This window comes from Citrobacter sp. MGH106, assembly GCF_001037495.1.
GTDB lineage: Bacteria > Pseudomonadota > Gammaproteobacteria > Enterobacterales > Enterobacteriaceae > Citrobacter > Citrobacter murliniae.
The window spans coordinates 1,958,752-2,016,422 of the sequence record NZ_KQ089822.1 but is presented as its reverse complement, the minus strand read 5'-3'; the positions used below and the strand labels follow the sequence as shown (position 1 = coordinate 2,016,422).

Below are 57,671 nucleotides of genomic sequence, written 5' to 3'. Positions count from 1 at the left end.
TTATTAATGCCACCCGGGTTATCTACCCTTCAGATGCCAAAGAGGCATTAATCAAAATGGTTAATCAGGGGCAACAGCCGCTATTAATCCAGTCCTGGTTAGATGACGGACATGAAGACGTCGATCCACAGGCATTAAATGTGCCGTTTATTGCCTCCCCTCCTGTTAGCCGGGTCGATCCGAAACAGGGTCTTACCGTACGTTTAAACTGGGATGGGCAACCTTTACCGACCGATCGCGAAAGCGTTTACTGGTTTAACGCGCTTGAGATCCCGAAAAAAAATAAAGATGCAGATAAATCAAATCAACTGCAGATAGCGCTTAAAACACGCATCAAGGTATTTTATCGCCCGATTTCCCTTCCCGGCTCACCTGCCGAAGCCATTCAACACCTGCAATGGAGCCTGGCCAATCAAGAAAAACAAGTTTGGGCGACGGCAAAAAACGACTCCCCTTATTTTGTCTCTCTGGTGGGCGCTACGATCACCTCCGGGGGTAAAAAGTACAACATTGAACCTGATATGGTCGCACCGTTTTCCAGCGCTCGCTATGCGGTGAAATCACTGACATCAACTCAGATGGATACCATTTCATGGACTGCCGTCAATGACTACGGCGGCAATGTGGAAGCCACCAAAAAGTAAACGCAGGGATAGCATTAATGCAGACTTCGACACGCCTAATTACTGCTTCTACCTTCATCCTGTTCGGGTTTTGTAAGTCAGTTTTTGCTGATGAAAACTATATTGAATTCAACGACGATTTTATTTTCGGTAATGCCGGGAACAAATCGACGATTAACGTTGCTCAATACGCGCATGGCAACCCGGTAAAAGCCGGGACATATACCGTCTCCGTATCGATTAATGGCAAGGCACAACAGACCACCGCCGTTCAATTTATCGAAAATAACACGCCAAATGCGACGCCCTGTTTAACGCGAACGCTTCTGGAAGAGGCCAGTATTGATATTTCCCGGCTACCGGCAGCAACAGAGGGCGACGCACAGTGCTATGTACTGGCTGACTACTACCCGTCTTCCAGCATCAGTTACGATCCTAATTCACAAGTCTTGATGCTCACAGTTCCTCAGCTTTTTTTAGTGAGCCATCCGGTTGGTTATGTGAACCCTGCGCGTTGGGATTCCGGCATACCAGCAGCGTTACTGACCTGGAACTTTAGTGGCTATCATAGCGAAAATGAAAGTGATACGTCCGACACTGGCTACCTCGGATTAGGATACGGCATTAACCTGGGGGCCTGGCGTTTACGTTCCAGCGGCGCACTGAACTGGGCTAACGACGATACTGCCTCATGGGATAATTACGATCTCTATTTACAGCGTGACCTACCGCCCATTCGGGCGCAGCTGGAAATGGGTCAGGTTACCTCGATCAGCGAAGCGCTGGATAGCGTGAGCATAAAAGGGGTTCATCTCTATAACGATGAACGTATGGATCCCCGTGATGGTCGTTATGTTCCGGTGATCAATGGCGTGGCAAACAGTAATGCCAAAATCACGGTGCGCCAGCAATCACGCATTATCTATGAAACGACCGTACCGCCGGGGCCGTTTGCGCTGAAAGATTACTATGTGGCAATCAACGGTGCTGACCTAGATGTAACGGTTGAAGAAGCCGATGGTTCGAAGCGCTTTTTTTCCGTACCTTACGCGTCTGTCGCACAGTTGATGACCAAAGGGGAAGTCGACTGGGATTTCGCCACCGGTACCATTGACAATGATTACAGTAATGACACTCCGTGGGTCATCACCGGCAACGGGAATTATGGTCTGAGTGACATCTTCACCCTGTATGGTGGCCTTCAGGTCATGGAAAGTGATTATCAGGCCGGTATGCTGGGGATGGCGCTCAATACCCGGCTAGGGGCGATAGCCTTTGACGCTATCCATTCCCGAGCCTCCCTGGACGATGTTGGCGATTTACAAGGCGAGAGCTATCGGCTGACTTACAGCAATGTTCTGGACACTACCAATACGAACTTCAGCTTAACCGCGTATCGCTACAGCACCAAAGATTACCTCTCGCTAAACGATACACTCTCATTACAGAATAGCATTGCCAATTACGCTGACGAAAACGATCTCAGCTCTGACAATGCGTATCGCAACAATTATCTCCACTCAAAAAATGAGTTTCAGGTTAACGTCAACCAACCTCTGACCGTCAACAACGAAGACTACGGGTCGTTCTATCTCAGCGGTAGCTGGATCAGCTACTGGGGGGGAACCGGCAACACATCACAGTACTCCATCGGCTACAGCAACACCTTCGGTTCAATATCCTGGAACGTATCGTTACAGCGCAGTTACGACGAATGGGGAGAAGAAAACGATAGCCTGTATGTTGGTTTCAATATTCCTTTCGGCAACGGTAACGACAGGCAGCAACCGCTCTTTTCCAATTTGAGCATGGGCGTGAACAGCGATTTCAGCGACAGTAATGGTTTTACCAGCACCGCCAGCGGAAACAGTAAAGACAATAAATGGAACTACAGCCTCAGTACTATGGGTAACCAGAGTAACGGGAGCGACGATACCTATTCTGTGAGTGGCTACTCCACCTACAACGGAACCCGAGGAACCACCAGCCTCTCTGCCAGTGTCGATAAAAACCACAACCAGCAATATTCCCTAAATAATAATGGCGGGTTGTTGCTACACAGCGGCGGCTTAACGCTGTTACCGGGTAATGTCGATACCCAATCCGCCATTGCCTTGATTGAAGCTAAAGGAGCTGACGGGGCTACAACTACCAATGGCTATAGCGAAATCAACCATGCTGGCTATGCCGTCGCTACCAGCCTGACGCCGTATGCAGAAAATACCGTGGGGCTCGATCTGAGTACGGTGACCAGCGATGTGGAAGTGAAAAACACCTCCGCTGCCGTGGTTCCTCGCGAAGGCGCTGTCGTGAAAGTAACTTTTGCTACCGAAGCAGGCCAGTCGGTCTTTGTCACTCTTCGCCGCAGCGATAACAGCTTCATCCCGCTGGGTGCGGATGTACTGAATGAACAAGGTAAGTCGGTCGGGGCGATAGGGCAAGCCGGGCGAGCCTTTTTGCGAGGGATTGAAAACAATGGGCGGTTGAACGTGGTCTGGGGAAATGACAACCAGAGCCGTTGTCATGTTGATTATCACATTCCGCCATCTCCGGTGATGATCGGTAAATCAATTCATCTGGATAGCTTAATTTGTCAGATGCCAGAGTCAGGGAGATAACAATGCGTAATATTCTGTTGGCCTGTTTAATCCTTAATTGCCCTTTTGTTTCAGCGGTTTCTTATGTGACCGTCAATTTTCGAGCTACTTTGCAGACCACAACCTGCAATATCAGTATTGCGGTGGGTTCAAACACCACCGTTAATCAGACTCTTGATTTTGGCGCATTAACGATGTCGCAGATAGAGGCTCAGGGCAGTAATACGCGGAAAGATTTTTCTTTGCAGTATAACGACTGTTATATCACTAGCTCAGGTTCTACGGTCAAACAAACGCTGAACTGGATACAAACGTTACCCAAGGCCAGTGCTTCATGGAGTGGATACTCTACCGAATTAAAAGGTGGGGAGGTGGGCGTTGCTGCCGTGTTGTATCGTACCAGCGATTTAAACACTGCAATTCCACTTGATCCTAATAATAATGAAAAAATAACCTGGAGCAGTACTGAACGCACTAACGCAAAACTCCCTTTAACATTAGTTTTACGGCCAGCATCCTCGTCAACGACGGTTAAAACAGGAATTTTTAACGGTACGTTGACCTTTACCACGATTTATCAGTAGGCGCGAACATGACAGTAAAAAAATATACGCTGGTATTTTTGCTGCTGATGTCCTCTCCATCATGGTCGGATGTCAATAGAAGAACCAATACATTAACCCTAAAGGCCGAGATTGTATCCGGAACCTGTGATATTACCGCTTCTGATGTTGATTTAGGCGATCTGAATATCAATGCCTTTTCTGCCGGTGGTAACTGGGCGGGGCTGAGTGCAACATCTCCGGGCAATGTTGCTACCAAACCGCTGCAGGTGAAAGCGCGCTGCGATTCCGGCTCAGCTGAAAAAACGTTGATACTCAGTTTTCAACCACAGAAAGCTCAGCTTAGCGGTAATCAAATATTCCCCAATGAATATACCGGGCCAACAGGCAGGGTAAAGGCAACGTCTGCGGCGGAAAATATCGGTGTAGTCGTTTTTTATGAAAGTACCAATGTACTGAATAAAGACAACACGTCAGCGGTTAACTTCACCCGGTATATCGGTTCCGAATCGTCATATTCCGAATATACGTTTCAGGCGCGTTATCAAATCATTAATCCGGCAAAACCGGTCACACCTGGCGGGGTGTTAAGCCAGGTAAAAATCAGCGTGAGTTATAAATAATGAATAATCACAATTCAATGCATAAACGTTCAACGGCCAGACGTCTATTTTTTTCTGCGGGGCTATGGGGATTAAGTGTTCTGATAAATTACGTTCAGGCTTTTGAATGTAGTTTCCACCCGGATAATCAAGCTCAAATTCTCAGTGCAGGCACATTGAAAGTGCGTAGTTTCAACCCTACAAATACCAGGCTCACTAGTTTAGGGGAACTCCAGGATGTTAAGATTGGTAAGCTTGAGTGTGGCACCGGTAATGATGGGGCGGACTGGTATGGATGGTCGGAGGCTTCAAATGCGGCAGGCGTTAAATCCGGTCTTTATGGAGAACACAACAGGGCATTTTGGCCGACAAATATCCCAGGGATATATTATTCCGTACGAATTAGTACCGCAGGTGCCTATAGAATCGCTTATTTGCCCCCAGAAACAACAGAAACGCGCCTGTTCGATTATCAAAAAGATGCTACCGATCGTGATATCATCGCAACGATTGAGATCTGGCAATACGGTAGAGTTACCGCTGTGGGCGATGCCCACCCCATTCAAAATGGCTTAATTGGAACATTTCGTGCCGGTTCGCTTGATGAAGGTGACAAAGAAAAGCTGAGAATTAACGTCAACAGCACATCGTTTACCGTTAAATTCGAAACCCCAACCTGCAATTTTACAGCCTCACCAACCACCATTGATTTCGGTGATGTTGGCAATGACAGCCCGCGCAAAACCTTTACCCTGAAAAATAGCGGCTGCGTAAATACCTCTGGGCTTACCCTGAAGCTGACATCAACAAAATCCGCCTATGACAATAAAGGATTAGGGATCCTCGCTAACACTATCGACGCCGCCTCCGGGTGGTGGGCGGCTGGCGGGCGTGGCATAGCTATCTCATACGAACACGGTTCGTCACGAACCTATCTTTCCGCCAATGACAGTAACTCTGAAGTCTCTATTAATTTCGGCGATTTTATTACATCGAAAGATATTCCCATGGCAGCCCTACTCACCTGCACTTCAGATAACAAAAAAACCTGTGATAATTATAAGCCCGGAGCCTTCAGCGCAAGCGGCATCATTGGCGCAACGTACAGGTAACGGTAAATCCGGTAATGCGCAGTTCCGCATTACCGGATTTTATACTGATTAGAACGTTTCCCAGTTATCCATACCTGCCTTCACTGTGCTGGGTGGTGAGTAAACCGGCGTCGCTGCTGAAAAAGTCGGTTTAATCACGCTCCCCTGTAACCGAAATGTACCAACCGCTTCTGTTAAACGCGCCGCCTGTTCTTCCAGTGATGCCGCTGCGGCCGACGCTTCTTCGACCAACGAGGCATTTTGCTGAGTCACCTTATCCATCTCTGAAATTGCCTGACTCACCTGCACAATACCGCGGCTTTGTTCGTCGGAAGCCGCCGCGATTTCCAGCATAATATCCGTCACACGTTTAACCGCATCGACAATATCCGTCATGGTGTTACCAGCAGCCACTACCTCGCCAGAGCCCTGGTCTATCAAGCGAACAGATTCGCTGATCAATCCCTCAATCTCTTTTGCCGCCTGGGCGCTACGACTCGCCAGCGTGCGCACTTCGCTGGCCACCACCGCAAAGCCACGTCCCTGCTCGCCCGCCCGCGCGGCTTCGACCGCCGCATTCAACGCCAGAATATTGGTCTGGAAGGCAATGCTGTTAATCACAGCGGTAATCTCAGAGATTTTCTTCGAGCTGGTCGAAATATTACCCATGGTTTTCACTACGCCAGAGACCATTTGCCCGCCACGGCTGGCTTTACCTGAGGCATCTTCCGCCAGTTTGCTGGCATGGTGTGCGTTATCGGCATTCTGTTTCACCGTAGCCGTCAGTTCTTCCATGCTGGCCGCCGTCTCTTCTATGGCTGCAGCCTGCTCTTCAGTTCGTGATGACAGGTCAGTATTTCCCGCCGATATTTCACTGGTGCCGCGGTAGATTTCCTCAGCCCCCTGACGCACCGTGCCTACCGTTTGTACCAGCGAACGTTGCATTTTTTGCAGATGATGGCTTAAACGCCCAATTTCACTACGTCCGGTGGGTTCATCCTGCATCGTGAGATCGCCCGTTGATATCTGCTCGATTCGCTGAGCAGCACGCAACAGAGGATGAATGACGGTACGGCGCAGGACAATAAACGTCATTACTGTCAGTGCCAGCGCCAGTACAAATGCACCGAGCATAAATGCCATGCCAAGTTGAGTACGCTGATGGGCCTGCTCACTGAGCAAGTTGGCCCTGGCGGTACGAAGCTCAATGGCTTTCAACAGTACTTTGTTGTAAGCGGAATCCAGCGGTCTGGCCTGCTCATTTTCATGGTTGATAATGGCTTCAAACATCCCGTTTTTAGCGTATTTCAACATAGGTTGCAGGCCGTCGATATAGGCCTTGAAGCTGGTGCCCAACTCTACATCCAGTGCCTCATCGGCTGGTGTTTTCACCGCGCGAGACATATAAGCCTTAAAACCATCCTGCGACTGCTTAATCCGTTTTTCCGCGTCTGCAATATTGGTTTTCATGTCATCCATTTCAGCAATGCGGCTTGCCGCGCCCGCATGGATCATGTTGATACGCGCAGTACGTAAATGGTTCGAACTGTTAGATAACCCCATCCTGACCTGAATTTCATTCGTTACATCACGCTGATCGCGATCGGCCTGCATAAGGAAATAAGCTGCTAAGCCGGAACTTAAAGCGAACAGCAGAAGGATGCCACCGAGAATGGAGGAAAACAGCGGAACCAGTCGGATTTGATGCAGAAAGCCCAGTTTATACTGGGCTTGCATCGATTTAGTGTTGTCCATGACCGTCGACTCTCTTGTAGGGTTAATGCGTGAAAACACGCCCATTAGATAGTCATCGGCAATTCAAGAAGTTTGATTACCGTAAAAAGCGCAACATTCATCACACTTTCACAACATAATTCAAAGAAATTCAGGAAAGTGCCAGCGAAGGGATCCGCTGGCTAATGAATCAGTTATCACCAAAGTGGATCACGGTGCGGATAGACTTGCCCTGATGCATTAAATCGAACGCTTCGTTAATCTGCTCCAGCGGCAAACGATGCGTAATAAAGGGATCGAGCTGAATTTTCCCGCTCATCGCGTCTTCGACCATTCCTGGAAGCTGTGTACGGCCCTTCACGCCACCAAACGCCGAACCGCGCCAGACGCGACCGGTAACCAGCTGAAACGGACGCGTTTTGATCTCTTGACCGGCACCGGCCACACCAATGATGATGCTTTCGCCCCACCCTTTATGACAGCATTCCAGCGCAGCGCGCATTACGTTAACGTTGCCGATACATTCAAAGCTGAAGTCCACGCCACCGTCAGTCAGTTCGACAATCACGTCCTGAACGGGTTTCTCGTAATCATTTGGGTTGACGAAATCGGTCGCGCCCATTTCACCTGCCAGTTTGAATTTCCCAGGGTTGGTATCAACCGCTAAAATGCGCCCGGCTTTTGCCTGAACTGCACCCTGAATAACCGCGAGGCCAATACCGCCCAGACCAAATACCGCAACGGTGTCACCTTCTTTGACTTTCGCCGTATTATGTACTGCCCCGATCCCGGTTGTTACGCCACATCCCAACAGGCACACTTTGTCCAGTGGTGCTTCTGGGTTTACCTTCGCCAGGGATATCTCTGCGCACACGGTGTATTCACTGAATGTACTGGTTCCCATGTAGTGATAAATCGGCTGGCCGTTATAAGAGAAACGAGTCGTGCCGTCCGGCATCAACCCCTTACCCTGAGTGGCGCGGACGGCCTGACACAGATTGGTTTTACCGGACTTACAGAACTTACACTCACCGCATTCTGCAGTGTACAGAGGGATCACATGATCGCCCGGTTTCAGGCTGCTGACGCCTTCTCCCACCTCAACCACAATACCGCCACCTTCATGGCCAAGTACCGCCGGGAACACACCTTCCGGATCGTCGCCAGAGAGCGTAAAAGCGTCAGTATGGCAGACGCCGGTATGGGTAATTTTAACCAGCACTTCCCCTTTCTTTGGCGGGGCGACGTCTATCTCAACAATTTTCAACGGTTGGCCGGGGCCAAATGCTACTGCTGCACGTGATTTCATCTGTCTCTTCCCATTATTGCGAGGTGATGGTGTTTATTTTAGATAAGCGCGAAGAAGATGGCCGATTTCAGCCATGCGAATGGCTCTCTGGTCCGGGGTTGTCTCACCACTGACCAGCTCATCTTTCAGGTGAATTTCGACCATTTCGCCCATCAGGCCATTGGATGCGCCGCGTACAGCGGCAATTTGTTGCAGGATAGCCAGACACGGTCCGCCGGACTCCAGCGCGCGTTCAAGTGCATCAACCTGACCACGAATACGACGTACACGAGTAAGAATACGTTTTTTATCTTCCGGGGAATGCGGCATACGCCCTCCTGTATACTATAGGGGGGTATGGTAACTTTTTTAATACATCCCTGTAAACATTATGTTTTTGGGGTTTTCAATTACTTAGATAGTTCAAGGAAAAGCCACCATCGGACATAATCGGCCTTTTTAATCCCCCTATTTTGCCCCCAAGTCATATTTTTGCCCCCCAAAATTTTGTTTTGCCCTCCGTATCTATTCCTGGTTTTCTAGCTCTGCTGACGCGTTCCTTAGATGATTGGTGCAGGCGTGTCAGGGAATTACGCTGGAGATGTGTGTAGTTGCTCTGGTGTTATATCTCGTAAATTACAGAGGTACGTCTGCCATTCAGCCAGCGCGTCAGCATCACCCTCCCGGCCACAATTTTGATCAATCTACGGTTTTCCGAAACTCTTCCAGGTTGTGCGGCGGCAGGGATACCCGTGGAACCACAAAAGGCTCCACCGTATTTACTGTATGCTGAAGCTGAATTTTCGCCGTATGGGCAAACAACGGCTGCCGGTGGGTAATCCCTCGCCACTGGTCACGCCGGAAGCGCTGAACCAGAGCTGGTCTGTCGATTTTATGCATGATCCCTTGGTCTGTGGCCGTCGTTTTCGCACGTTCAATGTCGTTGATGACTTTAACCGTGAGGCGTTGTCAATTGAAACCGATCTGAATCTGCCAGCTCTGCGAGTGATCCGTGTACTCGACAGGATCGGGGAAAATCGTGGCTATCCGGTCATGCTACGCATGGATTATGCGTCCGGAATTTATCTCACAGGCACTAGCAGAATGGGCAGAGAAACATGCAGTAAAACTGGATTTTATCCAACGGGGTAAGCCGACGCACAACGCTTTCATTGAACGCTTTAACCGGACATACCGTACAGAAACACTTGATTTTTATCTGTTCAGAACGCTGAATGAAGTGCGGGGAATCAAGAAAAATGGTTGTCAGAATATAACTGTGAACGCCCGCATGAATCACTGAACAATATGATGCCGGAGGAATATCGACAACACCATTATTTGACTGGGTTCTCAAAAAATACATGGAACTAAAACGGGCCTATTTACAACATATCAAGCGCTCTATAAACAAACCCGCCGAAGCGGGTTGATGGTGCGGGTGCGTTGAGGAAAGAGAACACATTAAGAGTGATCGGAATTATTCCCCGTTGATGATTTACCGTGGTTAGCCTATGCAGGCTAAATACGCTGATGGCTCTGTGCTAACTGCTTAATATGCAGATCACATAATGAACCACGAACTATTAAAACAACCGAGACTGACGCATGGCTAAAAATCGTTTATATTGAGATTGGTGATCGCTCACACCATCATTTTAATAAAATAATGAAACTAAGTAGAATCATTTAAAGTCTTAACATATACTGATATTTTTGGATCTATGATAGCATCCAAATCTTCGGGGGTTGAATTATCAGGCATAGAATAAGCAACAGTACCTATATCCTTAAGTACACCAATGAGTTGAGCATTTTTCACTTCCACTGATGACAACCCCGGCTTGAAAAAATCGTCATCAAAGGTTGAATCTGTTGAATAAACACCTATATTATCAACATAAGCTCCAATTCTAACAGCAACATAAAATACTCTTGCTTGAGATGGGGGGCATTTATCTGCAAGACAAGCATAGTAAAACATTTTATCGGCTTTTTTCCTCTCTGATCTGGTTTTTACAAGACAGCAAGCTATGTCGTGAATAACTGATGCGCGTCTGTAGTTTCCTATATAAGGGGAGCCCACTACTGACCAAAAAACCCGAGGGATACTTGCACCATTAATAGTACTGCCATTTTGCGTTACCCAATTTTTCCCATCGGGATCGTTGTACGAGAAATTCTCCAAGATTTCCATATTTCTATTGGGTGTTATATCTGTTAACCAGCATGTTTTGACCTCTCCCTCGAAAAAACCGTATTGAGACATGTTATCCACCTTAAGGTTGTGTTGGGCAGAAGCCTGTGTTTAAGATTGCTAAAAGATTCTTTATGTCGTTTAAGGTTGTAATTGTTTTTTTTATAACTGAAATAGGAACTTTTTTATAAAATACCTCTAGCAATTTTATAGAATTATCCAATAGCTTTAGGACAACATCAAACTTTTTGCAAAACTCTTCTGGTAAATTTATTTTTTGTATCTCCACGCTCAATTCATCCAAGGCATCAGAAGCTTGTTTAGTCTCAATGGAGTTGGCATCATAATTGATTTGTGTGATATTGTTAGACATAGCGATACCTCTATCAGATTAGATGGCTTGATAAAAATCAGGGAAGGTTGCTGATTCCCCAGACTCAGGCATTAGTAACTGTCATTTTCTATATTAATAAACGGTACAAAGTTTAATGTAGTAAAATCGTATGATTTAATTAGGGATGGGCGGCACCATCTTACTGCCGTCATTCCAATCCTACTAAATAGCTACTTTCCGTTTGCCAAAATGCGCATTCCCTGATTTTTCCTCACAGAATCGCCGGACACTATGACATTGTTCGGTGCCGAACCATCCCAAATGACACTCTGCAGCTGGAATACTAATATGACGAGCCAGTCACTGATATGCCTTTCTGCGCGTCATATGCCCATCGCCAGAATCTTTCGAACGGCCTTTTACTGCTCCTATGAGCATCCCTGGTCATCTTATCGGCCAGAGTGACCATGGGTATTGCGGTGAACGGGTGCAGACCAACATATGCGTCACACTCTTCGCAGTAGTACATATACGGCCAGTCGCTGTAATCGCGTCAATACTCTTCCTGATGGGTTGCTGCACGCACCGGATGCTTGCAGAACCTGCATTTGATTGGAATCGGCAACGGGTTGGTTACACAAGCAATTGCTGACTGGCTCGGATTAAATAGGGTTTTAATTTTCATGTACTGAGTTCTTTGACATTCACTTAACACCCCGGAGGTGCATCGCGTTCTTGCGATAGCTCCCCCAGTCACAGTTCCCCCATATGCCGCTATACATCGCCAAACGATCCATAATTCACAGACTCAGCACGTGCTCCCGTTGCCCGAGTTTAAGATTCGTTCCCCCCATCGGTTTTATGCTAATCAGGCAGCGAGCGAGTAGCTGATTCAGAATGACCAATTCGCTGCGACACTCTCGCTGTAGCCTGATTTCATCTGGGATTAGCAGATCCACCGCGCACTAGTTTTTTTATCACCATCACGTGAAGAGACTAAAAGAAACCGACTTTGTATTTTTATGAATCTGCGCAGGATAAAGGAAACCTGTATGTACTTAACATATTGTTCATGCTGTACTAATTGAACGGTATTAGGACTTATGTTACTGGGGCGATACATGGCAGGGCTGGCAGACGATAGGCAAAACGAGGAACTTGAGGCGCAGCACACCTTTGTGAAGAGCGTGTTGGCAGAAACAAATGCCATTTTTGGCAGCTCGGCAAACAGAAAATTCGCCAGAGATATGGTGATTGAAGCAATAAAGACGGTACCTCTTGTGGGCGGCGCGGTGTCGGCCACTGAAAAGTTTATTGAAGGCATCGCCGAAATAGAAAGAGAAACAAGGCTTGCCCGTCTTGAAATGTATCTCATGGGGCTAAATTGCAACTATGATGAGGACGCGGAGTTCCGTCAGGAAGATATGCGATCGATAATCAAGAAGCTGGCTGTCGATGATGAGGATGCAAAAACTGAGTACTATACTCGGCTCACACTAAAATTGGGCCGCAAGCCTCTCAGTGATATGCCTTCGGATATCCGCTTACATTTCATCCGCACAGTAAGCACGCTGACTCGTTACCAGATAGAGTTTGCCCGCGAAATGAAGATCCGTAAAACTGTGCCAATTTACGGTACCGTCTCACTTGAGGAAGCCGAGGTACTACATACAGGGCAGTCCAGCGGAATGGCAATGAAGGCGGTGCGCGCCCTGCAGAATGAGGGGTTGCTGAAAGAGGCGCCCCGCCCTCCCAGGGCTGGGCCGCCAGCAGAGCCTTTGTTCGACTTCACTCATGACTTCAACGAGTTGATGGAACTACTATTTCACCCAACTGATTTTGAGCCTGAAGCGATAGGCTTTAAGCGTAAAGACGTGAGTGACATAATCCTCGTTGGTTCACGTCATTTCATCGACAACCTGTATGTCACTTACCTTCCCACAGCTCTTCACAAAGCAGGCATTAACGCCAAAATGGTGAATAGTGATGATAATCATCTGAGTACAGAGTGGGCTCCTTTATATCTCCATACCAATATCCATGATGACAATGGAACAAAATTCATAAAACTATACCTCACACGTGAAGGTAAGCGTCCCATAGTGAATCAGACAGTGAACTACATAAACTGCAGATTTGAAGAAAGGATTTACGGGAGGAACAAAAGCAATAGCCAGCGTGAGGTAGATTTTTTTCTCAAGGAAATGGATCGAGTAGTCAGGTGTGTTGTGGGGCAAATGAAGGAGCTGAACTACTCCGCAAGATAAGGTTTTGCGGCTGTGTCACCTTAACATCCTTCATTATAAAATGGTAAATCTGGTCTTAGGATTTACCATTTTCGTATTTCGTGTGCACGGCTTAGTCCAATTAGTCACCTCCAGAACTGAAGTTGTAAGTATCTCGCATAATCGAGCCATTAACCTCTCGAGATCATCCGGCATAATCAATCTGCCAACGAATGAGATCGCTATGTGTAAAGCCCGTTTTACTGAGCATCAGATCATCGCTGTGATTAAGTCGGTTGAAGCAGAATGAACTGTTAAAGATGTCTGCCGGGGGGCCAGGCTACCTACTACAACTGGAAGTCCAAATACGGCTGCATGGAGGCTTCTGATATTAAAAAGATCAAGGTTCTTGAGGCAGCCCAAAAATCGTATTTGTGAGCTGCCGCAAATTAACAGGAAAAATGTTATCTATATGTTATTTCAAATAGCGTCATTCGGATGTCGGGCTAATTCCCGGAATAACGTTTGGATAATTTTACCGCCACGCGGCTCAATAAAGGTTCCAGAATCAACGCCAGCGCCATTTTCAGCGGACGTCGGGCAACGGACTTCACTGCCCAACCGGCAACGCCTGCAGGACCATAGCGGAGCGCGGTAAGAAGTACCAGCTTGCCTGCTAATTTAAAACCAGGCTTCACCCTTTGCCCGGCACGCTGCCAGCGATTGTTCATCTCAATCCTCACAATTGGCGAAAGCGGCTGCGCAATGTGAACGTATCTGAAGTCACATAACGCTCCATTTCGCGTAAACGATTTTCACTTGCGGTCAGTTCACGATCGACGGCATCAAGCAGTTCGCCGCTCGAGGGCTGTTGTTCGCCGAAAGCGACATTGTCTGGCATTGGATCCAGAACGAAAGTCAGCACGATATAAGCCACTATGGTAAAAAAGGCCAGACCAAAGAAGATCGACAAAACAACCAGGATTCGCACCAGCTTCACCGGAACATCAAGATACTGTGCGATACCGGCACAGACCCCACGAACCATACCCTGCAGTGGAATACGCCACAGTTTTTTGTTCAGGTTAACGCCCCCCATTAGCGGTCCCTCCAGTTAGGATGTTCTGCATCAAGGATGTCTTCCAGCGTCTGAATACGTTCACGCATGCGCTGTGCATCATTACTCAATTCCACCAGGCGCTGCTGTTCGCTTTGCGATAACTCGCCACGACTGGAACGGTTGCTGTAATGCAGCCACAACCAAATCGGTAAAACAAACAGCACAAAGATGGTTAGCGGTATGGCCAGAAATAGCGCGCTCATGTGTACTCCTTACAGGTGATGAGCGGCGGCGCGCTCTGGCGCCGCCAGATGTTATTATTGCTTGTCTTGCTGCATTTTGGCTTTCAACTGCGCCAGTTGCTCGCTGATTTCATCATCTGCTTTCAGATCAGCAAATTGCTGATCGAGAGATTTTTGCTTACCAAAGTTATGGCTTTCAGCTTCAGCTTCCATCTGATCGATGCGGCGTTCAAAAGATTCAAAGCGCGCCATCGCTTCATCCAGCTTACCGCTGTCCAGCTGACGACGAACGTCGCGGGAGGAGCTTGCAGCCTGATGACGCAGCGTCAGCGCCTGCTGACGAGCACGGGTTTCGCTGAGTTTATTTTCCAGCTCGCCAATCTCTTTTTTCATACGTGCCAGCGTGTCATCAACCAGCGTCACTTCATGTTCCAGAGTGGTAATCAAATCAGTTAACTTCTGCTTTTCAATTAAAGCAGAACGCGCCAGGTCTTCTTTCTCTTTGCGCAGCGCCAGCTCCGCTTTTTCCTGCCACTCCGCCTGTTGCGCGGTGGCCAGTTCAATACGGCGAGATAACTGTTTCTTTTCTGCCAGTGCGCGCGCTGAATTCGAGCGAACTTCCACCAGCGTATCTTCCATTTCCTGGATCATTAACCGCACCAGCTTCTGCGGATCTTCAGCCTTTTCCAGCAACGCATTAATGTTGGCGTTCACGATGTCGGCAAAACGAGAAAAAATACCCATAATGTAATCCTCACTTACTGTTCTGATATCGGGCAATGCCCTGCTGATGCTCTAATGCAGCTTGCATGCCAACTTTTTAATTATTTGATTATAAAGAAAATAGTAAATTTTACCTGTTCATGAAATTAGGTTACATTGGTGAATAACACTAACAAATGGTGAATTTCATCATGGCAGGATACAAAGATAACCTTCTTGGCGAAGCTAACAGCTTCATTGAAGTACTGGAGCAGGTTTCTCAACTGGCCCCACTGGATAAACCGGTTTTGGTTATCGGTGAGCGTGGCACAGGGAAAGAGCTGATCGCCAACCGCCTGCACTATCTCTCCTCGCGCTGGCAGGGACCGTTTATCTCCCTGAACTGCGCGGCGCTTAATGAAAACCTACTCGACTCAGAACTGTTTGGCCACGAAGCGGGAGCCTTTACCGGAGCACAAAAACGCCATCCTGGCCGATTCGAGCGCGCTGATGGCGGGACGCTGTTTCTCGATGAACTGGCAACCGCCCCGATGCTGGTACAGGAAAAACTCCTGCGTGTGATTGAGTATGGGGAACTCGAACGCGTTGGCGGCAGCCAGCCGTTGCAGGTTAACGTACGACTGGTATGCGCAACAAATGCCGATCTGCCACGGATGGTCAGCGAAGGCACTTTTCGCGCGGACCTGCTGGACAGGCTGGCTTTCGATGTAGTGCAGCTCCCTCCCTTACGTGAACGTCAAAGCGACATCATGTTAATGGCCGAGCACTTCGCTATTCAGATGTGTCGCGAAATCGGGTTACCACTGTTTCCAGGATTTAGCGCTCAGGCCAGAGAGACCCTGCTGCACTACCGTTGGCCTGGTAATATACGGGAACTGAAGAATGTCGTTGAGCGATCGGTTTACCGACACGGTACCAGTGATTATCCTCTGGATGAGATTGTGATTGACCCTTTCAAACGCCTCGCCCCCGAAATCCAGCAGTCGGAAACCTCACCAGTTCTGGCACCATTACCTCTCGATCTGCGCGAATTCCAACAGCAACAGGAGAAACAATTTCTGCAAACCAGTCTTGAGCAGGCCAGATTTAATCAGAAAAAAGCGGCTGAATTGCTCGGACTGACCTACCACCAACTGCGCGCACTGCTTAAAAAACATCAGCTTTAGCAAAAGCCGTCGCCCGAACTGCTCATCAAGTGTAGCGACTTTGGGGTGGCGCTTCGTAATAAGCAGCATTCATCTGTTGGGCGCTGCTCGTGCAAACCAGCAGCGTGCCAGAAATCAACCAACAACAGAGATTATTTTTATTAAAAAATAGCTCTCTGTTACATACTGATTTTAAAGATATTTACTTAAATTCTTCGTTACCTGTCACTTACAAAGCTATGTCTTTGATGATTATTATTTGTCCAAATAGTTTATTTACATTACTGTAAAGTAAATAAACAGTTTGTGGAGCGACATATGCTGGCCAGATTTTTTGTTGATAGACCGGTCTTCGCTGCGGTAATGGCCATTTGCATTATGTCGGCTGGCTTGCTCTCACTGTTCACACAATCGGTAGAGCAATATCCTGATATCGCGCCCCCTGGGGTCACTATCACCGCAAACTATCCGGGCGCTTCAGCTGAAACAGTTGAAGACAGTGTGACTCAGGTGATTGAGCAGCAAATTAAAGGGATCGATGGTCTTCTCTACTTCTCTTCCACCAGCAGTTCAGCCGGGCAGGCCCGAATAAGCCTGAGTTTTGCACAGGAGACCGATCCCGATATTGCCCAGGTCCAGGTCCAGAATGCTGTCAATCAGGCAATTACGCGTCTTCCCCAGGAAGTTCAGCAACAAGGGATCACCGTTACAAAGTCTCAAGGGGACAGTCTGATGGTTGTGGCGCTCTATGACCCTTCCCGACAGCTTAGTAATATCGATATCAATGACTTTCTGATCAGTAATCTGCAGGATCCTCTAAGCCGGGTCGATGGCGTCGGGGAAACCACGGTGTTTGGCGCGCAATACGCGATGAGAATATGGCTGGATCCTTATAAGTTAAATAGCTTCGGATTCATGCCTTCTGATGTACAGAGTGCAATTGAAGCGCAAAATGCCCAGGTGACGAGTGGCGAAATTGGTTCCCAGCCAGCCCCTGCGGATCAGTATCTGAACGCAACCGTCACCGTACAGTCTCGCCTTGAAACACCAAAACAATTTGAGAATATCCTCCTTCGTACCAATAGCGATGGTTCCGCAGTTTATTTACGGGATGTGGCAAGAGTTGAGATCGGCGCAGAAAACTATCAGAACCTAACCACGCTCAACGGTTATCCGGCGGCCGGGATATCTATTCAGCTGGCGTCAGGAGCGAATGCATTAACAACGGCTGAAAATGTACGCGCTGAAATAGAGCGCCTGACTCCGCAGTTCCCTCAGGGGGTGATTGCAGCTTATCCCAAGGACAGCACACCATTTGTACTCGTATCGATTGAAGGTGTTATTCATACCCTTCTGGAAGCCATTCTGTTAGTTGTGGTTGTCATGTTCCTGTTTTTACAAAACTGGCGGGCAACACTGATCCCGGCAATCACCGTTCCCGTTGTTATGCTGGGGACTTTCGGAATATTGAGTCTGTTGGGGTACAACATCAACACACTCACGCTTTTTGCCATGGTGTTGGCTATCGGGCTTCTGGTAGACGATACCATTGTGGTGGTCGAAAACGTGGAGCGCATTATGGCATCACAAAAATGCCCCCCCGTAGAAGCGACATTACGTTCGATGAGCGAAATCACCAGTGCTCTGGTAGGTATTGCGTTGGTGCTTTCTGCGGTGTTCATACCGATGGCTTTTTTAGGCGGCTCTGTTGGCATTATTTACCGACAATTTACCGTGACGATTGTGTCTTCAATGATTTTATCCGCTCTGGTTGCGCTAACACTGACTCCGTCACTTTGCGCACATTTGCTTAAACCCGTCCCTCACCAGCAAGGTCGATTTTTTACTTCGCTAAACCGTGGAATTGACAAAGGCCAGAGCGCCTACCTCAGCCTCTTGCAGCGAAGCATATCCCGCCCGGTACGCCTGTATATCCTCGCAGTAATCCTGGTTTTATTAACTATTGGGACTTACCTGAAACTCCCGACCAGTTTTCTGCCGGAAGAAGATCAGGGTTCGGTAATGATTCAATTTGCTCTCCCTGTCGGCTCTCCAATCACACAGACTCAGGCTGTCGGTGATGAAATAAGCCAATATTTTCTCAGGGAGGAAAAGGAAAACCTGAATGTCATCTTTATGGTCACAGGACGCAATAACGCCGGAAGTGGACAAAATGTTGGTATGGCTTTCGCTGAGCTAAAACACTGGGACAAACGCAGTGGTAAACAAAACAGCGCACAATCCATCATCTCACGTGCTAACCAGTATTTTAAAAGCCACCTGCTGGCATCCATTAACGTAACGGCACCGCCAACGGTACGCGGACTTGGTCAGTCGAGCGGTTTTGAAGTCTGGTTACAGGATCAGGAAGCTAACGGTTATGACGCGCTGCTAAGCACTCAACGGCAGGTCCTGAATCTTGCAGCAGATGACGCAAATCTTTCGGCTGTCAGGATCAACAGCCTTGACGAAAAAGCCCAGCTCAGGGTCGATATCGACAGACATAAAGCGCAGGTTCAGGGGCTAGAGCAAGCAGACATCAATAGTACATTATCCGCCGCATGGGGAGGTGTTTATGTTAATGATTTCATTGACCGGGGACGGGTCAAGCGGGTGTACATGCAAAGTGATGCTGACTGGCGTACTTCGCCAGAGGATATTTCCGCCTGGCACGTACGGGGGAATAACGATTTAATGGCATCTTTTAGCAGCTTTAGTACCCTGCAATGGACCACGGGTCCCCAGATGCTGCAACGCTTTAATGGACTTTCTTCCGTCCAGTTTCAGGGTAATGCAACTGAGGGGGTAAGTTCAGGCTCCGCAATGGACGCGATTGAGGATGTTATACAGAAGTTTGATGGTTTTGGACTCCAATGGAGCGGCCTGTCATATCAAGAACAATTGTCCTCAGGACAAGCCCAGTGGATCTACCTCGCGACCTGTGCCTTTATCTTCCTGTGCCTTGCTGCGCTGTATGAAAGCTGGGCCATCCCACTGGCTGTATTATTAATCATCCCACTCGCCATTTCTGGTGCCGTCTTCGCTACCTGGATCACCGGCTTAACCAATGACATCTATTTTCAGGTTGGCATGCTCACAACCATGGGATTATCCGCCAAGAATGCAATTCTGATCGTTGAATTCGCACAGTCACAGTATCAGAGCGGCAAAGAGGTTGTCACAGCAACACTGGAAGGAGCGAGTTTACGCTTACGACCTATTTTGATGACATCATTGGCATTTGTTGCCGGGGTAATTCCTCTGGTACTCTCCACAGGAGCTGGGGCATCAAGCCGCCTGGAGATTGGCGTCGCCGTTATTGGCGGTATGCTTTCCGGAACATTATTAACCTTACTCTTTGTTCCACTCTTTTTTATTGCTATCCGCAGGGGCATTGAAAGAATGGCTAATCCCCCGGTACTGGTCGAGAGTGAAAAGGAAACGTAACAGTAAATGACTAAACCACAAGGTCGCCCGATGAAAGCCCGTCCTCGCATTCTTGAGGCTGCGCGTGATATTTTCCTCGAGCACGGCATGGATGTTTCGCTTCAAATTATTGCGGAAAAGGCCAATACAACCAGAACAACGCTTTACAGTCACTTTCCGGGAGGAAAGGATCAGCTACTGGTTGAAACCTTTGCTTTTCTGAACGATAAGCTTCAGCCGTCTCTGCAGCAGTTGCTTGACGATAAACAGCATAATTTACCGGAGCTGCTTCTTGGGATCGCCAGGATGATACAAGCCTATTTTTTCTCACCGGCCAATATTCATTTTCAACGACTGCTCATTCAGGTGCTGGTTCAGCGCCCTGAAATCTTTTCCAGCCTTGCGCAGCGCCCTACTGGCCGGATTCGCGATACGCTAGCCCAGGTTCTGGCTCAGTTTCAGACCGAAGGTAAAATTCAACTGGATGATCCCAATCTGCAAGCAACAGCTTTTCTTGGGGCCATTATGGGCTACGCCCTCCCCGCTGCACTTATTGACCAGGCTCCGGTAGATCCGGTGTGGTTGGATAAGCTGGCATTATCCGCTGTGGAGACTTTTCTCAGAGCGTGGCGATTCAATCGTGCGTAAAGAATAAGAACAAAGCAGTTCTGGCGTCACAATTCGGTTGCCGCCTGTTCACTCCCTATTCCCCTCTTGTCATAACCGTTGGCAAAACGCAGACCAGTTCTGTTAAGGCGTATCCTCGTTTATTGCGAGTCAGATAGGGCATGAAAATGCTAAGATAGTTCATGAGGTATATTCAAAGTGGAAATCTGGTATGAATGTTGACCAAGTCGCGATGTTGAATTCGTGATTACCACCACTACTACCCCCAAACACAAACGGTAATGGCAAATGTCATTAAATATTAGTAAGATAGCTTCTTTATATATAATCCCTTAAAAAATTATGCGCCTGGTTTTATCATCTCTGATCGTGATGGCTGGACTTCTGAGTGGTCAGGCAGTTGCTGCGCCTGAGCAGACCACGCACGCTGATATTCGTGACAGCGGCTTTGTCTATTGCGTCAGCGGGCAGGTCAACACATTCAACCCACAAAAAGCCAGCAGTGGGCTGATTGTCGACACGCTGGCCGCCCAGCTCTATGACCGGCTGCTTGATGTGGATCCTTACACTTATCGACTGGTTCCTGAACTGGCAGAGAGCTGGGAAGTGCTGGACAACGGTGCAACCTACCGTTTCCATCTGCGCCGAGACGTACCGTTTCAAAAGACGGCCTGGTTTACCCCAACACGTAAGCTAAATGCGGACGATGTGGTATTTACCTTCGAGCGAATCTTTGATCGCCAGAACCCATGGCATAACGTAAATGGCAGTAGCTTCCCCTACTTCGACAGCCTCCAGTTTGCCGATAACGTACAAAGTGTGCGTAAGCTGGACAACAACACCGTCGAATTTCGTCTGACCCAACCCGACGCTTCTTTCCTGTGGCACCTGGCAACGCACTACGCCTCCGTCATGTCGGCTGAATACGCCTCAACGCTGGCAAAACAGGATCGCCAGGAATTACTGGACAGGCAGCCTGTCGGCACCGGGCCGTTCCAGCTTTCAGAAAATCGCGCCGGGCAATATATTCGTCTGCAACGTCACGACAATTTCTGGCGCGGTAAGCCTTTAATGCCGCAGGTGGTCGTTGATCTCGGCTCGGGTGGCACGGGGCGTTTATCAAAACTGCTCACCGGAGAGTGCGATGTTCTGGCCTGGCCTGCCGCCAGCCAGCTCAGTATTTTACGTGATGACCCGCGTCTGCGTCTGACGCTGCGACCGGGAATGAACATTGCCTATCTGGCGTTTAATACGGACAAACCTCCACTGAATAATCCTGCCGTTCGTCATGCGCTGGCACTGGCGATCAACAACCAACGTCTGATGCAGTCGATCTACTACGGTACGGCGGAAACAGCGGCATCTATTTTACCTCGCGCCTCGTGGGCTTATGACAACGAAGCTAAAATTACAGAATACAACCCGGCAAAATCTCGCGAACAGCTTAAAGCGCTGGGGCTGGAGAACTTAACGTTACAACTTTGGGTACCCACCAGCTCTCAGGCCTGGAACCCGAGTCCATTGAAAACCGCAGAATTGATCCAGGCAGACATGGCGCAGGTTGGCGTAAAAGTGGTAATCGTCCCGGTAGAAGGTCGTTTTCAGGAGGCGCGATTAATGGATATGAACCATGATCTGACGTTGTCCGGCTGGGCGACAGACAGTAACGATCCTGACAGTTTTTTCCGGCCGCTACTGAGCTGCGCTGCCATTAACTCGCAGACCAACTTTGCCCATTGGTGTGATCCGGAGTTTGATAACGTTCTGCGCAAGGCGCTGTCTTCACAGCAGCTCGCCTCACGCATTGACGCCTATGACGAAGCACAAAATATTCTGGCAAAAGAGCTCCCGATTCTGCCACTGGCATCTTCACTACGCCTGCAGGCCTATCGCTACGACATCAAAGGACTGGTGCTGAGTCCGTTTGGTAATGCCTCCTTTGCCGGGGTTTCCAGGGAAAAGAAAGATGAGGTGAAAAAACCATGATTATCTTCACCCTGCGGCGTTTTTTATTGCTCCTGGTAACCCTTTTCTTCCTGACATTTATCGGGTTTAGCCTGAGCTATTTTACTCCCCATGCACCTCTGCAAGGCGCATCGCTGTGGAACGCCTGGGTATTCTGGTTTAATGGCTTAATTCACTGGGATTTTGGTGTTTCCAGTATCAACGGACAGTTGATTTCAGAACAACTGAAAGAGGTGTTTCCTGCCACGATGGAGTTGTGCATTCTGGCCTTTGGCTTTGCGCTGATGGTTGGGATCCCTATCGGCATGCTGGCAGGCATAACGCGTAATAAATGGCAGGATCGTTGCATCAGTGCTATTGCTCTGATGGGCTTTTCTATTCCGGTTTTTTGGCTGGCGCTACTGCTGACATTGCTCTTTTCACTTACGCTCGGTTGGTTGCCGGTATCAGGCCGCTTTGATCTGCTCTATGAAGTCAAACCCGTCACAGGTTTTGCCATTATCGACGCGTGGATCTCCGATTCGCCCTGGCGTGATGAAATGGTGGTCAGTGCAATCCGACATATGGTGCTCCCCGTATTGACGCTCTCCGTCGCGCCAACAACCGAAGTCATTCGTCTAATGCGCATCAGCACTATTGAAGTATTCGATCAGAACTACGTGAAAGCAGCAGCCACCCGCGGCCTGTCGCGGTTAACGATCCTGAGACGTCATGTGCTGCATAATGCCCTGCCGCCGGTGATCCCGCGTCTTGGTTTACAGTTTTCTACCATGCTGACTCTGGCAATGATTACTGAGATGGTCTTTAGCTGGCCAGGGCTTGGCCGCTGGCTGATTAACGCGATTCGTCAACAGGATTACGCCGCAATTTCTGCGGGCGTTATGGTGATTGGTTCTCTGGTTATTATTGTTAACGTTATCTCTGATATTTTGGGTGCCATGGCTAACCCTCTGAAACATAAGGAATGGTATGCCTTACGATAGCGTATACACCGAAAAGCGCCCGCCCGGTACGCTACGCACCGCCTGGCGCAATTTTTATGGTGATGCTCCTGCAATGGTCGGCCTGTATGGCTGCGCGGGACTGATGATACTGTGTGTTTTTGGTGGCTGGTTCGCACCTTATGGTATCGATCAGCAATTTCTGGGATATCAACTGCTGCCTCCTTCCTGGTCACGCTATGGCGAAGTGTCATTCTTCCTTGGGACTGACGATCTGGGGCGTGACGTGTTAAGCCGCCTGCTTAGCGGCGCGGCTCCTACCGTGGGTGGTGCGTTTGTCGTGACGCTCGCCGCCACGCTGTGTGGTCTGGTATTAGGAGTATTAGCCGGAGCAACGCATGGTTTACGCTCCGCCGTGCTGAACCATATTCTGGATACCCTCCTCTCTATTCCTTCGCTGCTGTTGGCGATTATTGTGGTGGCGTTTGCCGGACCGCACCTGACTCACGCGATGTTTGCTGTCTGGCTGGCGTTGTTGCCACGCATGGTACGCTCCGTCTACAGCATGGTTCACGACGAGCTGGAAAAAGAGTATGTTATCGCTGCGCGCCTGGACGGTGCCACAACGCTCAATATTTTGTGGTTTGCGATTCTGCCCAATATTACCGCCGGACTTATCACCGAAATCACTCGCGCACTGTCGATGGCGATTCTGGATATTGCCGCACTGGGCTTTCTGGATCTCGGTGCACAGCTCCCGTCGCCGGAATGGGGAGCTATGCTCGGCGACGCACTGGAGTTGATTTACGTCGCGCCGTGGACGGTAATGCTGCCGGGGGCGGCAATTATGATCAGTGTGCTGCTGGTTAACCTGTTAGGTGACGGCGTACGTCGCGCGATTATTGCGGGGGTGGAATAATGCCATTACTGGATATCCGCAACCTGACTATTGAGTTCAGGACCGGCGACGAATGGGTGAAGGCAGTTGACCGTGTTAGCATGACGCTGAATGAAGGCGAGATCCGTGGATTGGTAGGTGAATCCGGATCGGGTAAAAGTCTCATCGCCAAAGCCATCTGCGGAGTAGCCAAAGACAACTGGCGCGTTACCGCCGACCGTATGCGCTTTGACGATATCGATCTGCTGCGTCTTTCCGCTCGTGAGCGACGTAAACTGGTCGGTCATAACGTTTCCATGATCTTTCAGGAGCCGCAATCCTGTCTCGATCCGTCTGAACGTATTGGGCGGCAACTAATGCAAAATATCCCGGCCTGGACCTATAAAGGGCGCTGGTGGCAACGTATTGGCTGGCGTAAACGCCGTGCAATTGAGCTGCTGCACCGTGTCGGGATCAAAGATCATAAAGACGCAATGCGCAGCTTCCCCTATGAGCTGACGGACGGCGAGTGCCAGAAAGTGATGATTGCAATCGCACTGGCTAACCAGCCGCGCCTGCTGATTGCCGATGAACCCACTAACGCGATGGAACCCACGACGCAGGCACAAATTTTCCGTCTGCTGACCCGGCTGAATCAAAACAGCAATACCACCATTTTACTGATCAGCCATGACCTGCAAATGCTTAGCCAATGGGCAGACAAAATCAACGTAATGTACTGCGGACAAACGGTGGAAACCGCCCCCAGTAAAGATCTGGTGACAATTCCGCATCATCCCTATACCCAGGCGTTGATCCGTGCCATTCCTGACTTTGGTAGTCCGATGCCTCACAAAAGCCGACTGAATACCATGCCGGGAGCAATTCCATTGTTAGAGCAATTGCCTATTGGTTGCCGCCTGGGACCACGTTGCCCTTATGCACAACGCGAATGTATTGAAACCCCACGACTGACCGGAGCAAAGAATCATCTCTACGCCTGTCATTTCCCGCTGAACATGGAGAGAGAGTGAGATGGTAGAAACACTGCTCGAAGTACGTAATCTGAGCAAAACCTTTCGCTACCGGACCGGCTTGTTTCGTCGCCAGACCGTCGAGGCCGTCAAGCCCCTGAGTTTTACCCTGCGTGAGCGACAAACTCTTGCCATCATTGGCGAAAACGGCTCAGGTAAATCCACGCTGGCAAAAATGCTGGCGGGGATGGTTGAGCCTACCAGCGGCGAACTGCTGATTGACGATCACCCGCTAAAGTACGGCGATTATTCCTTCCGTAGCCAGCGTATTCGCATGATTTTCCAGGATCCCTCAACATCACTTAACCCGCGCCAGCGTATCTCGCAAATCCTCGATTTCCCGCTGCGTCTCAACACCGATCTGGAGCCAGAGCAGCGGCGTAAACAGATTATTGAAACGATGCGGATGGTCGGTCTACTACCCGATCACGTCAGCTACTACCCGCATATGCTGGCCCCTGGGCAAAAACAGCGTCTGGGGCTCGCCCGCGCTCTTATTTTGCGCCCTAAAGTAATCATCGCGGATGAAGCCCTGGCATCTCTCGATATGTCGATGCGCTCACAACTGATTAATTTGATGCTGGAGTTACAGGAAAAACAAGGAATTTCATATATTTATGTAACTCAGCATATTGGAATGATGAAACACATCAGCGATCAGGTACTGGTCATGCATCAGGGAGAAGTTGTTGAGCGCGGTAGTACAGCGGATGTTCTTGCCTCTCCCCTGCATGAGCTGACTCGTCGCCTGATTTCCGGGCATTTCGGCGAGGCACTCACTGCGGATGCCTGGCGAAAAGACCGTTAGCAGGACAAATGCCCTCCTCTGCCGGAGGGCTCTTTTTTGCCTTTAATGGTAGACACTTACCGGCATTAGCGCTTCTACATCGGTAAAAGTGATCGATGGGAATACAGTTCCCTGTATCGCCCATACTCCAGCGTTGATGACTTCGTCGATAAACCGGGCATCGTCAATTCCCTCGACCACAACATGATCACAGTATTCCCGGATATTTTTTATGAGAACCGGAAACATGGGCTTTTCTACCTGGGCGAGAAAGAAGTTACGATCCATTTTCACAACATCAAAACCGCCGCTAACCAGCGGATTCGCCCCGACGCAGCCAGACCCCAGATCGCCCAGCCACAATGCATTTGGACCATCACCAAGAGAGTTAATTAACAGATTATTCAGGCATGCTGTATTCGACAAGAATCGTTCTGAGAGTTGCAGAGCAATAAATGGCATTGCATGTAATGCAGATGTAATGACAGGGTCGCCAATCGCCAGAAGCGCCATTTCGTCAATGAGATTAAGCGTGCAGAAAAGGTTATTTTTCTCAAACCAGTCTCGCTTTTGAGCGATTAACTTTATTTGTTCGAGCAGAAAATGACGTTTTTGTTCACCACTCCACGCTGTAATGATGAAATCTGAATGTAACGGGTGAACCGTGTCTGAAGTAAACCGGGTGAGCATCTCAACACCCAGCAACTTATCCATTGTGTCTCTCATCGGTTCCGCGATGAAATGATAGTGCATAAGACCACTCCAATTGATCATAACATCCTGATAATGCACTTCTAATTACAATCAATCAATAATATCGATCAATAGATAGATATTGATCGATAAAAACAATATATCATAACGAACTGAATATGGTCATTATTTTTGTTTTAAGAATCTTCTTACATTGATATGTTTATAAACATCGACTAGCGATAAAATCATGTCATTTTAGCTATTCAGGGCCTTAGTACTGTCACCTTGCCGCCCTGCCTTTCGCTGGTTGGATGAGGCAGAACCAGGGGGGAGTGATATACTCCTCACGTGCAATGTATAGCGACAGGCCGCTCATAACTGACTACAACTCTACAGCCCCCTGAAATACTTTTTGCTGCCAGTAACCGTGTGGTGAATCGCAGAGAAAGATCGTGACACAAGGGGCAGAGAGTGGGATATAATTTCAGACCAATTTCGAGTGACCTTGAAATTGCAATCATAACTCATTGATTGCTAGAAAATAAGTAATGACTATAAGGATTAAAGCTATGGGTTTTCTTTCCGGTAAGCGCATTCTGGTGACCGGTCTTGCCAGTAAACTGTCCATCGCATGGGGTATCGCGCAGGCGATGCATCGTGAAGGGGCTGAACTGGCGTTCACCTACCAGAACGACAAACTGAAAGGCCGCGTGGAAGAATTTGCAGCTCAACTGGGTTCCAGCATCGTCCTGCAGTGCGATGTGGCTGAAGACGCCAGCATCGACACCATGTTCGCTGAGCTGGCCAAAACCTGGCCGAAATTCGATGGTTTCGTGCACTCCATCGGTTTTGCACCGGCTGATCAGTTGGATGGCGACTATGTGAATGCTGTCACCCGCGAAGGCTTTAAAATCGCTCATGACATCAGCGCCTACAGCTTTGTTGCGATGGCTAAAGCATGCCGTACTATGCTGAACCCAGGCTCTGCTCTGCTGACTCTGTCCTACCTGGGCGCAGAGCGCGCAATCCCGAACTACAACGTTATGGGTCTGGCGAAGGCTTCCCTCGAAGCGAACGTGCGTTACATGGCTAACGCGATGGGTCCTGAAGGTGTGCGTGTTAACGCAATCTCCGCAGGTCCTATCCGTACTCTGGCGGCATCCGGTATTAAAGATTTCCGTAAAATGCTGGCACATTGTGAAGCGGTTACCCCGATTCGCCGCACTGTTACCATTGAAGATGTGGGCAACTCCGCAGCATTCCTGTGCTCCGACTTGTCTGGCGGTATCTCCGGTGAAGTCGTTCACGTTGACGGTGGCTTCAGCATCGCTGCAATGAACGAACTGGAACTGAAATAATCTTTCAGACCACCTCCATGGGCGGCGTTGCGTCGCCCATGATTTTCCATTCTTCCGCCCTTCTACATTCTGCCATATATACTTTTCTGATATTTATTATCACCTAACAGTCTTTCATCCCCTCATCCGCTTACGCCAGGATAATGCAGCACAAACGATCCGGCGTATGGGTATGACGACGTATCCGGGTCGCCACTTTTTAGACCAAGGATCGCCCATGGAACAACGCCGAATTGAAGGCAAAAGCCACTGGTATCATGAAACTCAGTCCAGCAGGTATCCGCAAGATGCCCTGCCACTGGTGCCTGAAGCCGCGCACGTCGAGGACAGTTTTTTACTGGATTTGACGATACCCGAAGTCACGCTTTTACCCTTTCAGTCCTGGTTAGAACCTGCACGTAAACTTGCCTGTCATCTTTTCCCTGCTCACGTTACCCAGAGCCAGTTGCATACATTCAGCGCCTATGAACGTATGAGCACCGCTTTAACTGTCGCCCAGGTTTACGGCGTCCAGAGATTGTGTAATCACTATGCGGCGCGTTTAACACCGCTTCCAGGCCCGGACTCCTCGCGGGAGAGCAATCACCGGCTAGCGCAAATCACCCAATATGCTCGCCAACTCGCCAGTTCACCCTCCGTTATCAACGCGCGTGCTCGTCAGCACCTGGATGAGGTTGGTCTGACAACCGGCGATATTATTCTGATCAATCAGATAATTGGATTTGTGGGTTTTCAGGCCCGTGCAGTAGCTATTTTTCAGGCATACTTTGGTCACCCTGCTCGCCGGATACCGGGACTTGATGTACAACAATACGCGCTAGCGTCAGCATTTAATGATGCCAATGCAAAATGGCATGCCGCATCCTTCCCGGTCGAATATTGTCCCGCTCGTCAGCAGCCCCCGGATCACTCGCCCCCCGAACTGCGCGCATTGACACCGTTACTGGCTCATTCTCCCGAAATACTGGCGGTACTCAAATCACTGGTCATCAGCTCACTGCGCACTGATGTGCAATCAAGAGCGTTTTCACTGACCACTCTGCTGACTGCACGTATTAATGGCAGCGTTGCCTGCTTTAATGAATACGCACATTCGGTGCATGAAATGGCCGACGTCATCGCTTTACTTCGCGATGAGGAGCGCGAATTACAGCGCTGGGAGCAGGGACATCCAGTTGAGCGCGTAACCCTACAGGCGGTACAATGGCTGACCCGGGCGCCCGATCGTTTTAGCGCCGCACTGCTAACCCCGTTACTCGATCAGGGTATCTCTTCAGAACAGGCTATTAACCTACTGGCCTGGAGCGGATTGTGCGGATGGTTGAATCGCTTGAAAATCGCACTGGGCGAGACTCATTAACCGATCCATTTACTGAAAGAGCGCTTGCTGCGCCAGGCAGATTCGCGTAAAACTGTCAGCCGCTCTTTTGGCCACGAAAATAGACAATTATGCTTCAGGACAACCCGCTGCTAGCGCAGCTTAAACAGCAACTACATTCCCAAACGCCACGTGCTGAAGGGGTGGTAAAAGCCACGGAAAAAGGCTTTGGCTTCCTGGAAGTCGATGCACAAAAAAGCTATTTTATTCCACCGCCGCAGATGAAAAAAGTGATGCATGGTGACCGCATTGTCGCGGTTATCCATACGGAAAAAGATCGCGAGTCTGCCGAGCCGGAAGAACTGGTCGAACCGTTCCTGACTCGCTTCGTGGGTAAAGTTCAGGGCAAGAATGACCGTTTGTCCATTGTACCGGATCATCCGTTACTGAAAGATGCTATTCCCTGCCGCGCTGCTCGCGGTGTGGAACACGAATTTAAAGAGGGTGACTGGGCGGTAGCGGAAATGCGCCGTCATCCGCTGAAAGGCGACCGCACCTTCTATGCTGAATTAACTCAGTTTATCACCTTTGCTGACGATCACTTCGTCCCATGGTGGGTCACACTGGCGCGCCATAACCTCGAAAAAGAAGCACCGGATGGCGTGGCCACCGAAATGCTGGATGAAGGTCTGGAACGTCAGGATTTAACTGCTCTCCATTTCGTCACCATCGACAGTGCCAGCACTGAAGATATGGATGATGCGTTGTATGCCGAAGAGCTGGCTGACGGTAAACTGCAATTAACCGTTGCAATTGCCGATCCTACGGCCTGGATTGCTGAAGGCAGCAAACTGGATAACGCGGCGAAAATTCGTGCGTTCACCAACTATCTGCCGGGATTCAATATTCCGATGTTACCGCGCGAACTGTCCGACGACCTGTGTTCCCTGCGCGCTAACGAAGTTCGTCCGGTTCTGGCTTGTCGCATGATTATTGCTGCTGACGGTACGATCGAGGACAACATCACCTTCTTTGCAGCCACTATCGAATCCAAAGCCAAGCTGGCGTATGACAACGTTTCCGACTGGCTGGAAGGCACCGGGGACTGGCAGCCTGAAAACGACGCGATTGCCGGTCAGATCCGTCTGCTACAGCGCATTTGCCTGAGTCGTGGTGAATGGCGTCATAACCATGCTCTGGTATTTAAAGATCGCCCGGATTATCGTTTTGTTCTGGGTGAAAAAGGTGAAGTCCTGGACATCGTGGCTGAGCCGCGCCGCATCGCAAACCGTATTGTGGAAGAGTCCATGATTGCGGCAAATATTTGTGCGGCACGTGTGCTTCGCGACAAACTGGGCTTTGGTATTTATAACGTACACATGGGATTCGATCCGGCGAATGCTGAAGCGCTGGCCGCACTGCTGAAAACCCATGGTATGCACGTCGATGCCGAAGAAGTATTAACCCTGGAAGGCTTCTGCAAACTGCGTCGTGAGCTGGATGCCCAGCCTTCTGGTTTCCTCGACAGCCGTATTCGCCGGTTCCAGTCTTATGCAGAGATTAGCACCGAGCCAGGACCGCACTTTGGGTTAGGTCTGGAAGCATATGCCACATGGACTTCCCCTATCCGTAAGTATGGCGATATGATCAACCACCGCCTGCTGAAGGCTGTTATCAAAGGTGAAACCATCGCTCGTCCGCAGGATGATATCACCCTGCAAATGGCAGACCGTCGTCGCCTGAACCGTATGGCCGAACGTGATGTAGGTGACTGGCTGTACGCGCGTTTCCTGAAGGACAAAGTCGATACCGATATCCGTTTTGCAGCTGAAATCATTGACGTCAGCCGTGGCGGTATGCGCGTTCGTTTAGTCGATAATGGCGCTGTTGCATTTATTCCGGCACCATTCCTGCACGCTGTCCGTGATGAACTGGTATGTAGCCAGGAAAGCGGCACGGTGCAAATTAAAGGTGAAGTGGTTTACAAAGTCACTGACGTGATTGACGTAACTATTGCTGAAGTTCGGATGGAAACCCGCAGCGTTATCGCTCGTCCTGCCGTGTAACACACATCGATTCAACGGCCTTTTTCTGTAACGAAAAGGCCGTTTTCTTTTTTTCCGCGCAATTAGCTGCCACGCACTACACTTCTTTCATCCAGTCAGAATTATTTTTTCTATTTTCAGCACACTGACTTTGCTTTTTCCTGAATCTGGATTACACATAAATATATAAATAAAACAATACGTTCAGCCATAATCAACCTGTATGAATCATGGCTACCCTTATTTTTGTGGCTGTATGCGCTTTAAACGGGATAGTACACATCATGAAAGACGTTCGGGAGAGGGTTACGTTGTATAGCTATATAGGCACTCACACCCCCTACTGGCGTTTGTCAGAGGATTGCAACATCCTGCATTTTTCTATCGCCGAAGCGACTGATACCGACCAAACCATCGAGCTCTCACCGGAACAAGCCGATCGTATTCGGGAGATGACAGTCATTACGTCCAGCCTGTTAATGACTCTTCCCATTGATGACGATGATATTCCCGTTCACCTGGTCGGACGGAAAATTAATAAACGCGAATGGGCCGGTAGCGCATCCGCGTGGGATGACACCCCTTCTGTTGCGCGCGATCTGGCACAAGGACTCTCTTTTGCTGAACAGGTCGTCTCTGAGGCTAATTCAGTTATCGTTATCCTTGATCGTCAGGGCAATATTCAGCGATTTAATCGATTGTGCGAAGAGTACACCGGGCTAAGAGAGCGCGAAGTGATCGGGCAAAGCGTCTTCACACTCTTTATGAGCCGCCGTGAAGCAGCCGCTTCAAGACGTAACATCGACGTTTTTTTTCGCGAAGGCAATTCGTATGAAGTCGAACGGTGGGTGAAGACCTGTAAGGGTCAGCGCCTGTTTCTGTTTCGCAATAAGTTTGTGCATAACGGCAGCGGTAAGAACGAAATTTTCCTGATCTGTTCAGGTACCGACATCACTGAAGAACGACGCGCTCAGGAGCGTCTGCGCGTGCTGGCGAATACCGATTCCATTACCGGATTACCCAACCGTAACGCAATTCATGAATTGATTAGCGAGGCGATCGACAACGCGGGAGACACCCAGGTAGGTATTGTTTACCTCGATCTGGATAATTTCAAAAAGGTTAACGATGCCTACGGGCACATGTTTGGCGATCAGCTGTTACAGAGCGTGTCGCTGGCAATCCTCAGTTGTCTCGAGGAAGATCAATTATTGGCTCGTTTTGGCGGCGATGAGTTTATTGTCCTTGCCACTAAAACGTCCCAGAGCGCACTGGAGGCCACGGCATCGCGTATTTTGACACGCCTGCGTCTGCCTTTCCGTATCGGCCTTATTGAAGTGTATACCGGATGTTCTATTGGTATTTCCCTCGCCCCTCAGCATGGAAATGATAGCGAAAGTGTAATTCGCAATGCAGATACGGCAATGTATACGGCCAAAGAAGGTGGCCGCGGACAATTTTGCGTATTCTCCCCTGAAATGAATCAACGGGTATTCGAATACCTTTGGCTGGATACCAATCTGCGTAAAGCCCTGGAAAATGATCAATTGCTTATTCATTACCAGCCGAAAATAACATGGCGTGGCGAAGTGCGTAGCGTGGAGGCTCTGGTGCGTTGGCAATCGCCCGAGCGCGGGCTAATCCCACCATTGGAGTTTATCTCTTATGCCGAAGAGTCGGGGCTGATTGTTCCGCTGGGACGCTGGGTTATTCTGGACGTCGTGCGCCAGGTGGCTAAATGGCGTGATAAGGGAATAAATCTGCGTGTAGCGGTAAACGTATCGGCTCGTCAGCTTGCCGACCAGACGCTTTTTACCGATTTGAAGCAGGTGCTTCATGAACTGAATTTTGAATATTGTCCAATCGACGTCGAGCTAACAGAAAGCAGTTTGATTGAAAATGAACAACTTGCGCTGTCGGTTATTCAGCAGTTTAGCCAGCTTGGAGCGCAGATTCATTTGGATGATTTTGGGACAGGATACTCATCACTGTCGCAACTTGCCCGCTTCCCACTTGATGCGATCAAACTGGATCAGGCCTTTGTTAGAGATATTCACAAACAATCTATTTCACAGTCGTTGGTACGAGCCATTGTCGCGGTGGCGCAAGCGCTGAATCTACAAGTCATAGCCGAGGGTGTTGAAAGCGCGAAAGAGGACGCCTTTCTGACCAAGAACGGTGTCAACGAGCGTCAGGGCTTTTTGTTCGCCAAGCCAATGCCGGCCGCCGCATTTGAACGCTGGTATAAGCGTTATCTGAATAAAAAGTTGCGTTAAAGCGGAAGGAGTAAACATATTGAATATGGAAAAATGGACATTCCTGGATGGATCATATCTGTATGTAATTACAGAATATATATTATTCTCCGATCGTTCGGGATAATACTATTTTTCCCTTCTCTTTTGTCATGAATTTCTGCATCATGAAATTCTAACTATTTTGACATTAGGATGACGAACATGTCTGATATCGACGCACAGCGTCTGGCCGAACGTATTGATACCGTGCTGGATATCCTCGTTGCTGGCGATTACCACTCAGCCATCCACAACCTCGAGATTCTTAAGGCTGAACTGTTAAATACGGTCAAAGAAGATACAGAATCTTTGTCAAAAAAAGCCAGGGCCCCGTGGGAGATCTGATGGCATCGTTCTCTGTATGTGATTGCTATCATCAGATTTCAGATAACGCAGTCTCCGTTTAATTTCCGATACGATATCGCTATAAAAAATTAATACTATGAATTCCCGACAACAATCTATTTTGCAGATGGTGACCGATAAAGGCCAGATGAGTGTAGCTGAGCTTGCTAAAGTCACCGGCGTTTCAGAAGTGACGATTCGACAGGATCTGAACACACTGGAAAAACAGAGTTATTTACGCCGTGCGCACGGCTTCGCTGTCTCATTGAACAGTGATGATGTAGAAACGCGCATGATGACCAATTTCACGCTGAAACGTGAACTGGCCGAATTTGCCGCATCACTGGTCAATCCTGGCGAATCAGTCTTTATTGAGAATGGCAGCAGTAATGCGCTTCTGGCCAGAACACTGGCGGAACAAAAAGACGTCACCATCATTACGGTCAGCAGCTATATCGCTCATCTGCTCAAAGAAACTCCCTGTGAAGTCATTCTTCTCGGTGGGATCTATCAGAAAAAAAGTGAAAGCATGGTCGGACCGCTAACTCGCCAGTTTATTCAGCAGGTTCACTTTAGTAAGGCATTTATCGGTATTGATGGCTGGCAGGCTGATACCGGCTTTACCGGCCGCGACATGATGCGCTCTGACGTAGTCAATGCTGTGCTGGAAAAAGGTGCAGAGGTGATTGTGCTTACCGACAGCTCAAAATTTGAGGCAATTCACCCTTACACACTGGGTCCGTTAGATCGGTTCAGCCGCGTAGTGACGGATGCAAAACTCAGTTCCAGCGTGCAAATGCAGCTAGAACACTCGGGATTAACGGTAAACATCATTGATACCCAAGCATAATACTTCACCAGATGATTTGTCAGCAGGCAAATCATCTTCTCTCTGAGACTTATCTGACGGTCCAATTAAGACTTTTTACCTGTCGTTAACAGGATAAAGTCGTAAAATTACTATTAGCGATATAACAGGAAGTGACTATCACCTGCGTGATTTAGTTGTCATCCCTGCGCAACATAGTTCACGGAAATATCTTTAATCGTCCTGATATGGCGTATCATTAAAGAGAACTGGATCCCGTGAATCAATAATTCAGGAGAAAGTATTATGTTTGTAACGAGCAAAAAAATGACCGCTGCTGTTCTGGCGATTACTCTGGCAATGTCTCTGAGCGCTTGCTCCAACTGGTCCAAACGTGACCGTAACACCGCGATCGGTGCTGGTGCAGGTGCTATCGGTGGTGCAGTCCTGACGGATGGCAGCACGCTGGGGACGCTGGGTGGTGCTGCGGTAGGTGGTATTATTGGCCATCAGGTGGGTAAATAATCTACTGTTGACTGGCTCGATATAATAAGACGTTTACTTTTCTCAGCTCTGTACCATTAGTTCGTTATTTATAAAAAAGCCACGGTCGAATTCCGTGGCTTTTTTTGATTAACCGCCCGCCAATTTAACTTTCATTCCCTTGGCTTCCAGCAACGATTTTATCAGGTCGCGTTTATCACCCTGAATTTCTATTACGCCATCTTTCACTGCACCACCACAGCCACATTTTTTCTTCAGCTCAGCGGCTAATTTAACCAATTCAGCATCATCCTGATCAATCCCGGTAATCAGGCAAACACCCTTACCTTTCCGACCGCTAGTTTGACGCTGAATACGGACAATGCCATCACCCTTCGGGCGGTCAGGCACCACTTTGGGTTCATCAATACGTCCGGACTCAGTTGAGTAAACCAGGCGAGAATTAGAGTCGTTCATTTATGCACCTCGTTTCAGGGAGGCATTGATCATCTTCAAGGTCTGCGCCGGATCATTCGACTGTGTGACCGGACGACCAATCACCATGTAATCTACACCAGCGGAAAGCGCCTGCTCTGGCGTCATAATGCGGCGTTGATCACCCGCCTCACTACCTGCAGGGCGAATCCCCGGGGTGACCAGTTTAAACGGTTGACCAAACGCTTGCTTGAATCGTACCGCCTCCTGCGCCGAGCATACAACACCATCCAGCCCACAATTCTGGGTTAAACGTGCCAGTCTTTCGGCATGCTCAGCCGGTGACAATGTCACACCAAGGTCTGCCAGATCGCTGGCTTCCATACTGGTCAGAACCGTCACTGCAATCAGTAGCGGAGCGTCTTTGCCGAAAGGTACCAATGCTTCACGCGCTGCAGTCATCATGCGTGCCCCGCCTGAAGCATGAACGTTTACCATCCACACACCAAGATCTGCCGCCGCTGCAACGGCATGCGCCGTAGTATTGGGAATATCATGAAATTTCAAATCAAGAAAGACGTCGAATCCACGCTGTTGTAAGTCACGAACCAACTGCGGTCCAAAAAGCGTGAACATCTCTTTGCCCACTTTCAAACGGCAATCACGAGGATCAATTCTGTCGACAAAAGCTAACGCTTTATCGCGGTTATTGTAATCCAGAGCGACAACGACAGGAGAATCAGTAACAGCACGGGAAGAAGATGAAGCAGTAAACGTCATGACCAGACCTTCTTGAAGATGGCGCCGCTTGCGGCACAAAATGGGTAAACGGCGTGCATTCTACCTGCGGTAATAGAAAATTAACAGGCGCGTTTACATTTCTGCGAGGCGATGTGGCACAGGTGTTTGACACTGTGAATGATAACCACTCATTAGTATGTTGTAACTAAACAAGGCATTTTTTTAAATTACTGTCCATCAAGGCCGCGAATTGGCTTAATGGTTGACCACGAACGGCAGGACGGGCAATGCCAGTACAGCGTATAAGCTGTAAATCCACATTTATGGCAACGATAGCGTGGCTTACTGCGGATCTGCTCACCGACCATATCACGCAGAACCATCAGACTTTCTTTGGCGCGCCCTTCTTCCGCTTCATTAAGGTGATAGTCCATCAGCTTATGGAAAACGCGCATTGTGGGATGACGTTGTAACTGGCGGGTAATGTAGATCTGAGCGGTATCACTGCCTTCGCGAGCTTCAAGGATATCAGCCAGCATCAGCTCAGCGGCAGCACCGGTATTTTCCTCAACTGCACGACGCAAAAACTCCGCCCACTCATCATTCTTACCGAGCTGCTGATAGCAACTTTGCAGCATTTCCAGCGTTTCGCTGACCAGCTCTTTATCCTGAGAAATTACGCGTTGCAGGCTTTCGACTGCCTTTGCATATTCCCCATTCATCATATACACGCGCCCCATCATGATGGAAACGCGGGCACTGTTTTTATCGGCCGCAGCCCCTTTTTTCAGCAACGTCATGGCGCGATCCATATCGTCGCTACCCATTTGCTGTAAGGCCAGTTCACAGTAAAAATGCGCGATATCTATACGCTGATTATCTTTGCCGAGTTTGACCAGACGTTCCGCCACATCAATGGCTTTCTGCCATTCGCTGGTTGCCTGGTAAATTTGCAATAATTGCTGCAATGCGCCCACGCGGAAATCCGTTTCATCGGTCAGCTGATTAAACATGTCCTCCGCGCGGTCATATAAACCCGCGGCCATGTAGTCGCGTCCTAATTGCTGAACCGCCAGTAAACGCTGCTCATAGGTCAGCGATGCACTTTCCATAAGAGTTTGATGGATGCGGATTGCACGATCGACTTCACCGCGAGAGCGGAACAGGTTTCCGAGGGTGAGATGAGCCTCAACGGTGCCTGTATCCTCTTTCAGCATATCGAGGAACAAATCCACCGCTTTATCTTGTTGATTGCTGAGGAGGAAGTTAACCCCGGCGACGTAGTCACGCGACAGACGGTTAGCTTCATCCTGCTTTGTTTGTTGCGCACTTCTGCGACCCATATACCACCCATAGGCAGCGGCTACAGGCAAAAGCAGAAACAACAACTCCAGCATAAATATTTATTCCTTCACAACCGACGAGTCGGCAGATACCGCAACGTCGGTCGCAGGCGCAAGCTGGTTTTCCAGTCGTTTGATTTTACGTTCGGCACGCGCAAGAGACACACGAACCTTCAGCCAGAAAAGGCCGCAAATTAACCAACCAATAGCAAAACCTGCAGCAAACAATACAGCAAGCAGCGTAGATATACGATACTCACCCTGAGCCAGCAGATAGTTAAACGTTACCTGTTGATCGTTTTGCGCACCTAATGTCACCGAAATAACAAAAATCGCCAACACCAGTAAGAAAATGAGTAAATATTTCACATTACTTCCCGTTATGTGGTTTGAGCGAATAAATCGTGAACAACTTACCGCGTTAAGCCTTTTAAATTACCATTTTCACGACGAGTGCGAAACGGAAAAGCGCCTTACACGTTATGATTTGAGGGCAAATTTCGAAAAATCAATCGTCGTCAGCTTTCTTGCTCGCGCTCTGCTATTTCCTGCTTCTCTTGCGCAGGCGGTGTTAATGGCCCGCATACCCGCTGTGCAAGCCAGGTTGCCAGTGTCACTAGCAGCCAGGATATCAACGTTGCGACGACTAAATCACGTGGCCAGTGCATTCCCAGAAGCAAGCGGCTGCCCATTACTCCAGTCGCCCAGATGAGCAAGAAAACAATTGTCAGAGTACGTCTACGCGGCCACAACAATCCTACCGCCAGTAAAGCCCAGCTTGCAGCAAACATCGTATGCCCGGAGGGAAAGGCAAATCCCGTTTCTTTTTGCCAGTGCTTACGCAAAAACGTTGGAATATCCTGCTGTCCTGACAGTTGTTCTTTTACTAAGTGCCCACGTTCTTTACGTTTTAAAGTGTAGAACTCATCAACAGGAACATGGTGTGTTTTTTCCAGCCAAATAACAAATGGCCGGGGTTCCTGTACCCGGTCTTTAACCCAGGATTTCACACCCTGGCCCAGTAATATTGCCCCTGCCAGGATAGTAAACAGCATAAGTGCAGCTTTCAGACGAAATCTCAGACACCACAAAAACCAGGCACAGAGAACGACATGCGTAATGATCCCCCAGGGCTGAGTCACCGTTTCTGTTATCCAATATAAGGATTTTAACCACCAGACATTGTGGCCTGGTTGCCATTCCCAACCCGATATCCATACTGAAACAGGCATGATAAGCAACAGTGCGGCTCCTGAGGCGGTCCGCTTTGCAATAGACAGCATTGCATCTCCTTTCGTCGATAAGTCTCACAATCATAACTGAAAAAAGTATGTATCGGGAAAATTGACAATTTTGTGCCATTCCAAAAACGAATGCGTTGTCGCAATTAGGTGAACACCGTTGCCTTATGGCAAAATAGCGCAATACAGAAGCCAACAGGCGACGGCACTCAGGGTGCCAGCATAATCTGGAGAAATACATGCAGCTTAAACGTGTGGCAGAAGCCAAACTGCCAACCCCATGGGGTGATTTCCTGATGGTGGGATTTGAAGAACTGGCAACCGGACACGATCATGTCGCACTGGTTTTTGGCGATATCTCAGGCCAGACGCCTGTCCTGGCTCGCGTCCATTCCGAATGTCTGACCGGCGACGCACTGTTCAGCCTGCGTTGCGATTGTGGTTTCCAGCTTGAAGCCGCGCTCACACATATTGCTGAAGAAGGACGCGGTATTCTGCTCTATCACCGCCAGGAAGGTCGCAATATCGGTCTGCTTAACAAGATCCGCGCCTATGCGCTCCAGGATCAAGGCTATGACACCGTTGAAGCCAACCATCAGCTGGGATTCGCGGCAGATGAGCGAGATTTCACTCTGTGTGCCGATATGTTTAAGCTGTTGGGTGTCGACGAAGTGCGTTTGTTGACCAATAATCCGAAGAAAGTTGAAATCCTGACGGAAGCCGGTATCAATATTGTTGAGCGTGTACCACTGATTGTTGGCCGCAACCCCAAAAATGAACATTATCTGGACACCAAAGCCGCCAAAATGGGTCACTTATTGAGCGAGTGATTTCACATAATTGTCGAATAATTCGGCATATAAAAAAGCCTGCAGTTAATTTGCAGGCTTTTTCGCATTTTAGTTCAGCATATTACGAATGACATAGTGCAAAATACCGTCGTTCTGGTAGTAGGTTAATTCCGTGGCGGTATCAATACGACAACGACACAAAATCACTTCTTTACTGCCATCTGCCCGCACCATATTCACCGGAATAATTGCACCCGGTTTTATATCTTGCAATTCCGTAATATCAATCACTTCATCACCGGTTAATCCGAGTGTTTTTCGCGTGACGCCTTGTGGGAACTCCAGAGGCAGGATCCCCATACCTATCAGATTAGAGCGGTGAATTCGCTCAAAGGACTCCGCGATAACTACCCGAATGCCCAGCAGACGTGGTCCTTTCGCTGCCCAGTCTCGACTGGAGCCCGAGCCATATTCTTTGCCGGCAATCACGGCCAACGGAACCTTCTCTTGTTGATAACGCATTGCGGCATCGTAAATAGCCACAACTTCTGTCCCCGGCAAATGACGAGTCATTCCCCCTTCAATGCCCGGCACCATTTCGTTACGAATACGAATATTGGCGAACGTACCGCGCATCATCACTTCGTGATTTCCACGTCGTGAACCGTAAGAGTTAAAATCTTTGCGCTCAACGCCGTGGTTCTGAAGATAACGCCCTGCCGGACTGTCCGGTTTAATGCTGCCTGCGGGTGAAATATGGTCAGTCGTCACGGAATCCCCAAGCATCGCCAGGATTCGTGCCCCATGAATATCCTGTACCGGATCCGGTTTAGCCTGCATGCCATCAAAGAATGGCGATAAGCGAATATAGGTCGAGTCGGACTGCCAGCCATAGGTGTCTGCACGGTCAACATTGATGGTTTTCCATTCAGGTGTTCCTTCGAACACTTCCGCATACTCTTTATGGAACATCTCAGTAGAGACCTGTTCAACAGCACGGGCAATTTCCCGTGCAGATGGCCAGATATCTTTCAGATAAACCGGGTCACCATTTCTGTTATGTCCGAGCGGCTCTTTCGTCAGATCAATGTTCATATTTCCCGCCAGCGCATAGGCAACCACCAGCGGCGGCGACGCCAGCCAGTTCGTTTTTACCAGCGGATGAATTCGACCTTCAAAGTTACGGTTGCCGGAAAGTACGGCCCCCACCGTCAGATCACCTTTTTTAATCGCGGTTTCGATTGGGTCAGGTAACGGACCTGAGTTGCCAATACAGGTGGTACAGCCATAGCCAACCAGATTGAATCCCAGCTCATCAAGGTACGGTGTGAGTCTTGCCTGCGCCAGATAATCAGAAACCACCTTTGAGCCTGGTGCCAGCGAGGCTTTCACCCACGGCTGGCGTTTCAGACCGAGTGTGACCGCTTTTTTCGCCAGTAGTCCTGCCGCCATCAATACACTCGGGTTCGAGGTATTGGTACAGGAGGTGATTGCCGCAATAACCACAGCACCGTCCGGCAACTGATATTGATGCCCGTTCAGCACATAATCCACAGGTTGACGGTCTTTCTGCGAACTATTCACCTCAAGTTCATTGCTTGCCGCAAAAGCTTTCGGGACATCCCCTAATGCAACGCGATCCTGCGGACGCTTTGGTCCCGCCAGGCTTGCTTCCACATCGCCCATGTCCAGTTCCAGAGAGCTGGTAAATACCGGCTCATCACCAGGGTTGCGCCACATCCCCTGCGCTTTGGCATAGGCACCAACCAGTTCAACCTGTTCTTCGCTACGGCCGCTCAGCCGCATGTATTCGAGGGTCACTCCATCTATCGGGAAGAAACCACAGGTTGCACCATATTCTGGGGCCATATTCGCAATGGTCGCCCGATCAGCCAACGGTAGGGTATCCAGGCCGTCGCCATAGAATTCCACAAATTTTCCGACCACGCCGTGTTTACGCAACATCTGGGTAACGGTCAGAACCAGATCGGTAGCAGTGATCCCTTCACGTAATTTCCCAACAAGTTTGAAGCCGACAACGTCCGGGATCAGCATCGAAACGGGCTGCCCCAGCATGGCGGCTTCGGCTTCAATTCCACCAACGCCCCAGCCCAGTACGCCAAGGCCATTGATCATCGTGGTATGGGAATCTGTACCGACCAGCGTGTCCGGGTAAGCCACCCACTCGCCATTTTGCAGTTCACTCCAGACCGCTTTTCCCAGGTATTCAAGGTTGACCTGGTGACAGATCCCCGTCCCCGGCGGCACAACACGGAAGCGGCTGAATGCCTGCTGTCCCCATTTCAGAAACACATAGCGCTCGTGGTTGCGCTCCATTTCCAGCCGGACGTTCTCTTCGAAAGCATCATCGTCACCAAAACGATCGACGGTCACCGAGTGGTCAATAACGAGATCAACAGGTGAAAGCGGATTCACTTTTGCCGTATCACCACCCAGGCGCTTAACCGCCTCGCGCATGGCCGCCAGATCAACCACTGCCGGCACGCCAGTAAAGTCCTGCATCAGCACACGAGCAGGTCGATAAGCAATTTCGCGATCGGCATGAGCATTGTTCAGCCATCGCGCCAGAGCATGAATATCTTCTTCAGTAACTGAGTCACCGTCCTGCCAGCGAAGCAGGTTTTCCAGCAAGACTTTAAGTGATTTCGGTAAACGGGTGAGATCACCCAATGATTTGGCAGCCAAAGGTAAACTGTAGTAGCGGTAGGTTTTATCTTTAACCTGCAATGTGTCCTTACTGGCTTCTCGTAGGGTCGACGACATAGCTCCTCCTTAAATGACAGGGTTGGATCCCCTGATTTTCCTCAGGGTTAGTATTAAAGATAACACAAACAAAATGTAACGTTTTGATAACAACTCGAATTGATAAAAGAGGAGATCAGCAAAATGACAGGGAACTATGCAAAAAGAAATGAACTGTAAAGGAGATATGGAAGTTGCGAATATGCAGCAGAGTACGTTATGCAATCGCTTACACGTTGTTTTTTATCTACGGGATCTGCGACGTCGTATTCGTCCCAAATTCAAAAAGGCAGGTTAATAATAATTATTATGAACTACACATTGATTATTTTTTCTGTTCTTCTTCATCGAACAAATCAATAAATGCCCGCTGTTGTGGTGAGAGTTGCCACGAATCGGGAATATCCATCACATATTCAGTGTTGGTCTCCTTCTCTTGCTCATTATCCTGATGAGATGGCACAGAGGAGGATTGTTGTTCCTGCGCGGACATGGTTATCCCCAAACTTGCCAAATCACGAGCGCTACCACAATCCAGAACACTGCGGAGCCAAGAAAGACCGTGGACCATGCTTTACGTTTCAGCGCGGGATCCCGGCGTTGTGGCTGATTTCCAGAAGGCATCGCTAACCTCATGCTATCGAAATCACTTATCATTTAGGCACCAAACAATTGGTACAATTAATCATCAGATGAGAGAAATCCTAAAGAAAAAGGTGAAAAAAAGCCAGTTAATTTTCGAATCCGGTAAGGTAAATAAATCAATTTTTTGATCGGATATAAATATTTGAAAGGGTTTTTGGCGAGCTTGCTAATTTGACACTACTTTAGCGGGTATTCCCCATAAATAATATACGGTTTATATACCCTATGGATAATCATAAATACATTCAGATTTCCCAGCGGTATCGCTATGCGCTTAGCGATACCGTTGAGGTAACATCCGTTATTATTTCTCTGGCAATTTAATATCTTTAAACATGGCTTCAATGTCATCGTTAGAACGCAATGCAACCGCTGTATCGACCACATCGCGGGTCAAATGTGGTGCAAAACGCTGAATAAAATCATACATATAACTGCGTAAGAACGTGCTGCGACGAAAACCGATTTTAGTCGTGCTATGGCTGAATACATCATGTGCATCGACACGTACCAGGTCAGGATCGGACACAGGATCGACCGCCATGCTGGCGATAACCCCCACACCCAGCCCCAGTCTTACATAGGTTTTGATCACATCGGCATCGGTCGCGGTAAAGACAATGCGTGGCTCCAGACCTGCTCTGTTAAACGCCGTATCAAGCTCCGAACGACCGGTAAAACCAAAGGTGTAGGTTACCAGCGGGTATTGCGCCAGTTCTTCAATAGAAACCGATGATTTACCCGCCAGTGGGTGATCCGGCGTGACGACGATCGAACGATTCCAGTGGTAGCACGGTAACATAACCAGATCGTCGTACAGATGCAGCGCTTCCGTCGCAATGGCAAAATCCGCATTACCTTTCGAAACGGCTTCAGCAATTTGCGTCGGCGACCCCTGATGCATATGCAAAGACACGCGTGGATACCGCTCAATAAAGCCTTTAATCACGTTTGGCAAGGCGTAACGCGCCTGGGTGTGCGTCGTGGCAATGTACAGGGAACCTTTATCCGGCCAGGTATGTTCACCGGCAACGGACTTAATGGCATCCACTTTAGACAGAACTTCTCGAGCAATACGGATGACTTCCTGCCCTGCTGGAGTCACCTGCGTCAGGTGCTTGCCGCTACGGGCAAAAATCTGGATGCCAAGCTCATCTTCCAGCATACGAACTTGCTTACTAATACCAGGCTGAGAGGTATAGAGTCCTTCGGCCGTTGAGGAAACATTAAGGTTGTGGTTAACCACCTCAACAATGTAGCGAAGCTGCTGTAATTTCATGTTAAACCATCCAGATTAGCGCCATCAGATCATCGTTTGAGAGCAGGCAGTGTCGCGCTGCTAATACGATTTAATAATAAAAAACTTATTAACTATAACCACTATATCATTTAAATTTGAGCTGTATAGAGATGACAAAAAATAATAACCCTTCAATAAAAAAGGGCCGCTTTCGCGACCCTTTCAGGAGAAATCCAGCTGACAGGTTGTTATTTCTTACCTTCCACCCATTTTCCGTCAACGAAAAACGCCGACCATCCGGTCGCTTTACCGTCTTTCTCAGCGGCAACATACTGCTGCTTAGTTTTACGGCTAAAACGTACCATCGCTTTGTTACCGTCTGGATCAGTCTGCGGTGCATCAGCAAGGTAACGCAGTTTCTCCGGCAGACGATCGCGGAAGCGGTACAGCTCTTCCACTAACGGTGCGCGAGTCTCACGTGATTTCGGGAACGTATTGGCGGCCAGGAAGATACCAGCTGCGCCGTCACGTAACACAAAATACGCGTCCGATTTTTCGCAAGGCAGCTCCGGTAGCGGAACGGGATCTTCTTTCGGCGGGGCCACTTCACCGTTACGCAGGATCTTACGGGTGTTTTTACACTCGTCATTAGTACAAGCCATGTATTTACCAAAACGCCCCATTTTCAGGTGCATCTCAGAGCCACACTTCTCACACTCAACGATCGGACCGTCATAACCCTTGATACGGAACTCGCCCTCTTCGATTTCGTAACCGTCGCAAGTAGGATTATTACCACATACATGCAGTTTACGTTTTGGATCGATGAGATAGCTGTCCATCGCCGTGCCACACTTCTGACAGCGACGTTTCGCACGTAAGGCGTTGGTCTCTGCATCGTCGCCTTCCAGCACGTTCAACACTTCGTTTTCTGGCACCAGGTTAATGGTGGTTTTGCAACGTTCTTTCGGCGAAAGTGCGTAACCGGAACAGCCCAGGAAGACACCGGTACTGGCGGTACGAATACCCATCTTACGGCTACAGGTCGGGCAGTCGATGCTGGTCAGTACCATCTGGTTAGGACGCATGCCACCCTCTTCAGGATCTTTCTCGGCTTTATCCAGTTGCTGAGTAAAATCACTGAAGAAGTTGTCAAGCACACCCTTCCATTCGGCTTCGTGGTTAGCCACCTGGTCGAGACTGTTTTCCATCTGTGCGGTGAAATCGTAATTCATCAGTTCGCGGAAGTTTTCTTCCAGACGATCGGTGACGATTTCGCCCATTTTTTCAGCGTAGAAACGACGGTTCTCAACCCGAACATAGCCGCGATCCTGGATCGTAGAAATGATCGACGCATAGGTGGATGGGCGACCAATCCCGCGTTTTTCCAGTTCCTTAACCAGTGACGCTTCACTGAAACGAGCTGGCGGTTTGGTAAAGTGTTGCGCTGGCGTCAGTTCGATTAGCGTCAGCTCGTCGCCTTTGTCCACTGCAGGTAAAATACGATCTTCATCGCCCTTACGCAGTGCTGGCATAACTTTAGTCCAGCCATCAAAGCGCAGAATACGTCCACGCGCTTTCAGGCGGAAATCACCTGCGCCCACGGTCAGCGTGGTGGAGTCATATTTAGCCGGTGTCATCTGACAGGCAACAAACTGGCGCCAGATCAGCTGATACAGTTTTTGCGCGTCAGCTTCCATATCTTTCAGCGATTCCGCCTGCACGGCGACATCAGAAGGACGGATTGCTTCGTGCGCTTCCTGTGAGTTCTCTTTACTTGCGTACTGGTTCGCACTCTCCGGCAGATATTTTTTGCCAAAATTGTCGCTGATATAATCACGAACCATAGATACAGCATCCTGGCTCAAATTCGTTGAGTCAGTACGCATATAGGTGATGTAGCCTGCTTCATACAAGCGCTGCGCCATCATCATGGTTTTCTTCACGCCGAAGCCCAAACGCGTGCTGGCAGCCTGCTGTAGCGTGGAGGTGATGAACGGCGCACCAGGTTTACTGCTGGTTGGCTTATCTTCACGTTCCAGTACGCTATAACGCGCTTTCTCCAACAAACTTACTGCGGCAAGCGTCTGTTCGCGGTTAACCGGGCGGAACGGTTTATCGTTCTGATGCGTCACTTCCAGCGGCAATGCATCGCCGGATGGCGTGGTGGTATTAGCATCAATTTCCCAGAACTCTTCTGGTACGAATGCCTTGATTTCGCGTTCACGCTCAACGACCAGCCGCACGGCTACCGACTGTACGCGACCGGCAGACAGGCCACGCGCAATCTTTTTCCACAGCAGCGGCGAAACCATATAGCCCACGACACGGTCCATAAAGCGGCGTGCCTGTTGCGCATTAACACGATCAATGTTCAGTTCGCCCGGTTTTTCAAACGCCTGACGAATCGCATTTTTGGTGATTTCGTTAAACACCACGCGACTATAGCGGGTGTCATCGCCCCCGATCACTTCCCGCAGGTGCCATGCAATGGCTTCCCCTTCGCGGTCAAGGTCGGTTGCGAGATAGATGTGGTCGGCCTTTTCAGCCAGTTGTTTCAGTTCAGAAACAACCTTCTCTTTACCAGGCAGCACTTCATAGCGCGCATCCCAGTTGTGCCACGGGTCAACACCCATACGATTGACGAGAGCGCCACGTTCATCCTTTTTGGGCTTTTTAGCCGTTTTGGTGGAGGTTGAGTCGGCGCTCTTTTTAGTTGCTGAGCCACTGGTCGGCAAATCACGGATATGACCGACGCTGGATTTAACCACGTAGTCATTACCCAGATACTTGTTGATCGTTTTGGCTTTTGCCGGGGACTCAACGATGACAAGAGCTTTACCCATATTCACCTTTACCTAATTTGATTCTTCCAGGAATACGCCGCGCGTTGATTCACCTTCCACTGGCGACGAGACATCGATATGGTCTCTGCGTCGGCGGATATCAACCCTTGTACTGATTGCGCGTTCGTAATGTAACTCTCATGTAACTGAGTTAACAGGATTTTTTGCACGAAAACGCTATAGCACGACGGAATGTTGGTCGAATGTCAAGCAAATCTGTTGCCAGATTGACGAAAGCGTCACACTGTACCTGATAAAATGCGTTACGCAACTTTATTAGCATGCAAAAACAAATCTCGCCAGTAACGACACTGTCGTAAAACCACCGTTTTTGTCAGGGAATATTTGCCCAAAAGCCGGGCTCGGCGTAGACTAATGTCCTTGTTTAAGGAGTAAATAATGCATAAAGACACTCAACCCATCGATCGCGAAACACTGCTGATTGAAGCCAACAAAATCATTCGTGAGCATGAGGACACGCTGGCGGGGATTGTCGCCACTGGAGTCACGCAGCGTAATGGTGTGCTGGTTTTCAGCGGAGATTACTTTTTAGACGAGCAAGGGCTACCGACGCCCAAAAGTACAGCTGTGTTTAATATGTTTAAACATCTGGCACACGTACTTTCTGAGAAGTATCACCTGATCGATTAAAAGCAAAACGCGAGGCACAGGCCTCGCGTTTTCATTTGTATAGTCTTAAAGCTTACATCAGTGGTTTTTGCCCACGCTGCCACCAACGCAGCAATATGCGATCGGCACTTTCAGCCGCACTACCGGTGAAGCGGTCCATCAGCTTTTTACGCTGCATATAGCGAACGTTAAGCACCTCACGACCGTCCATCAGGCTCAGGATCACCTCGTCGCTGGTATTCACCTCATCCACCAGCCCATTTTCCAGCGCCTGTTGTCCAAACCAGTGCTCCCCGGTGGCAACCTGTTCAATATCCAACGTCGGACGCATGCGATGAACAAAATCTTTAAACAACTGATGGGTTTCGTTCAGATCTTCGCGGAACTTCTGTCGCCCTTCTTCCGTATTTTCACCGAGCAACGTCAGCGTCCGTTTGTACTGTCCGGCAGTATGTAGCTCAATATCAATGTCTTTGCCTTTCAGAAAACGGTTAAAGTTAGGGATCTGCGCAACAACCCCAATTGAGCCGACAATGGCAAACGGCGCTGAGACAATTTTATCCGCCACGCAGGCCATCATATATCCGCCGCTGGCCGCAACTTTATCCACCGTTACCGTCAACGGGATCTGCTTATCGCGCAGACGCTGTAACTGTGATGCAGCCAGTCCATAACCATGAACCACACCGCCAGGACTTTCCAGACGAACAACCACCTGATCCTGAGGTTTTACTACCGCGAGTACCGCCGTGACCTCTTCGCGTAACGCACTGACTTCGTGGGCATCCATACTACCTTTAAAATCGAGCACCCAGACGCGGGGTTTGTCTGATGATGCACTTTCCCCCAGCTTCGCTTTTGCTTTGGCAGCTTTCGCTTCCAGCTTGTGCTTTTTTTTCTGCGCTTTATGCCACAGTTTTTGCTGATGACCGTCCAACAGGGCCATCGACAGATCCTCTTTCATCTCTTTATATTGCTCACTGAGATTGATGACCCGTAATTCCCCACGCTGACGTTTGCGTTGAGTAGCATTCACAATCAGCATGACAATAACCGCAATTGCCACCACGACAGTGATGATTTTTGCCAAAAACAGCCCATATTCAGACAACAATTCCACGTATCCCACCTTGGTTTAACAACGCTACTTTTGCTCAGTGTACAACAGGCGTGTTTGCTCGTCTTGCTTCATCCATTCGGCAGCAGAATCAGCAAAAAGCATGACAAAGTGTTCATTTTGCGGTGTTATTACCTTTGGCTGATTGAAAAATAGCAGGGTTTAAGGCATAAAGCCGACAAGTTATAGCGAACGGGATGGCCAGAGCGTCGCCGAGGAGTAGCCGTGCATTACCAACCTAAACAAGATCTGTTACACGATCGCATTATTCTGGTCACCGGTGCCAGTGATGGCATCGGACGTGAAGCCGCACTAACCTACGCGCGCTACGGTGCGACCGTTATTCTGCTGGGTCGCAACGAAGATAAACTGCGCCAGGTCGCCCATGCAATTTCCGCTGAAAGTAGCTCTACAGCACTGTGGTTTACGCTGGATCTGCTGACCTGCACTTCTGAAGAGTGTCACCAACTGGCACAGCGTATCGCCGCGCATTATCCACGCCTGGATGGCGTTCTGCACAATGCCGGATTACTGGGCGATATCTGCCCTATGAGTGAGCAAAATCCACAGGTCTGGCAGGATGTGATGCAGGTTAACGTGAATGCCACTTTTATGCTGACTCAGGCACTGTTACCTTTATTACTCCAGTCTGATTCCGGGTCGCTGGTGTTTACGTCTTCTAGTGTCGGTCGCCAGGGACGAGCCAACTGGGGAGCATATGCTACCTCCAAGTTTGCTACTGAAGGAATGATGCAGGTTCTGGCAGATGAGTACCAGAACCGCCATCTGCGTGTTAACTGTATCAATCCCGGCGGTACACGTACCAGCATGCGAGCCAGCGCATTCCCGACAGAAGATCCGCTAAAATTAAAAACACCCGCCGATATTATGCCGCTCTACCTGTGGCTGATGGGCGACGACAGCCGCCGTAAAACCGGTATGACCTTCGACGCCCAACCGGGCCGTAAACCAGGAATAGCCCAATGAGTGAAGAACGCTATCAGCAGCGCCAACAACGCGTAAAAGAGCGGGTTGACGCACGCGTTGCCGCAGCCAGTGATGAACGCGGAATTATTATTGTCTTTACCGGCAACGGTAAGGGGAAAACCACCGCTGCGTTTGGTACCGCCACGCGTGCAGTCGGTCATGGAAAAAAAGTCGGCGTAGTGCAATTCATTAAAGGTACGTGGCCGAACGGTGAAAGAAACTTACTGGAACCCCACGGCGTGGAGTTTCAGGTAATGGCGACAGGATTTACCTGGGAAACCCAAAACCGTGAATCAGACACTGCCGCCTGTCTGGCCGTGTGGGAACATGGTAAACGCATGCTGGCCGATCCTGAGCTGGATATGGTGGTACTGGATGAACTGACGTATATGGTGGCATATGACTATTTGCCGCTTGAAGAGGTTCTCAACGCCTTAAATACCCGCCCTTCGCATCAGACGGTCATTATTACCGGCCGTGGATGTCATCGCGATATTCTGGAGTTAGCGGATACGGTCAGCGAGCTGCGCCCGGTTAAGCACGCCTTTGAAGCTGGCGTGAAAGCCCAGATGGGGATCGATTACTAACAGTAGGCCGGATAAGGCGCTTACGCCGCATCCGGCTCCACGCGCTAACGCCTGATGGCGCGTTGCTTATCAGGCCTACTCATGATTAACCGTTGTTGCTGCGACCACCCGGACGACGACTGCTGCCGACCTGGGTGTGGCGCTTAACCGCACGGCGGATCTGGTTCGCTTTCATACGACGTCGATCTTTCTCAACGGCGACTTTCGATGAGGTTTCCGGCTTTAACTCCACCAGCTCACGCAAATAGTTTGTCTGCGCCAGGTCCAGCTCGGTCCAGCCACCACGTGGCAAACCTTTTGGCAGCGGGATATCGCCATAACGCACGCGGATCAAACGACTAACCTGTACGCCTACAGCTTCCCACAAGCGACGCACTTCGCGGTTACGCCCTTCAGTCAACGTGACGTTATACCACTGGTTAATCCCTTCACCACCGCTGAATTTGATCGTTTTAAATGCAGCCGGACCATCTTCCAGTTGCACGCCACGACTCAGATCACGCAGTTTTGCATCATCAACCTGGCCGAACACGCGCACCGCGTATTCACGTTCAACTTCGCGGCTTGGGTGCATCAGACGGTTCGCCAGCTCACCATCGGTGGTAAACAGCAGTAAACCACAGGTATTCACATCCAGACGACCAACTGCAATCCAGCGCGCATCGCGCAGTTTTGGCAAACGGTCAAAAACGGTCGGGCGACCTTCCGGGTCATTACGGGTACACAGTTCACCTTCCGGCTTGTAATACGCCAGAACGCGACAGATTTGCTCCGCAGATTCTTTCACCGAAATCAGATGACCATCGATACGGATTTTCAGACCAGGAGTCACTTCAACGCGATCGCCGAGCGTGGCGATTTTGCCATCAACGCTCACGCGACCCGCTGCAATAATGGATTCAATTTCACGGCGAGAACCGTGGCCAGCGCGCGCCAGCACTTTTTGTAACTTTTCGCTCATAGAGCTTCCTTTAGGTGTCGCCTTCACAGGCGTCGAACAGGAGAATCAACGGCGCCAGTCAGCGCCATTTTAAGGCCGCGTAGTATACCGAGTTGCGCCCTTATAAGAAAGGTTTAACGTCGCCGACGCCTTCACGCAATACCACCGGAGAATCATCGGTTAAATCGATAACCGTTGTCGGCTGCTGCCCGAGATAACCGCCGTGGATAATCAAATCAACCAGCTTCTCCAGACGATCTTTGATCTCTTCCGGATCGGACTCGGTAAATTCACTGCCCGGCAACATCAGCGACGTGGAGAGCATTGGCTCACCCAGCGCCTCCAGCAGCGCCAGCGCGATTGGATTTGATGGTACGCGCAGGCCGATAGTTTTGCGTTTTTCCTGCAGCAGTCGGCGCGGCACCTCTTTCGTCCCTTTCAGGATGAACGTGTAGTTGCCTGGCGTATTGTTTTTAATTAAACGAAAGGCAACGTTATCCACAAAAGAATAGGTCGACAGCTCGGACAGATCGCGGCACATCAGCGTAAAATTGTGCCCATCGGGCAGATGACGGATACGACAAATGCGCTCCATGGCACTTTTATCTTCAATTTTACAGCCTAACGCATAGCCGGAATCGGTTGGATAAACAATCACCCCACCTTTACGCACAATCTCAACGGCCTGGTTGATCAGTCGCTGTTGTGGGTTATCAGGATGAATATAAAAAAACTGGCTCATACTTTCCTCTCTGTAGTCTCGGGCTGTTCCCAAAGCTGCCAGACGCCTTCAACGCCTGCGGGCAACCAGAGTTTACGACCCAATTCAATCCACGGGCATGGCTGATGAAAATCAGACCCTTGTGATGCCCACAACTGATGCTGGCGTGCTAACGTTGCCAGATGGGTACGCTCATTGGGAGACTGTTGACACTGCGCGACTTCCATCGCGTCACCGTGATGTTCAGCAAAATGTGCAACCAGTCTTTTCAGCCACTTAGCGCTAAGATCGTACCGGCCAGGATGAGCCAGCACCGCCTTACCGCCAGAATGATGAATGACATCAATAGCTTGTTCTATTGTACACCACTGCGGCGGAACGTAACCGGTTTTCCCGCGGGCAAGATATTTTTTAAATACATCGGCCATAGTGGTGGCTTTTCCACACTCCACCAGGAAACGCGCAAAATGCCCCCGCGTGACAGCTCCGCCATCAGCCAGACGCAACGCCCCTTCCCATGCTCCCGGAATATGGGCTTTATCCAGTCGTTCAGCAATCAACCGCGCTCGCTGCTGACGACGCTCCGTTTGTTCTGCCAGGAATTCACGCATCATGGGGTGTGTAATATCAATATTCAGACCCACAATATGAATCTCATGATTCTCCCAGACTGTTGAAATTTCAACGCCAGAGATCAGGTTTAACGCCAAACCCGAACGTGAAATTTCTTCTCTTGCCGCCGCAATAGCTGCCGTGGTGTCATGATCGGTGATCGCCAGTGTACCGACTCGCATCTCTACCGCACGGTGTACCAACGCTTCTGGCGTCAATCGTCCGTCGGACGCCGTTGTATGACTGTGCAGGTCGTAAATCACTGCGTAATTCGTGTCGCTCAAGGCGGCTCCCGTTTCTATAAATGTCGTATCACGCTCATCATAGCGGTTCCGACAAATTTACTGAAATCAGGTGTTGACTTTATTCCATCGAACTAGTTAACTAGTACGCAAGTTCACATGAAGAAGGTATCTGAGATGAAAGCAACATTTGTACTGCATGGTTGGTGGCGCACTTCCTGATTTCGGGCAGTGTCTTACGTCTGCAATATGCAACCAGATACCAGGCCCGCTAAATGAGCGGGCTTTTTTTTGAACAAAATTAATGAGAATAACGATGCAAACACAAAAACCGACACTTGAACTGCTGGCCTGTGATGCCGCCTATCGTGAGAATCCGACAGCATTGTTCCATCAGGTCTGCGGCGCTCGCCCGGCGACGTTGTTGCTGGAGTCTGCCGATATCGACAGCAAAAATGATCTGAAAAGCCTGCTGCTGGTCGACAGCGCGTTGCGTATTACCGCTTTAGGTGACACTGTCACCATTCAGGCGTTATCTGCTAACGGTGCATCGCTGCTCCCTCTGTTGGATGCCGCCCTGCCCGCAGGTGTTGACAATGAGAAACAGCCAAACGTCCGCCAGTTGCGTTTTCCGGCCGTAAGCCCATTGCTGGATGAAGATGCCCGCTTATGTTCGCTTTCCGTTTTCGATGCTTTTCGTTTATTGCAGGAACTGGTCAACGTTCCGGCGCAAGAGCGTGAGGCGATGTTCTTCGGCGGTCTGTTTTCCTACGATTTAGTCTCCGGATTTGAAGATTTACCTCAGCTTGAAGCGGGTAACCGTTGCCCTGACTACTGCTTCTACCTGGCTGAAACACTGATGGTCATCGACCACCAGAAAAAAAGCACTCGCATCCAGGCCAGCGTATTCACCCCCAGTGAAGAGGAAAAACGCCGTCTGAATGCGCGTCTGGCACAGCTGAGCCAGCAGTTAACCGAACCTGCGCCGCCGCTACCGGTCACGGATGTACCAGACATGCGCTGCGAGTGCAATCAGAGCGACGAAGAGTTCGGTGCAGTCGTACGTAGCTTGCAAAAAGCCATTCGTGCAGGCGAAATTTTCCAGGTGGTCCCTTCCCGCCGTTTTTCGCTTCCTTGCCCGTCACCACTGGCCGCTTACTATGTGCTGAAGAAGAGCAATCCCAGCCCGTACATGTTTTTCATGCAGGATAATGATTTCACACTGTTCGGTGCATCCCCGGAAAGCTCACTGAAATACGATGCCACCAGCCGCCAGATTGAGATCTACCCGATTGCCGGGACCCGCCCTCGCGGTCGTCGTGCAGACGGAACGCTGGATCGCGATCTCGACAGTCGTATTGAACTGGAGATGCGCACCGATCACAAAGAACTTTCTGAGCACCTGATGTTGGTGGACCTTGCACGTAACGACCTGGCACGAATCTGTACACCGGGCAGCCGCTACGTTGCTGATCTGACCAAAGTTGACCGCTATTCATTTGTTATGCACCTGGTCTCCCGCGTCGTGGGCGAACTGCGTAACGATTTAGATGTCCTGCATGCTTACCGCGCCTGTATGAACATGGGTACGCTGAGCGGTGCGCCAAAAGTTCGCGCCATGCAGCTTATCGCGGAAGCGGAAGGTCGCCGCCGCGGTAGCTATGGCGGAGCAGTAGGCTATTTCACTGCCCATGGCGATCTGGACACCTGCATTGTGATCCGCTCCGCGCTGGTGGAAGACGGCATTGCCACCGTACAGGCCGGTGCCGGGATTGTTCTGGATTCTGTTCCGCAGTCTGAAGCCGATGAAACTCGTAATAAAGCACGTGCGGTTCTGCGTGCTATCGCTACCGCGCACCATGCACAGGAGACATTCTAATGGCTGATATTCTGCTGCTCGATAACATCGACTCTTTCACCTATAACCTGGCAGATCAGCTGCGTACTAACGGTCATAACGTCGTCATTTACCGTAACCATATTCCGGCACAGACGTTAATTGACCGGTTAGCGACTATGAAAAACCCGGTACTGATGCTCTCGCCAGGCCCCGGTGCGCCAAGCGAAGCAGGCTGTATGCCGGAGCTGTTAACCCGTCTGCGCGGTAAGCTGCCGATCATCGGCATTTGTCTGGGACATCAGGCGATTGTCGAAGCCTACGGTGGATATGTGGGTCAGGCTGGTGAAATTTTGCACGGCAAAGCCTCCAGCATTGAGCATGACGGCCAGGCTATGTTCGCAGGTCTGGCGAATCCGCTGCCGGTAGCGCGCTATCACTCGCTGGTAGGCAGTAACGTTCCAGCCGGACTGACCATTAACGCCCACTTTAACGGCATGGTGATGGCGGTGCGCCATGACACCGATCGCGTGTGCGGTTTCCAGTTCCATCCTGAGTCGATTCTCACCACCCAGGGCGCACGTTTACTGGAACAAACGCTGGCCTGGGCGCAACAGAAGCTAGAACAAACCAACATCCTGCAGCCAATTCTGGAGAAACTGTACCAGGCTCAAACGCTCACACAACAGGAGAGCCACCAGCTTTTTTCCGCCGTAGTACGTGGTGAACTGAAGCCCGAACAACTGGCCGCTGCGCTGGTGAGTATGAAAGTGCGTGGTGAGCATCCAAATGAAATCGCTGGTGCAGCCACCGCTCTGCTGGAAAATGCCGCACCGTTCCCGCGTCCGGACTATCTGTTCGCCGATATCGTTGGTACCGGCGGCGACGGCAGCAACAGTATCAATATTTCCACCGCCAGCGCGTTCGTCGCCGCAGCCTGTGGGTTAAAAGTAGCTAAACACGGTAACCGTAGCGTATCCAGTAAGTCTGGATCCTCGGATCTGCTGGCGGCATTTGGCATCAATCTGGATATGAACGCCGATAAATCCCGGCTGGCGCTCGATGAACTGGGCGTCTGCTTTCTGTTTGCGCCGAAGTACCACACCGGTTTTCGTCACGCAATGCCGGTCCGCCAGCAGCTAAAAACCCGCACGCTGTTTAACGTACTTGGGCCGCTGATTAACCCGGCGCATCCGCCGCTGGCGCTGATCGGTGTCTACAGTCCGGAACTGGTACTGCCGATTGCCGAAACGCTGCGCGTACTGGGATATCAGCGTGCGGCCGTGGTTCATAGCGGCGGAATGGATGAAGTTTCACTGCATGCGCCAACCATCGTAGCTGAGCTGCATGATGGCGAAATCAAGAGTTATCAGCTGACAGCGGATGACTTTGGCCTAACGCCATACCATCAGGAACAGCTGGCAGGCGGCACTCCGGAAGAAAACCGTGACATTCTCAGTCGCTTGTTACAAGGTAAAGGTGAAGCCGCTCACGAGGCTGCTGTTGCCGCGAATGTCGCCATGTTAATGCGCCTGCACGGTGAAGAAGATTTAAAAGCCAATGCGCAAACTGTGATTAATGTACTGCGCAGCGGAGCGGCTTATGACCGTGTCACTGCACTGGCAGCAAGAGGGTAAATGATGCAAACCGTTTTAGCGAAAATTGTCGCAGACAAGGCGATTTGGGTAGACGCCCGCAAACAGCAGCAACCACTGGCCAGCTTTCAAAATGACGTTCAGCCGAGCTCCCGTCATTTCTACGATGCGCTGCAGGGGACCCGCACCGCGTTTATTCTGGAGTGTAAAAAAGCGTCCCCGTCAAAAGGCGTGATCCGCGATAACTTCGATCCGGCTCAAATTGCGGGTGTGTATAAACATTATGCTTCAGCGATTTCTGTACTGACCGACGAGAAATATTTTCAGGGAAGCTTTGATTTCCTGCCAATTGTTAGCCGCATCGCACCGCAGCCGATCCTGTGTAAGGACTTTATTATCGATCCTTACCAGATTTACCTGGCGCGTTATTACCAGGCGGATGCCTGTCTGCTGATGTTATCGGTATTAGACGACGAGCAATATCGCCAGCTCTCCGCCGTGGCTCACAGTCTGAAAATGGGCGTACTGACGGAAGTCAGTAACGAAGAGGAACTGGAACGCGCGATTGCACTTGGCGCAAAAGTCGTCGGTATTAACAACCGTGATTTACGTGACCTGTCGATTGACCTGAATCGCACCCGCCAGCTGGCACCGCGACTGGGTCACGGCGTAACCGTCATCAGCGAGTCCGGCATCAATACCTACGGCCAGGTACGTGAACTTAGCCACTTCGCCAATGGTTTCTTGATTGGATCCGCGTTGATGTCCCATGACGATCTCCATGCCGCGGTGCGTCGCGTTCTGCTCGGCGAAAATAAAGTGTGCGGCCTGACCCGGGCGCAGGATGCAAAAGCTGCGTATGAAGCAGGTGCGATCTATGGCGGGTTAATTTTTGTCCCCTCTTCTCCGCGCGTCGTTGGTGTTGAG

General features: G+C 49.7%; 54 protein-coding genes, 2 pseudogenes and 1 other annotated feature (2 of these 57 only partly in view). Of the genes and pseudogenes, 31 read left to right on the top strand and 25 right to left on the bottom strand.

The genetic code is table 11. The features are described from left to right. The 5 genes in view from SK36_RS09630 to SK36_RS09610 are tightly spaced (at most 17 nt apart) and all read left to right on the top strand, a layout consistent with a single transcriptional unit that may run on beyond the window. Positions 1-644: the 3' portion of a fimbrial chaperone gene (locus SK36_RS09630; RefSeq protein ID WP_075261772.1), read on the top strand. The gene continues 79 nt to the left of window position 1, outside the view; only the last 644 of its 723 coding nucleotides appear in the window; the start codon falls outside the window, past its left edge; its stop codon occupies positions 642-644. A gap of 17 nt (positions 645-661) precedes the next feature. After that, positions 662-3,241 (top strand): outer membrane usher protein, encoded by a 2,580-nt coding sequence (locus tag SK36_RS09625; protein WP_048221401.1) that lies wholly within the window; start codon positions 662-664, stop codon positions 3,239-3,241. 2 nt (positions 3,242-3,243) lie between these two features. Further along, complete coding sequence (locus SK36_RS09620; RefSeq protein ID WP_048221400.1) at positions 3,244-3,804, top strand: fimbrial protein; 561 nt, start codon at positions 3,244-3,246, stop codon at positions 3,802-3,804. 8 nt (positions 3,805-3,812) lie between these two features. Next, positions 3,813-4,406, top strand: a complete 594-nt coding sequence (locus SK36_RS09615) for a fimbrial protein (RefSeq protein WP_048221399.1) — start codon at positions 3,813-3,815, stop codon at positions 4,404-4,406. Then, a complete protein-coding gene (locus SK36_RS09610) occupies positions 4,406-5,497 on the top strand; it encodes a fimbrial protein (RefSeq protein WP_048221398.1) in 1,092 nt (363 codons plus the stop codon). The genes SK36_RS09615 and SK36_RS09610 overlap by 1 nt, the downstream gene beginning before the upstream one ends. 48 nt (positions 5,498-5,545) lie before the next feature. Here the strand turns inward: SK36_RS09610 and SK36_RS09605 are convergent, their stop codons facing one another. The 3 genes from SK36_RS09605 to SK36_RS09595 form a co-directional block, all read right to left on the bottom strand. Then, positions 5,546-7,231, bottom strand: a complete 1,686-nt coding sequence (locus tag SK36_RS09605) for a methyl-accepting chemotaxis protein (RefSeq protein ID WP_048221397.1) — start codon at positions 7,229-7,231, stop codon at positions 5,546-5,548. 169 nt (positions 7,232-7,400) lie between these two features. Beyond that, entirely contained in the window at positions 7,401-8,519 is a 1,119-nt protein-coding gene (locus tag SK36_RS09600) for an S-(hydroxymethyl)glutathione dehydrogenase/class III alcohol dehydrogenase (RefSeq protein WP_048221396.1), read from the bottom strand. Positions 8,520-8,552: 33 nt separating this feature from the next. Continuing rightward, complete coding sequence (locus SK36_RS09595) at positions 8,553-8,828, bottom strand: metal/formaldehyde-sensitive transcriptional repressor (protein ID WP_048221395.1); 276 nt, start codon at positions 8,826-8,828, stop codon at positions 8,553-8,555. Between the two features lie 375 nt (positions 8,829-9,203). On the opposite strand from SK36_RS09595, the pseudogene SK36_RS24670 reads away from it, so the two are divergent. Further along, positions 9,204-9,872 (top strand): annotated as a pseudogene (locus SK36_RS24670) (IS3 family transposase); the annotation flags it as partial. A gap of 301 nt (positions 9,873-10,173) precedes the next feature. Here SK36_RS24670 and SK36_RS23105 read toward each other — a convergent pair. From SK36_RS23105 to SK36_RS25235, 3 genes are all read right to left on the bottom strand, one after another. Beyond that, entirely contained in the window at positions 10,174-10,767 is a 594-nt protein-coding gene (locus tag SK36_RS23105; RefSeq protein WP_053069236.1) for a DUF1353 domain-containing protein, read from the bottom strand. Between the two features lie 10 nt (positions 10,768-10,777). Beyond that, the gene (locus SK36_RS09580) at positions 10,778-11,068 is read right to left on the bottom strand and encodes a hypothetical protein (protein WP_048221394.1); all 291 of its coding nucleotides are present in this window, start codon (positions 11,066-11,068) and stop codon (positions 10,778-10,780) included. 304 nt (positions 11,069-11,372) lie between these two features. Further along, complete coding sequence (locus SK36_RS25235; protein WP_082138872.1) at positions 11,373-11,558, bottom strand: zinc-finger-containing protein; 186 nt, start codon at positions 11,556-11,558, stop codon at positions 11,373-11,375. 592 nt (positions 11,559-12,150) lie between these two features. On the opposite strand from SK36_RS25235, the gene SK36_RS09575 reads away from it, so the two are divergent. Both SK36_RS09575 and SK36_RS25015 read left to right on the top strand, forming a co-directional pair. Further along, entirely contained in the window at positions 12,151-13,296 is a 1,146-nt protein-coding gene (locus SK36_RS09575) for a hypothetical protein (RefSeq protein WP_048221393.1), read from the top strand. A gap of 202 nt (positions 13,297-13,498) precedes the next feature. Further along, positions 13,499-13,668 (top strand): annotated as a pseudogene (locus SK36_RS25015) (transposase); the annotation flags it as partial. A 92-nt stretch (positions 13,669-13,760) separates the two neighbouring features. Here SK36_RS25015 and pspD read toward each other — a convergent pair. From pspD to pspA, 4 genes are read right to left on the bottom strand one after another with little or no spacing between them, the layout of a single operon-like run. Beyond that, complete coding sequence (gene pspD, locus SK36_RS09570) at positions 13,761-13,985, bottom strand: phage shock protein PspD (protein WP_045443419.1); 225 nt, start codon at positions 13,983-13,985, stop codon at positions 13,761-13,763. An 8-nt stretch (positions 13,986-13,993) separates the two neighbouring features. Then, positions 13,994-14,353 carry an envelope stress response membrane protein PspC gene (gene pspC / locus SK36_RS09565; RefSeq protein WP_048221392.1) on the bottom strand — a complete coding sequence of 120 codons (360 nt, stop codon included), beginning with the start codon at positions 14,351-14,353 and terminating at the stop codon, positions 13,994-13,996. After that, on the bottom strand, positions 14,353-14,577 hold the full coding sequence (gene pspB, locus SK36_RS09560; RefSeq protein ID WP_045443425.1) for an envelope stress response membrane protein PspB: 225 nt from the start codon (positions 14,575-14,577) through the stop codon (positions 14,353-14,355). Before pspB ends, pspC begins: the two co-directional genes overlap by 1 nt. A 54-nt stretch (positions 14,578-14,631) precedes the next feature. Then, complete coding sequence (gene pspA / locus SK36_RS09555; protein WP_045443428.1) at positions 14,632-15,300, bottom strand: phage shock protein PspA; 669 nt, start codon at positions 15,298-15,300, stop codon at positions 14,632-14,634. 155 nt (positions 15,301-15,455) lie between these two features. On the opposite strand from pspA, the gene pspF reads away from it, so the two are divergent. The 8 genes from pspF (at position 15,456) to sapF (ending at position 26,102) form a co-directional block, all read left to right on the top strand. After that, a complete protein-coding gene (gene pspF / locus SK36_RS09550; RefSeq protein WP_197086125.1) occupies positions 15,456-16,445 on the top strand; it encodes a phage shock protein operon transcriptional activator in 990 nt (329 codons plus the stop codon). Between the two features lie 297 nt (positions 16,446-16,742). Beyond that, positions 16,743-19,871 carry an efflux RND transporter permease subunit gene (locus SK36_RS09545; protein WP_048221391.1) on the top strand — a complete coding sequence of 1,043 codons (3,129 nt, stop codon included), beginning with the start codon at positions 16,743-16,745 and terminating at the stop codon, positions 19,869-19,871. A gap of 6 nt (positions 19,872-19,877) precedes the next feature. Further along, positions 19,878-20,498, top strand: a complete 621-nt coding sequence (locus SK36_RS09540; protein WP_045443435.1) for a TetR/AcrR family transcriptional regulator — start codon at positions 19,878-19,880, stop codon at positions 20,496-20,498. A gap of 321 nt (positions 20,499-20,819) precedes the next feature. After that, positions 20,820-22,463 carry an ABC transporter substrate-binding protein SapA gene (sapA, locus tag SK36_RS09535; protein WP_045443438.1) on the top strand — a complete coding sequence of 548 codons (1,644 nt, stop codon included), beginning with the start codon at positions 20,820-20,822 and terminating at the stop codon, positions 22,461-22,463. Further along, a complete protein-coding gene (gene sapB, locus SK36_RS09530) occupies positions 22,460-23,425 on the top strand; it encodes a peptide ABC transporter permease SapB (protein WP_045443441.1) in 966 nt (321 codons plus the stop codon). The genes sapA and sapB overlap by 4 nt, the downstream gene beginning before the upstream one ends. Beyond that, complete coding sequence (gene sapC / locus SK36_RS09525) at positions 23,412-24,302, top strand: peptide ABC transporter permease SapC (RefSeq protein WP_048221390.1); 891 nt, start codon at positions 23,412-23,414, stop codon at positions 24,300-24,302. Before sapB ends, sapC begins: the two co-directional genes overlap by 14 nt. After that, positions 24,302-25,294, top strand: a complete 993-nt coding sequence (gene sapD / locus SK36_RS09520; protein WP_045443447.1) for a peptide ABC transporter ATP-binding protein SapD — start codon at positions 24,302-24,304, stop codon at positions 25,292-25,294. The genes sapC and sapD overlap by 1 nt, the downstream gene beginning before the upstream one ends. A gap of 1 nt (position 25,295) precedes the next feature. After that, the gene (sapF, locus tag SK36_RS09515; protein WP_048221389.1) at positions 25,296-26,102 is read left to right on the top strand and encodes a peptide ABC transporter ATP-binding protein SapF; all 807 of its coding nucleotides are present in this window, start codon (positions 25,296-25,298) and stop codon (positions 26,100-26,102) included. A 42-nt stretch (positions 26,103-26,144) separates the two neighbouring features. On the opposite strand, the gene SK36_RS09510 is transcribed toward sapF, so the two are convergent. After that, positions 26,145-26,834, bottom strand: a complete 690-nt coding sequence (locus tag SK36_RS09510) for an EAL domain-containing protein (protein ID WP_045449640.1) — start codon at positions 26,832-26,834, stop codon at positions 26,145-26,147. A 512-nt stretch (positions 26,835-27,346) separates the two neighbouring features. Between SK36_RS09510 and fabI the strand changes: the two genes are divergently transcribed. The 7 genes from fabI (at position 27,347) to osmB (ending at position 35,473) form a co-directional block, all read left to right on the top strand. After that, positions 27,347-28,135, top strand: coding sequence for an enoyl-ACP reductase FabI (gene fabI, locus SK36_RS09505; protein ID WP_045443452.1), 789 nt, complete (start codon positions 27,347-27,349; stop codon positions 28,133-28,135). Positions 28,136-28,352: 217 nt separating this feature from the next. Beyond that, positions 28,353-29,495: a carboxymuconolactone decarboxylase family protein gene (locus tag SK36_RS09500; protein WP_048221388.1), complete on the top strand. Its 1,143-nt coding sequence runs from the start codon at positions 28,353-28,355 to the stop codon at positions 29,493-29,495. A gap of 89 nt (positions 29,496-29,584) precedes the next feature. Beyond that, positions 29,585-31,519, top strand: coding sequence for an exoribonuclease II (locus SK36_RS09495; RefSeq protein WP_048221387.1), 1,935 nt, complete (start codon positions 29,585-29,587; stop codon positions 31,517-31,519). A 263-nt stretch (positions 31,520-31,782) separates the two neighbouring features. After that, entirely contained in the window at positions 31,783-33,774 is a 1,992-nt protein-coding gene (gene pdeR, locus SK36_RS09490; protein WP_045443460.1) for a cyclic di-GMP phosphodiesterase, read from the top strand. Between the two features lie 183 nt (positions 33,775-33,957). Next, positions 33,958-34,140, top strand: coding sequence for a YciZ family protein (locus SK36_RS09485; RefSeq protein WP_045443463.1), 183 nt, complete (start codon positions 33,958-33,960; stop codon positions 34,138-34,140). Between the two features lie 97 nt (positions 34,141-34,237). Beyond that, the gene (gene yciT, locus SK36_RS09480; protein WP_048221386.1) at positions 34,238-34,990 is read left to right on the top strand and encodes a DNA-binding transcriptional regulator YciT; all 753 of its coding nucleotides are present in this window, start codon (positions 34,238-34,240) and stop codon (positions 34,988-34,990) included. Positions 34,991-35,254: 264 nt separating this feature from the next. Continuing rightward, entirely contained in the window at positions 35,255-35,473 is a 219-nt protein-coding gene (gene osmB, locus SK36_RS09475; RefSeq protein WP_045443469.1) for an osmotically-inducible lipoprotein OsmB, read from the top strand. A gap of 108 nt (positions 35,474-35,581) precedes the next feature. On the opposite strand, the gene yciH is transcribed toward osmB, so the two are convergent. The 5 genes from yciH to pgpB form a co-directional block, all read right to left on the bottom strand. Further along, positions 35,582-35,908 carry a stress response translation initiation inhibitor YciH gene (gene yciH / locus SK36_RS09470; RefSeq protein WP_045443472.1) on the bottom strand — a complete coding sequence of 109 codons (327 nt, stop codon included), beginning with the start codon at positions 35,906-35,908 and terminating at the stop codon, positions 35,582-35,584. Continuing rightward, on the bottom strand, positions 35,909-36,646 hold the full coding sequence (gene pyrF / locus SK36_RS09465) for an orotidine-5'-phosphate decarboxylase (RefSeq protein WP_045443475.1): 738 nt from the start codon (positions 36,644-36,646) through the stop codon (positions 35,909-35,911). A 188-nt stretch (positions 36,647-36,834) separates the two neighbouring features. Further along, on the bottom strand, positions 36,835-38,004 hold the full coding sequence (lapB, locus tag SK36_RS09460) for a lipopolysaccharide assembly protein LapB (RefSeq protein WP_045443489.1): 1,170 nt from the start codon (positions 38,002-38,004) through the stop codon (positions 36,835-36,837). A gap of 6 nt (positions 38,005-38,010) precedes the next feature. Next, positions 38,011-38,319 carry a LapA family protein gene (locus tag SK36_RS09455; RefSeq protein WP_006684318.1) on the bottom strand — a complete coding sequence of 103 codons (309 nt, stop codon included), beginning with the start codon at positions 38,317-38,319 and terminating at the stop codon, positions 38,011-38,013. Positions 38,320-38,468: 149 nt separating this feature from the next. Then, positions 38,469-39,233, bottom strand: a complete 765-nt coding sequence (gene pgpB / locus SK36_RS09450; protein ID WP_045443494.1) for a phosphatidylglycerophosphatase B — start codon at positions 39,231-39,233, stop codon at positions 38,469-38,471. Positions 39,234-39,430: 197 nt separating this feature from the next. Between pgpB and ribA the strand changes: the two genes are divergently transcribed. Beyond that, positions 39,431-40,021: a GTP cyclohydrolase II gene (gene ribA, locus SK36_RS09445; RefSeq protein WP_005126450.1), complete on the top strand. Its 591-nt coding sequence runs from the start codon at positions 39,431-39,433 to the stop codon at positions 40,019-40,021. A gap of 69 nt (positions 40,022-40,090) precedes the next feature. Here the strand turns inward: ribA and acnA are convergent, their stop codons facing one another. From acnA to topA, 5 genes are all read right to left on the bottom strand, one after another. Next, positions 40,091-42,766: an aconitate hydratase AcnA gene (gene acnA, locus SK36_RS09440; RefSeq protein WP_048221385.1), complete on the bottom strand. Its 2,676-nt coding sequence runs from the start codon at positions 42,764-42,766 to the stop codon at positions 40,091-40,093. Between the two features lie 304 nt (positions 42,767-43,070). Beyond that, positions 43,071-43,238, bottom strand: coding sequence for a hypothetical protein (locus SK36_RS24865; RefSeq protein WP_190284562.1), 168 nt, complete (start codon positions 43,236-43,238; stop codon positions 43,071-43,073). 2 nt (positions 43,239-43,240) lie between these two features. Continuing rightward, positions 43,241-43,381: a YmiA family putative membrane protein gene (locus SK36_RS23570; protein WP_223306996.1), complete on the bottom strand. Its 141-nt coding sequence runs from the start codon at positions 43,379-43,381 to the stop codon at positions 43,241-43,243. A gap of 313 nt (positions 43,382-43,694) precedes the next feature. After that, complete coding sequence (cysB, locus tag SK36_RS09425; protein WP_045443507.1) at positions 43,695-44,669, bottom strand: HTH-type transcriptional regulator CysB; 975 nt, start codon at positions 44,667-44,669, stop codon at positions 43,695-43,697. 209 nt (positions 44,670-44,878) lie between these two features. Then, complete coding sequence (topA, locus tag SK36_RS09420; protein ID WP_045443510.1) at positions 44,879-47,476, bottom strand: type I DNA topoisomerase; 2,598 nt, start codon at positions 47,474-47,476, stop codon at positions 44,879-44,881. Positions 47,477-47,875: 399 nt separating this feature from the next. On the opposite strand from topA, the gene SK36_RS09415 reads away from it, so the two are divergent. Further along, a complete protein-coding gene (locus tag SK36_RS09415) occupies positions 47,876-48,127 on the top strand; it encodes a YciN family protein (protein WP_003020616.1) in 252 nt (83 codons plus the stop codon). A gap of 52 nt (positions 48,128-48,179) precedes the next feature. On the opposite strand, the gene sohB is transcribed toward SK36_RS09415, so the two are convergent. Beyond that, a complete protein-coding gene (gene sohB, locus SK36_RS09410; protein ID WP_045443515.1) occupies positions 48,180-49,226 on the bottom strand; it encodes a protease SohB in 1,047 nt (348 codons plus the stop codon). Positions 49,227-49,448: 222 nt separating this feature from the next. On the opposite strand from sohB, the gene SK36_RS09405 reads away from it, so the two are divergent. Beyond that, positions 49,449-50,210: a YciK family oxidoreductase gene (locus SK36_RS09405; RefSeq protein ID WP_048221383.1), complete on the top strand. Its 762-nt coding sequence runs from the start codon at positions 49,449-49,451 to the stop codon at positions 50,208-50,210. Then, positions 50,207-50,797: a cob(I)yrinic acid a,c-diamide adenosyltransferase gene (cobO, locus tag SK36_RS09400; protein WP_048221382.1), complete on the top strand. Its 591-nt coding sequence runs from the start codon at positions 50,207-50,209 to the stop codon at positions 50,795-50,797. The genes SK36_RS09405 and cobO overlap by 4 nt, the downstream gene beginning before the upstream one ends. A gap of 85 nt (positions 50,798-50,882) precedes the next feature. Here cobO and rluB read toward each other — a convergent pair whose 3' ends face one another. From rluB to rnm, 3 genes are all read right to left on the bottom strand, one after another. Beyond that, positions 50,883-51,758 (bottom strand): 23S rRNA pseudouridine(2605) synthase RluB, encoded by an 876-nt coding sequence (gene rluB, locus SK36_RS09395; RefSeq protein ID WP_045443524.1) that lies wholly within the window; start codon positions 51,756-51,758, stop codon positions 50,883-50,885. 100 nt (positions 51,759-51,858) lie between these two features. Next, on the bottom strand, positions 51,859-52,479 hold the full coding sequence (locus SK36_RS09390; protein WP_045443527.1) for an L-threonylcarbamoyladenylate synthase: 621 nt from the start codon (positions 52,477-52,479) through the stop codon (positions 51,859-51,861). Continuing rightward, on the bottom strand, positions 52,476-53,354 hold the full coding sequence (gene rnm / locus SK36_RS09385; RefSeq protein WP_048221381.1) for an RNase RNM: 879 nt from the start codon (positions 53,352-53,354) through the stop codon (positions 52,476-52,478). The genes SK36_RS09390 and rnm overlap by 4 nt, the downstream gene beginning before the upstream one ends. A 135-nt stretch (positions 53,355-53,489) precedes the next feature. Between rnm and trpL the strand changes: the two genes are divergently transcribed. The 4 genes from trpL to trpCF form a co-directional block, all read left to right on the top strand. Next, positions 53,490-53,534 carry a trp operon leader peptide gene (trpL, locus tag SK36_RS23565; protein WP_012905981.1) on the top strand — a complete coding sequence of 15 codons (45 nt, stop codon included), beginning with the start codon at positions 53,490-53,492 and terminating at the stop codon, positions 53,532-53,534. Next, positions 53,511-53,605: a sequence feature (Trp leader region), on the top strand. Its footprint overlaps the gene before it by 24 nt. Positions 53,606-53,628: 23 nt before the next feature. Continuing rightward, positions 53,629-55,191 carry an anthranilate synthase component 1 gene (locus SK36_RS09380; RefSeq protein ID WP_048221380.1) on the top strand — a complete coding sequence of 521 codons (1,563 nt, stop codon included), beginning with the start codon at positions 53,629-53,631 and terminating at the stop codon, positions 55,189-55,191. Beyond that, complete coding sequence (gene trpD / locus SK36_RS09375) at positions 55,191-56,786, top strand: bifunctional anthranilate synthase glutamate amidotransferase component TrpG/anthranilate phosphoribosyltransferase TrpD (RefSeq protein WP_045443535.1); 1,596 nt, start codon at positions 55,191-55,193, stop codon at positions 56,784-56,786. The genes SK36_RS09380 and trpD overlap by 1 nt, the downstream gene beginning before the upstream one ends. Positions 56,787-56,789: 3 nt before the next feature. After that, positions 56,790-57,671 carry the 5' portion of a bifunctional indole-3-glycerol-phosphate synthase TrpC/phosphoribosylanthranilate isomerase TrpF gene (trpCF, locus tag SK36_RS09370; protein ID WP_045449642.1) on the top strand. Its footprint extends 477 nt past the window's final position, so 882 of the gene's 1,359 nt are visible here — the first part of the coding sequence; it begins with the start codon at positions 56,790-56,792; the stop codon falls past the right edge of the window.

Coding starts and splice junctions, on each gene's coding strand:
- SK36_RS09625 (WP_048221401.1), top strand. CDS start 662: ATGCAGACTTCGACACGCCTAATTACTGCTTCTACCTTCATCCTGTTC.
- SK36_RS09620 (WP_048221400.1), top strand. CDS start 3,244: ATGCGTAATATTCTGTTGGCCTGTTTAATCCTTAATTGCCCTTTTGTT.
- SK36_RS09615 (WP_048221399.1), top strand. CDS start 3,813: ATGACAGTAAAAAAATATACGCTGGTATTTTTGCTGCTGATGTCCTCT.
- SK36_RS09610 (WP_048221398.1), top strand. CDS start 4,406: ATGAATAATCACAATTCAATGCATAAACGTTCAACGGCCAGACGTCTA.
- SK36_RS09605 (WP_048221397.1), bottom strand. CDS start 7,231: ATGGACAACACTAAATCGATGCAAGCCCAGTATAAACTGGGCTTTCTG.
- SK36_RS09600 (WP_048221396.1), bottom strand. CDS start 8,519: ATGAAATCACGTGCAGCAGTAGCATTTGGCCCCGGCCAACCGTTGAAA.
- SK36_RS09595 (WP_048221395.1), bottom strand. CDS start 8,828: ATGCCGCATTCCCCGGAAGATAAAAAACGTATTCTTACTCGTGTACGT.
- SK36_RS23105 (WP_053069236.1), bottom strand. CDS start 10,767: ATGTCTCAATACGGTTTTTTCGAGGGAGAGGTCAAAACATGCTGGTTA.
- SK36_RS09580 (WP_048221394.1), bottom strand. CDS start 11,068: ATGTCTAACAATATCACACAAATCAATTATGATGCCAACTCCATTGAG.
- SK36_RS25235 (WP_082138872.1), bottom strand. CDS start 11,558: ATGTACTACTGCGAAGAGTGTGACGCATATGTTGGTCTGCACCCGTTC.
- SK36_RS09575 (WP_048221393.1), top strand. CDS start 12,151: ATGGCAGGGCTGGCAGACGATAGGCAAAACGAGGAACTTGAGGCGCAG.
- pspD (WP_045443419.1), bottom strand. CDS start 13,985: ATGAACAATCGCTGGCAGCGTGCCGGGCAAAGGGTGAAGCCTGGTTTT.
- pspC (WP_048221392.1), bottom strand. CDS start 14,353: ATGGGGGGCGTTAACCTGAACAAAAAACTGTGGCGTATTCCACTGCAG.
- pspB (WP_045443425.1), bottom strand. CDS start 14,577: ATGAGCGCGCTATTTCTGGCCATACCGCTAACCATCTTTGTGCTGTTT.
- pspA (WP_045443428.1), bottom strand. CDS start 15,300: ATGGGTATTTTTTCTCGTTTTGCCGACATCGTGAACGCCAACATTAAT.
- pspF (WP_197086125.1), top strand. CDS start 15,456: ATGGTGAATTTCATCATGGCAGGATACAAAGATAACCTTCTTGGCGAA.
- SK36_RS09545 (WP_048221391.1), top strand. CDS start 16,743: ATGCTGGCCAGATTTTTTGTTGATAGACCGGTCTTCGCTGCGGTAATG.
- SK36_RS09540 (WP_045443435.1), top strand. CDS start 19,878: ATGACTAAACCACAAGGTCGCCCGATGAAAGCCCGTCCTCGCATTCTT.
- sapA (WP_045443438.1), top strand. CDS start 20,820: ATGCGCCTGGTTTTATCATCTCTGATCGTGATGGCTGGACTTCTGAGT.
- sapB (WP_045443441.1), top strand. CDS start 22,460: ATGATTATCTTCACCCTGCGGCGTTTTTTATTGCTCCTGGTAACCCTT.
- sapC (WP_048221390.1), top strand. CDS start 23,412: ATGCCTTACGATAGCGTATACACCGAAAAGCGCCCGCCCGGTACGCTA.
- sapD (WP_045443447.1), top strand. CDS start 24,302: ATGCCATTACTGGATATCCGCAACCTGACTATTGAGTTCAGGACCGGC.
- sapF (WP_048221389.1), top strand. CDS start 25,296: ATGGTAGAAACACTGCTCGAAGTACGTAATCTGAGCAAAACCTTTCGC.
- SK36_RS09510 (WP_045449640.1), bottom strand. CDS start 26,834: ATGCACTATCATTTCATCGCGGAACCGATGAGAGACACAATGGATAAG.
- fabI (WP_045443452.1), top strand. CDS start 27,347: ATGGGTTTTCTTTCCGGTAAGCGCATTCTGGTGACCGGTCTTGCCAGT.
- SK36_RS09500 (WP_048221388.1), top strand. CDS start 28,353: ATGGAACAACGCCGAATTGAAGGCAAAAGCCACTGGTATCATGAAACT.
- SK36_RS09495 (WP_048221387.1), top strand. CDS start 29,585: ATGCTTCAGGACAACCCGCTGCTAGCGCAGCTTAAACAGCAACTACAT.
- pdeR (WP_045443460.1), top strand. CDS start 31,783: ATGAAAGACGTTCGGGAGAGGGTTACGTTGTATAGCTATATAGGCACT.
- SK36_RS09485 (WP_045443463.1), top strand. CDS start 33,958: ATGTCTGATATCGACGCACAGCGTCTGGCCGAACGTATTGATACCGTG.
- yciT (WP_048221386.1), top strand. CDS start 34,238: ATGAATTCCCGACAACAATCTATTTTGCAGATGGTGACCGATAAAGGC.
- osmB (WP_045443469.1), top strand. CDS start 35,255: ATGTTTGTAACGAGCAAAAAAATGACCGCTGCTGTTCTGGCGATTACT.
- yciH (WP_045443472.1), bottom strand. CDS start 35,908: ATGAACGACTCTAATTCTCGCCTGGTTTACTCAACTGAGTCCGGACGT.
- pyrF (WP_045443475.1), bottom strand. CDS start 36,646: ATGACGTTTACTGCTTCATCTTCTTCCCGTGCTGTTACTGATTCTCCT.
- lapB (WP_045443489.1), bottom strand. CDS start 38,004: ATGCTGGAGTTGTTGTTTCTGCTTTTGCCTGTAGCCGCTGCCTATGGG.
- pgpB (WP_045443494.1), bottom strand. CDS start 39,233: ATGCTGTCTATTGCAAAGCGGACCGCCTCAGGAGCCGCACTGTTGCTT.
- ribA (WP_005126450.1), top strand. CDS start 39,431: ATGCAGCTTAAACGTGTGGCAGAAGCCAAACTGCCAACCCCATGGGGT.
- acnA (WP_048221385.1), bottom strand. CDS start 42,766: ATGTCGTCGACCCTACGAGAAGCCAGTAAGGACACATTGCAGGTTAAA.
- SK36_RS24865 (WP_190284562.1), bottom strand. CDS start 43,238: ATGTCCGCGCAGGAACAACAATCCTCCTCTGTGCCATCTCATCAGGAT.
- SK36_RS23570 (WP_223306996.1), bottom strand. CDS start 43,381: ATGAGGTTAGCGATGCCTTCTGGAAATCAGCCACAACGCCGGGATCCC.
- cysB (WP_045443507.1), bottom strand. CDS start 44,669: ATGAAATTACAGCAGCTTCGCTACATTGTTGAGGTGGTTAACCACAAC.
- topA (WP_045443510.1), bottom strand. CDS start 47,476: ATGGGTAAAGCTCTTGTCATCGTTGAGTCCCCGGCAAAAGCCAAAACG.
- SK36_RS09415 (WP_003020616.1), top strand. CDS start 47,876: ATGCATAAAGACACTCAACCCATCGATCGCGAAACACTGCTGATTGAA.
- cobO (WP_048221382.1), top strand. CDS start 50,207: ATGAGTGAAGAACGCTATCAGCAGCGCCAACAACGCGTAAAAGAGCGG.
- rluB (WP_045443524.1), bottom strand. CDS start 51,758: ATGAGCGAAAAGTTACAAAAAGTGCTGGCGCGCGCTGGCCACGGTTCT.
- SK36_RS09390 (WP_045443527.1), bottom strand. CDS start 52,479: ATGAGCCAGTTTTTTTATATTCATCCTGATAACCCACAACAGCGACTG.
- SK36_RS09380 (WP_048221380.1), top strand. CDS start 53,629: ATGCAAACACAAAAACCGACACTTGAACTGCTGGCCTGTGATGCCGCC.
- trpD (WP_045443535.1), top strand. CDS start 55,191: ATGGCTGATATTCTGCTGCTCGATAACATCGACTCTTTCACCTATAAC.